This is a genomic window from Saccharopolyspora sp. NPDC002578 (genome assembly GCF_053592695.1).
In genome coordinates this window covers 1-57450 of the sequence record NZ_JBSFWJ010000016.1, presented here as the reverse complement: position 1 = coordinate 57450, position 57450 = coordinate 1, and the positions used below count along the sequence as shown (strand labels likewise).

52 protein-coding genes and 3 pseudogenes are annotated in these 57450 nt (G+C 67.7%); 21 read left to right on the top strand and 34 right to left on the bottom strand.

Annotation, left to right across the window (positions count from 1 at the left end):
- The first annotated feature begins 139 nt into the window (after positions 1-139).
- The 3 genes from ACWD38_RS10810 to ACWD38_RS10800 all read left to right on the top strand — a co-directional run bounded on the left by ACWD38_RS10810 (position 140) and on the right by ACWD38_RS10800 (position 3577).
- The gene (locus ACWD38_RS10810; RefSeq protein ID WP_425503552.1) at positions 140-1909 is read left to right on the top strand and encodes a recombinase family protein; all 1770 of its coding nucleotides are present in this window, start codon (positions 140-142) and stop codon (positions 1907-1909) included.
- Positions 1910-2277: 368 nt separating this feature from the next.
- Positions 2278-2910 carry a recombinase family protein gene (locus tag ACWD38_RS10805; RefSeq protein WP_450123950.1) on the top strand — a complete coding sequence of 211 codons (633 nt, stop codon included), beginning with the start codon at positions 2278-2280 and terminating at the stop codon, positions 2908-2910.
- Positions 2867-3577, top strand: a complete 711-nt coding sequence (locus ACWD38_RS10800) for a recombinase family protein (protein WP_450123949.1) — start codon at positions 2867-2869, stop codon at positions 3575-3577. The genes ACWD38_RS10805 and ACWD38_RS10800 overlap by 44 nt, the downstream gene beginning before the upstream one ends.
- Before the next feature lie 284 nt (positions 3578-3861).
- Here ACWD38_RS10800 and ACWD38_RS10795 read toward each other — a convergent pair whose 3' ends face one another.
- Together ACWD38_RS10795 and ACWD38_RS10790 are read right to left on the bottom strand one after the other, a co-directional pair.
- Positions 3862-4950 (bottom strand): flavin-containing monooxygenase, encoded by a 1089-nt coding sequence (locus tag ACWD38_RS10795; protein WP_450123948.1) that lies wholly within the window; start codon positions 4948-4950, stop codon positions 3862-3864.
- 64 nt (positions 4951-5014) lie between these two features.
- A complete protein-coding gene (locus tag ACWD38_RS10790) occupies positions 5015-5854 on the bottom strand; it encodes a helix-turn-helix domain-containing GNAT family N-acetyltransferase (RefSeq protein ID WP_450123947.1) in 840 nt (279 codons plus the stop codon).
- A gap of 99 nt (positions 5855-5953) precedes the next feature.
- Here ACWD38_RS10790 and ACWD38_RS10785 point away from each other — a divergent pair, with 99 nt between their 5' ends.
- Positions 5954-7288: an NAD(P)-binding domain-containing protein gene (locus ACWD38_RS10785; protein WP_450123946.1), complete on the top strand. Its 1335-nt coding sequence runs from the start codon at positions 5954-5956 to the stop codon at positions 7286-7288.
- A gap of 4 nt (positions 7289-7292) precedes the next feature.
- Positions 7293-8516 (top strand): MFS transporter, encoded by a 1224-nt coding sequence (locus tag ACWD38_RS10780; RefSeq protein ID WP_450123945.1) that lies wholly within the window; start codon positions 7293-7295, stop codon positions 8514-8516.
- Positions 8517-8604: 88 nt separating this feature from the next.
- Here ACWD38_RS10780 and ACWD38_RS10775 read toward each other — a convergent pair whose 3' ends face one another.
- The 5 genes from ACWD38_RS10775 to ACWD38_RS10755 form a co-directional block, all read right to left on the bottom strand.
- A complete protein-coding gene (locus tag ACWD38_RS10775) occupies positions 8605-9573 on the bottom strand; it encodes an arsenic resistance protein (protein ID WP_450123991.1) in 969 nt (322 codons plus the stop codon).
- 113 nt (positions 9574-9686) lie between these two features.
- On the bottom strand, positions 9687-9965 hold the full coding sequence (locus tag ACWD38_RS10770) for a hypothetical protein (RefSeq protein ID WP_450123944.1): 279 nt from the start codon (positions 9963-9965) through the stop codon (positions 9687-9689).
- Positions 9966-9981: 16 nt separating this feature from the next.
- On the bottom strand, positions 9982-10428 hold the full coding sequence (locus tag ACWD38_RS10765; protein ID WP_450123943.1) for a MerR family transcriptional regulator: 447 nt from the start codon (positions 10426-10428) through the stop codon (positions 9982-9984).
- Positions 10425-10763, bottom strand: coding sequence for a hypothetical protein (locus ACWD38_RS10760; protein WP_450123942.1), 339 nt, complete (start codon positions 10761-10763; stop codon positions 10425-10427). The genes ACWD38_RS10765 and ACWD38_RS10760 overlap by 4 nt, the downstream gene beginning before the upstream one ends.
- Positions 10764-10949: 186 nt before the next feature.
- A complete protein-coding gene (locus ACWD38_RS10755) occupies positions 10950-12008 on the bottom strand; it encodes an ArsO family NAD(P)H-dependent flavin-containing monooxygenase (RefSeq protein ID WP_450123941.1) in 1059 nt (352 codons plus the stop codon).
- A 123-nt stretch (positions 12009-12131) separates the two neighbouring features.
- On the opposite strand from ACWD38_RS10755, the gene ACWD38_RS10750 reads away from it, so the two are divergent.
- The 4 genes and pseudogenes from ACWD38_RS10750 to trxB all read left to right on the top strand — a co-directional run bounded on the left by ACWD38_RS10750 (position 12132) and on the right by trxB (position 15234).
- Positions 12132-12509: an ArsR/SmtB family transcription factor gene (locus ACWD38_RS10750; RefSeq protein ID WP_450123940.1), complete on the top strand. Its 378-nt coding sequence runs from the start codon at positions 12132-12134 to the stop codon at positions 12507-12509.
- Entirely contained in the window at positions 12506-13600 is a 1095-nt protein-coding gene (arsB, locus tag ACWD38_RS10745) for an ACR3 family arsenite efflux transporter (RefSeq protein WP_450123939.1), read from the top strand. The genes ACWD38_RS10750 and arsB overlap by 4 nt, the downstream gene beginning before the upstream one ends.
- On the top strand, positions 13581-14258 hold the full coding sequence (locus ACWD38_RS10740) for an arsenate reductase ArsC (RefSeq protein WP_450123938.1): 678 nt from the start codon (positions 13581-13583) through the stop codon (positions 14256-14258). The genes arsB and ACWD38_RS10740 overlap by 20 nt, the downstream gene beginning before the upstream one ends.
- A pseudogene (gene trxB, locus ACWD38_RS10735) lies at positions 14255-15234 on the top strand (thioredoxin-disulfide reductase). Before ACWD38_RS10740 ends, trxB begins: the two are co-directional and overlap by 4 nt.
- A gap of 483 nt (positions 15235-15717) precedes the next feature.
- On the opposite strand, the pseudogene ACWD38_RS10730 reads toward trxB, so the two are convergent.
- The 9 genes and pseudogenes from ACWD38_RS10730 to ACWD38_RS10690 form a co-directional block, all read right to left on the bottom strand.
- Positions 15718-15915: pseudogene (locus ACWD38_RS10730) on the bottom strand (IS1380 family transposase); the annotation flags it as partial.
- Between the two features lie 151 nt (positions 15916-16066).
- The gene (locus ACWD38_RS10725; protein WP_450123937.1) at positions 16067-16909 is read right to left on the bottom strand and encodes a helicase-related protein; all 843 of its coding nucleotides are present in this window, start codon (positions 16907-16909) and stop codon (positions 16067-16069) included.
- Between the two features lie 16 nt (positions 16910-16925).
- Positions 16926-17495 carry an IS5 family transposase gene (locus ACWD38_RS10720; protein ID WP_450123936.1) on the bottom strand — a complete coding sequence of 190 codons (570 nt, stop codon included), beginning with the start codon at positions 17493-17495 and terminating at the stop codon, positions 16926-16928.
- 47 nt (positions 17496-17542) lie between these two features.
- A pseudogene (locus tag ACWD38_RS10715) lies at positions 17543-17662 on the bottom strand (transposase); the annotation flags it as partial.
- 142 nt (positions 17663-17804) lie between these two features.
- On the bottom strand, positions 17805-20093 hold the full coding sequence (locus ACWD38_RS10710; protein ID WP_450123990.1) for an SNF2-related protein: 2289 nt from the start codon (positions 20091-20093) through the stop codon (positions 17805-17807).
- 21 nt (positions 20094-20114) lie between these two features.
- Positions 20115-20771, bottom strand: a complete 657-nt coding sequence (locus tag ACWD38_RS10705) for a hypothetical protein (protein WP_450123935.1) — start codon at positions 20769-20771, stop codon at positions 20115-20117.
- 66 nt (positions 20772-20837) lie between these two features.
- Entirely contained in the window at positions 20838-21725 is an 888-nt protein-coding gene (locus tag ACWD38_RS10700; RefSeq protein WP_450123934.1) for a GmrSD restriction endonuclease domain-containing protein, read from the bottom strand.
- 389 nt (positions 21726-22114) lie between these two features.
- Positions 22115-22900 carry a tyrosine-type recombinase/integrase gene (locus tag ACWD38_RS10695; protein WP_450123989.1) on the bottom strand — a complete coding sequence of 262 codons (786 nt, stop codon included), beginning with the start codon at positions 22898-22900 and terminating at the stop codon, positions 22115-22117.
- Between the two features lie 1847 nt (positions 22901-24747).
- Entirely contained in the window at positions 24748-24882 is a 135-nt protein-coding gene (locus tag ACWD38_RS10690) for a hypothetical protein (RefSeq protein ID WP_450123933.1), read from the bottom strand.
- Between the two features lie 636 nt (positions 24883-25518).
- On the opposite strand from ACWD38_RS10690, the gene ACWD38_RS10685 reads away from it, so the two are divergent.
- The 10 genes from ACWD38_RS10685 (at position 25519) to ACWD38_RS10640 (ending at position 37709) form a co-directional block, all read left to right on the top strand.
- Positions 25519-26409 carry a hypothetical protein gene (locus ACWD38_RS10685; RefSeq protein WP_450123932.1) on the top strand — a complete coding sequence of 297 codons (891 nt, stop codon included), beginning with the start codon at positions 25519-25521 and terminating at the stop codon, positions 26407-26409.
- A 55-nt stretch (positions 26410-26464) separates the two neighbouring features.
- The gene (locus ACWD38_RS10680; RefSeq protein WP_450123931.1) at positions 26465-26833 is read left to right on the top strand and encodes a pilin; all 369 of its coding nucleotides are present in this window, start codon (positions 26465-26467) and stop codon (positions 26831-26833) included.
- Positions 26834-26837: 4 nt separating this feature from the next.
- On the top strand, positions 26838-27833 hold the full coding sequence (locus tag ACWD38_RS10675; protein WP_450123930.1) for a hypothetical protein: 996 nt from the start codon (positions 26838-26840) through the stop codon (positions 27831-27833).
- 1059 nt (positions 27834-28892) lie between these two features.
- On the top strand, positions 28893-29933 hold the full coding sequence (locus ACWD38_RS10670; protein ID WP_450123929.1) for a PrgI family mobile element protein: 1041 nt from the start codon (positions 28893-28895) through the stop codon (positions 29931-29933).
- Entirely contained in the window at positions 29930-31768 is a 1839-nt protein-coding gene (locus ACWD38_RS10665) for a VirB4 family type IV secretion system protein (RefSeq protein ID WP_450123928.1), read from the top strand. Before ACWD38_RS10670 ends, ACWD38_RS10665 begins: the two co-directional genes overlap by 4 nt.
- Positions 31761-32180: a hypothetical protein gene (locus ACWD38_RS10660; protein WP_450123927.1), complete on the top strand. Its 420-nt coding sequence runs from the start codon at positions 31761-31763 to the stop codon at positions 32178-32180. Before ACWD38_RS10665 ends, ACWD38_RS10660 begins: the two co-directional genes overlap by 8 nt.
- 83 nt (positions 32181-32263) lie before the next feature.
- Positions 32264-33082, top strand: coding sequence for a GP88 family protein (locus tag ACWD38_RS10655; protein WP_450123926.1), 819 nt, complete (start codon positions 32264-32266; stop codon positions 33080-33082).
- Positions 33083-33132: 50 nt separating this feature from the next.
- The gene (locus ACWD38_RS10650; protein ID WP_450123925.1) at positions 33133-35628 is read left to right on the top strand and encodes a type IV secretory system conjugative DNA transfer family protein; all 2496 of its coding nucleotides are present in this window, start codon (positions 33133-33135) and stop codon (positions 35626-35628) included.
- A gap of 76 nt (positions 35629-35704) precedes the next feature.
- Positions 35705-36748, top strand: coding sequence for a replication-relaxation family protein (locus tag ACWD38_RS10645; RefSeq protein ID WP_450123924.1), 1044 nt, complete (start codon positions 35705-35707; stop codon positions 36746-36748).
- Between the two features lie 7 nt (positions 36749-36755).
- Positions 36756-37709 carry a M23 family metallopeptidase gene (locus ACWD38_RS10640; protein ID WP_450123923.1) on the top strand — a complete coding sequence of 318 codons (954 nt, stop codon included), beginning with the start codon at positions 36756-36758 and terminating at the stop codon, positions 37707-37709.
- A gap of 58 nt (positions 37710-37767) precedes the next feature.
- Here ACWD38_RS10640 and ACWD38_RS10635 read toward each other — a convergent pair whose 3' ends face one another.
- From ACWD38_RS10635 to ACWD38_RS10555, 17 genes are all read right to left on the bottom strand, one after another.
- Complete coding sequence (locus tag ACWD38_RS10635; protein WP_450123922.1) at positions 37768-38685, bottom strand: N-6 DNA methylase; 918 nt, start codon at positions 38683-38685, stop codon at positions 37768-37770.
- A 655-nt stretch (positions 38686-39340) separates the two neighbouring features.
- Positions 39341-39838, bottom strand: coding sequence for a hypothetical protein (locus tag ACWD38_RS10630; RefSeq protein ID WP_450123921.1), 498 nt, complete (start codon positions 39836-39838; stop codon positions 39341-39343).
- A gap of 103 nt (positions 39839-39941) precedes the next feature.
- Positions 39942-40544 (bottom strand): hypothetical protein, encoded by a 603-nt coding sequence (locus ACWD38_RS10625; protein ID WP_450123920.1) that lies wholly within the window; start codon positions 40542-40544, stop codon positions 39942-39944.
- 1174 nt (positions 40545-41718) lie between these two features.
- Entirely contained in the window at positions 41719-44673 is a 2955-nt protein-coding gene (locus tag ACWD38_RS10620) for a LysM peptidoglycan-binding domain-containing protein (RefSeq protein ID WP_450123919.1), read from the bottom strand.
- Complete coding sequence (locus ACWD38_RS10615; protein WP_258348995.1) at positions 44670-45050, bottom strand: hypothetical protein; 381 nt, start codon at positions 45048-45050, stop codon at positions 44670-44672. Before ACWD38_RS10615 ends, ACWD38_RS10620 begins: the two co-directional genes overlap by 4 nt.
- Before the next feature lie 32 nt (positions 45051-45082).
- Entirely contained in the window at positions 45083-45520 is a 438-nt protein-coding gene (locus ACWD38_RS10610; RefSeq protein WP_450123918.1) for a TadE/TadG family type IV pilus assembly protein, read from the bottom strand.
- Positions 45517-45924, bottom strand: coding sequence for a TadE/TadG family type IV pilus assembly protein (locus ACWD38_RS10605; RefSeq protein ID WP_450123917.1), 408 nt, complete (start codon positions 45922-45924; stop codon positions 45517-45519). The genes ACWD38_RS10610 and ACWD38_RS10605 overlap by 4 nt, the downstream gene beginning before the upstream one ends.
- A 15-nt stretch (positions 45925-45939) precedes the next feature.
- Positions 45940-46191: a hypothetical protein gene (locus ACWD38_RS10600; protein ID WP_450123916.1), complete on the bottom strand. Its 252-nt coding sequence runs from the start codon at positions 46189-46191 to the stop codon at positions 45940-45942.
- A gap of 16 nt (positions 46192-46207) precedes the next feature.
- A complete protein-coding gene (locus tag ACWD38_RS10595; RefSeq protein WP_450123915.1) occupies positions 46208-47074 on the bottom strand; it encodes a type II secretion system F family protein in 867 nt (288 codons plus the stop codon).
- Positions 47071-47730: a type II secretion system F family protein gene (locus ACWD38_RS10590; protein WP_450123914.1), complete on the bottom strand. Its 660-nt coding sequence runs from the start codon at positions 47728-47730 to the stop codon at positions 47071-47073. Before ACWD38_RS10590 ends, ACWD38_RS10595 begins: the two co-directional genes overlap by 4 nt.
- Positions 47731-47906: 176 nt before the next feature.
- Entirely contained in the window at positions 47907-49241 is a 1335-nt protein-coding gene (locus tag ACWD38_RS10585) for a CpaF family protein (protein ID WP_450123913.1), read from the bottom strand.
- Entirely contained in the window at positions 49238-50041 is an 804-nt protein-coding gene (locus ACWD38_RS10580; protein WP_450123912.1) for a hypothetical protein, read from the bottom strand. Before ACWD38_RS10580 ends, ACWD38_RS10585 begins: the two co-directional genes overlap by 4 nt.
- Before the next feature lie 34 nt (positions 50042-50075).
- A complete protein-coding gene (locus ACWD38_RS10575) occupies positions 50076-50639 on the bottom strand; it encodes an SAF domain-containing protein (protein ID WP_450123911.1) in 564 nt (187 codons plus the stop codon).
- 170 nt (positions 50640-50809) lie between these two features.
- On the bottom strand, positions 50810-51655 hold the full coding sequence (locus ACWD38_RS10570) for a hypothetical protein (protein ID WP_450123910.1): 846 nt from the start codon (positions 51653-51655) through the stop codon (positions 50810-50812).
- Complete coding sequence (locus ACWD38_RS10565; protein ID WP_450123909.1) at positions 51655-52167, bottom strand: hypothetical protein; 513 nt, start codon at positions 52165-52167, stop codon at positions 51655-51657. The genes ACWD38_RS10570 and ACWD38_RS10565 overlap by 1 nt, the downstream gene beginning before the upstream one ends.
- Positions 52146-52727, bottom strand: a complete 582-nt coding sequence (locus tag ACWD38_RS10560; protein WP_450123908.1) for a hypothetical protein — start codon at positions 52725-52727, stop codon at positions 52146-52148. Before ACWD38_RS10560 ends, ACWD38_RS10565 begins: the two co-directional genes overlap by 22 nt.
- A gap of 27 nt (positions 52728-52754) precedes the next feature.
- Positions 52755-53438 (bottom strand): GGDEF domain-containing protein, encoded by a 684-nt coding sequence (locus tag ACWD38_RS10555; RefSeq protein ID WP_450123907.1) that lies wholly within the window; start codon positions 53436-53438, stop codon positions 52755-52757.
- A 281-nt stretch (positions 53439-53719) separates the two neighbouring features.
- On the opposite strand from ACWD38_RS10555, the gene ACWD38_RS10550 reads away from it, so the two are divergent.
- Positions 53720-54133, top strand: coding sequence for an ankyrin repeat domain-containing protein (locus ACWD38_RS10550; RefSeq protein ID WP_450123906.1), 414 nt, complete (start codon positions 53720-53722; stop codon positions 54131-54133).
- 153 nt (positions 54134-54286) lie between these two features.
- Positions 54287-56506 carry an NB-ARC domain-containing protein gene (locus ACWD38_RS10545; protein ID WP_450123905.1) on the top strand — a complete coding sequence of 740 codons (2220 nt, stop codon included), beginning with the start codon at positions 54287-54289 and terminating at the stop codon, positions 56504-56506.
- A 302-nt stretch (positions 56507-56808) separates the two neighbouring features.
- Here the strand turns inward: ACWD38_RS10545 and ACWD38_RS10540 are convergent.
- On the bottom strand, positions 56809-57450 hold a 642-nt coding region (locus ACWD38_RS10540; RefSeq protein WP_450123904.1), incomplete at its 5' end, for an NUDIX domain-containing protein.

Here is a 57450-nt window from a genome sequence, read left to right as displayed (position 1 = left end):
AGCGCAGACGACAGGAGCGACGGGATCACCGTCCACTTCCCGTCAGAACTTCCGGAGCTAACCCCGCAGACCTGCCGCGCTCTACTTGTCATACTGGTTGAACTGGCCGACGCAAAGGCCCCGAACGGGGCCGAGGGAGGTGAACAGCTTGACTGATGAAATCGGCTCGCATCCGTTGGCGGTGCTGGACGAACTACTTGGCGTCGAGGTCACCGAAGCCGTTGATGACGGGATCGGCCCGGTGGCGTTCTACGGGCGGTGCTCTACCGAGGACAACCAGGACCCGGAGACCTCGCACGGCTGGCAGCTCGGCAACGCTCAGAAGTTCGTCGAACCCTTCGGCGGAGTCGTCGCCGCCGAGTACTTCGACGTGGGCCAGTCCCGATCCGTGCCGTGGGAGCGCCGTGAAGCCGCTTCCCAGCTCCTTGCCGCGCTGAAGGACCCGAATCGGACTTGGAACGCCGTAGTGGTCGGGGAAGGGACCCGGTGCTGGTTCGGCAACCAGTTCTCGTTGATCGCGCCGAAGTTCGGTGCCTACGGGGTGGATCTGTGGGTGCCGGAGTTGGGCGGCAGGTTCGACACCCGCAACCCGTCGCACAAGATGCTCATGAGCGTGCTCGGAGGCATGAGCGAGTCCGAGCGCCAGCACGTGCAAGCACGGGTTCGGGCTGCGATGGATGCTCAGGTCCTCAACGAGGGGCGCCATCAGGGCGGCCGAGCGCCTTACGGCTACATGGTTGTCGATGGGGGACCGCACCCGAATCCGCGTAAGGCGGCCGAGGGCTACCGTCTGAAGGTGCTCGCGATCGATGAGGAAGCAGCCGAAGCCGTACGCCGTATCTTCCGCGACTACCTCAACGACATGGGCGATCGGGCGATCGCCAACGGACTCAACCGGGACGGCATTCCTTGCCCCTCGGCGAAGCGGCCGGACCAGAACCGGCACCGGCTCGCCGACGGCTGGCAGGCTGGCACCGTGCGGGCCGTCCTCGAAAATCCCCGGTACACCGGTTACGCCATCTTCGGCCGCTGGACGAAGCACGAAACCCTTCTCAACCCCGATGACGTCGCCGCAGGACACGTGACGCGGTTCCGCCGTTCTAGCCCGGACCGGATCGTCCGCTCACGCACACCGGCGCACCCGGAGATCGTGTCCGTGGACGAGTTCACGCAAGCCCAGCTTCTCCGCCGATCGCGATCCGCGGGAGGCAACCGAGGAATCGCGAAGCTGGAACGGACCCGCGACAAGGGCACCCGGCGGTACTTGCTGCGGGGAATGGCGCGCTGCGGGTTCTGCGGCCGCAAGATGCACGGCGCGATGATCCGCAAACACGAGACCTACTACCGATGCCTGGCGCGCTCACTCGCACCCGGCTCTGAAGCACTGGCCGATCACCCGAGAACGGTGAACCTGCGAGAAGCCGACGTGCTGGAACCGCTCAACACCTGGATCGGACACCTGTTCGCCCCGGCGAACGTCGATCGCACCGTCGCGGCACTGCTCGGCTCTCAGGCCGAGTCCAGCAACCGGACCGGCCCGAAGGACGCGCTGAAGAAGAAGCTGACCGACTCCACTACGCGGCTGCACCGCCTGCAATCCGCTGTCGAAGCGGGAGCCGATCCGGCGGCGCTCGTCGACGCGATCAACACGGCACAAGCCGAGCGGTCCGCCGCGCAAGCAGAGTTGGACGGCACACCCGAGGCGCGGACGCTGAAAGACGGGGAGGTCTACGCCATGATCGATTCGCTCGGTGACGTGAGGGCTGCCCTCGCGGATGGCAAGCCGGAGAGCCTGAACCAGCTCTACGACAGCCTGCAACTCCGCCTCAAATACGAACCACACGCGCGAGTCGTAGAAGCTACGATCTCACCGCGTGTGGTTAGCGTGCGTGTCCGAGGGGGGACTTGAACCCCTTCCAGTGGGAGGAATCCCCGTTCGTGGGATTCATCTCCATGAATCGAAGTTAGCACACGGTTTTCGGTTTGAGTTTGATGTCCTCGCGTGAGGAGCGTCGAGTCGTGGGGTTTGTCGGCGTGTTGTGGTGCCCTGGGTGGCTGCTGGTGGGGGTCTGGTGTGCGGCTATTCGGGTGGTGTCGTTGGTGGTGGCGTCATGGGTGGTGTGTGCGGGCGTTCCAGGTCTGGTGGATCGGTGATCTGGGAGGCGAGGTGTGCACATGGACGGGGTAGGTGACCAGCTGGCGCGAGGTGGGAGTCGTCGGCGGCGTGGTTCGGTGGGTGCGTGTGGTGGTGGGTTGCGGTTTGCTTTTTATGGGCGGATGTCGACCAAGGAGTTTCAGGATCAGGAGACGTCGCTGGCGTGGCAGCGTGAGGTGGCTGAGGAGACGATCGCCGGCCGCGGGGTGATCGTGGCGGAGTACTTCGATGAAGGCTGCTCCCGCCGCTGGTCCTGGTCCAAGCGCCCCCAAGCGGCCGCCTTGCTGGACGCGGTGCGGAGTCCGGATCGAGGTTTTGATGCGGTGGTGGTGGGGGAGTATGAGCATGCCTTCTATGGGAACCAGGTTCAGGCGGTGATGGCGTTCCTGGCTGAGCGTGGGGTGGGGTTGTGGTTGCCGGAGGCGGGTGGGCCGGTGGATTTGGCTGATCCGGAGCATCGGGCGTTGATGGTGTTGTTGGGTTCGCAGTCCCGGGGAGAGGTGTTGAAGTCGCAGCATCGGGTGTTGGCGGCGATGCGTGCTCAGGTGTGTACGCAGGGCCGGTTTCTAGGTGGACGGCCGCCGTATGGGTATCGCCTCGCGGACGCGGGTCCGCACCCGAATAGGGTTCACGCGCAGTGGGGGCGTCGGCTCCATCGGTTGGAGCCGGATCCGGTGACAGCGCCGTGGGTGCGGTGGATGTTCACGCAGCGTGCTTGCGGGGCGCAGTGTTGCCGGGATAGCCCGGGAGCTTAACGATCGTGGTGTGCCGTGCCCCTCTGGTGCTGACCGGGTACGTAATGCGCATCGATCCGGGCGGGCGTGGATTGCGCGCACGGTGGCGGGGATTCTGGAGAATCCGCGGTATACGGGTGTGCAGGTGTGGAATCGGCGCGGTTCGCTCCACAAATCTGGCGGTGCGCGCCGTGCTGGGGGTGCTGGCGGGCGGATAGCGGAGCGGGATTGGGTGATGTTGAATGAGCTGGCGCATCCCGCATTGGTTGATGAGTCGACATTCAATTCGGTTCAGGGCATGCGTGCGATCCGCAAGACTCGAGGGGGAGGGACGCGGATTTATCGGTTGGCGGGGTTGGTGATGTGCGGCCGGTGCGGTCGGCGGTTCGACGCGCATTGTGTGAATAGCAGGGCCGGTTACCGTTGTCGCCACGGCCACACCAGTGCCCAGCCGAGTCCAGGGATGAAGAACACTTATGTCAGGGAAGACCACCTACTTGAGGGTCTTCGAGCCCGCTTGCCCGACGACACTAGGGGCGATGACGCGTCCCTAGCCGATTATCTCCGCACGAACGGACTGGTGGTCGTTCACTACGGCTCGAGCTGGACGATCAAGCGGTCCGAGCCAGCACGAGCCCAAATGAGCCGGCGCTCCAGCGGCATGCAGCTGCCGCTACCGATCTCCTGAAGGTCTGCGGTCGCCTGCGGGAGTTGCGCACTAACGACGGCCTGGCGGCCGGAGATCGGGTGAGGCCACGTCCAGTTGGCTGTCCCGCCTGTCGCGGTGGACGTGCGTCTGGGACACGTAACCGGGACAGGTGGGAGCGGCTGGTGACGTGCAGAAACGTAGCTGGTCGCAAGTAGGGACGGGCTGATGGGTGTCCCTGCACGTCCCAGAACCGGTCTGCAGTGCCTGGGGAGCGGCGCCGTTTTGGGGACGGACGCGGCGGGTTGCTGGGTCCCTTGCGTGTGTCAGTGGGCGGGGGCGGTCGTGCAACAGGCATGCCTGTTGTTTCTGGCTGCCTCGGCCAGGTTGCCGGCGACGTGGTGGGCGTCGCGGTGGACTCCGCGGAGGGTGGCGGAGGAGAAGCTGGTTTGCCATTCCAGTCCGACGTATCCGAGGCCGGGGCAGGTGTGTGAGAGGCCCCGTCGGTGGTGGGGTGCGCCCGTCGGGTCGAGGGCTCCGAGGGATTGGAGGTAGGTGAGGTCGGGGCGGTAGCCGGTGGCGAGGATGACGGCGTCGATGTGTTCGTGGGTGCCGTCGGTCCAGGTGACCTCGGTGGTGTTGAGGTGATCGAAGAGGGGGCGGTGGCCGGGTTTCCCGGATTCGATGGCGGCTTTGTAGGCGCCCTTGTCGGAAACCGGGGTGGTGGGGATGGTGCGCAGCCAGGGTCCTAGGGGCAGGACGTCGAGTCTGGTGGTGGCGGTCCACCAGTGCAGGTCGCGGCCGAGCAGGGTGGGGTTGGCGTAGCGCAGCGGTGTGCGGCTGGTGATGGTGGTGTGGGCGTGTTCGGCGAGTTCGACGGCGATCTGGACTGCGGAGTTGCCGCCGCCGACGACGAGGACGCGTTGTCCGGCGAAGGGTGCGGGGTTGCGGTAGTCGGATGCGTGCAGGACTGTGCCGGCGAACTCGTTGAGCCCGGGGAGTTCGGGCCGGTGGGGGCGGCTGAATCCGCCGGTTGCGGCGAGGAGGATGTTTGTCCGCAGTATCTCGCCGTGTTCGGTGTGGACGGTGTAGGTGCCGTTGTCGGCGGTTACGGTGCTGACGCGGTGGTGGGTGCGGATGTCGGCGTCGAGGGTGCGTGCGTAGCGGCGGAGGTAGTCGACGACGTCGTCGCGGTGCGGGTAGTGGTCGGGGTCTCCGGGGAAGGGCACGCCGGGGAATGCGCTGAATTGGGCAGGGGAGAACAGGGTGAGGCTGTCGTAGTAGTGCGGCCAGGACCCGACCGGTTCGGCTCCTGCTTCCAGCACGACGGGCCGGAGGCCCTGGGGGCGGAGGGCGTGGGCGGCGGCGAGTCCGGACTGGCCGCCGCCGATGACGATGGCGTCGCAGAGGTTCACAGGGCACCTTTCATCGACCGTCGCCCTCACAGAAGGGCGACGGTGTGGGTGAGAGGAGATCGGGTCAGTCGGCGTCGCAGCTGCGGCGGCGTTCGAGGAAGACGGTGTCGCGCCAGACGCCGTGGTGCTGGGCGATGCGCTCGCGCAGTCCGACGGTGCGGAAGCCCGCGGAGTAGTGCAGGGCGATGCTGGCCCGGTTCTCCGGGAAGATCGAGGTTTGCAGAGTCCACAGCCCGTCGGCGTCGGCAGCGGTGACCTGCTTGTGCAGCAGGGATTTTCCGACACCGCGGCCGCGGAAGTCCTCGCCGACGTAAACCGATGTTTCCGCCACACCGGAGTAGCAGTCCCGATTGGACACGGGGGTCGCGGCGGCCCACCCGGCGACCTGCCCGTCGACCTTGGCGACCCACCGGTGGTCGGGCAGCCACTTGGCCTCCAGCGACTTGCGGGGCGGGACGTCGGTTTCGAACGTGGCGTGGCCGGTGGCAATACCGTCGGCGTAGATGCGACGCACGTCGGTCCAGTCGTCGGGTTGCAGCTGCCGGATGGTGACGTCCTCGGGGAGGTTGTCCGGGCAGCACGGGCGGGCGACGACGCCCATGACCGCGTCGGCGGCGTGCGGCAGACCGGTGCAGCAGGCGGTGTTGACCGAGACGAAGGTGGTGGTGCGTTCCTTGTGCAGCAGCACGAACCCGACGTCGGCGAGTTTGCGCACGTGGTGCGAGCAGGTGGACTGGCTGATGCCCAGCTGTTCGGTCAAGGTGCCCACGCTGATCGTGCCGGCCGCCGCCACGGCGTGCAGCAGGCGGACGCGGGTGGGTTCGGCCAGGCACGCGAACCACTCGGCGTAGGTGGCCGCGTCCTCGGCGGGCAGCAGTCCTGTCTCAGAGGCCGTCGTCGTCATGCCCTGAGTATCGACGCACATCGATGCTTGCGTCAATCGATGTGGGTCGATACGGTCGAGGCAGTTTAATCGAAGCGGATCGATGTATAGGGGTGTGTCGTGGACGAGAATCCGGTTGTGGTGGTGGGTGCGGGCCCAGTGGGTCTGGCGGCAGCCGCGGAGGTTCTGGAGCGGGGTCTGGAGCCGTTGGTGCTGGAGGCCGGTTCGGAGGCCGGGTCTGCGGTGCGGGAGTGGTCGCATGTGCGGTTGTTCTCGCAGTGGTCGGAGTTGATCGACCCGGCCGCGGCGCGGTTGCTGGAACAGCAGGGGTGGCAGGCGCCGGCACCGGCGGGCTACCCATCAGGTGCGGAGTGGATCGAGCAGTACCTGCGGCCGTTGGCGGCGGTGCTGGGGGAGCGGGTGCGCTTCGGTGCCCGGGTGGTGGGCGTGGCGCGCCGCGGCCGGGACCGCGTGGTGGATGCCGGACGAGACTCGGAGCCGCTGACGGTGCACGTCGAGACCGCGGGCGGCGAGGAGCGGATCACCGCCTCGGCGGTCATCGATGCCTCCGGGACATGGCGCAGTCCGAACCCGCTGGGCGGCGACGGATTGCCGGCGGTCGGGGAGCGCTCGGCCCGGGAGCGGATCAGCTACCAGGTGCCCGATGTCTCCGATGCGCAGGTCCGGGCCCGGTTCGCGGGCAAGCGCATCGCCGTGGCCGGCTCCGGGCACTCGGCCTTGACCGCGTTGGTGGCCTTCGCCGGACTGGCCGAGGAGGCGCCGGGTACGGAGATCGTGTGGGTGCTGCGCCGGGGCCGCTCGGGGGATGTCTTCGGTGGCGGCGAGGCCGACCAGCTGCCCGAGCGCGGGGCGTTGGGGCTGCGTGCCAAGCAGGCGGTCGAGGCCGGACATGTGCGCACGGCGACGGGTTTTCGCACGGCCGCGGTCGAGGCCGATGGGGATGGCCGGTTGGTGCTGACCTCGTTCGAGGGGCACAAGAGCGAGCCTGTCGATGAGGTCGTGGTGCTGACCGGATTCCGGCCGGACCTGTCCTGGCTCTCGGAGATCCGGTTGGGCCTGGACCCGGTGCTGCAGGCACCGACCGCGCTGGCGCCGTTGATCGATCCGAACGTGCACTCTTGCGGCACCGTCTACCCCCACGGAGCCAAGGAACTCGCTCATCCGGAACCAGGGGTGTTCGTGGTCGGGATGAAGAGCTATGGGCGGGCGCCGACGTTTTTGGCGATGACCGGTTACGAGCAGGTCCGCAGCGTGGCCGCCGCGATCGTCGGCGACACCGAGTCCGCCGAGCGGGTCGAGCTGGTCCTGCCGGAGACCGGGGTGTGCGGTGGGGCCGGGTTGTTCGACGAGCCCGAGGTCGAGCAGGCAGGTGGTTGCTGCGGCGCGCCGCAGCAGAGCGTCGAGTTGGCGGCGCCCGGAGCCGCTGAGCGCTGACCGCATGCACTCCGAATCGCAGACGAGCGCCGCCGCACCGCCTGTCGAGGCCATGCGGCGGCGTCGCGCCCTGATCGCCTTGTGCATCACCGAGATCACCAGCTGGGGCGTGCTGTACTACGCCTTCCCGGTGCTGGCGCCAGCGATCACGCACGACACCGGCTGGTCGTTGCCGGAGGTGACGTGGGCGTTCTCGGCCAGCCAGATCGTGTCGGCCCTGACCGGGATCGCGGTGGGGCGGTGGCTAGACCGCCGTGGCCCGCGTGCGGTGATGACCGCAGGCTCGGTGCTGGCTGTGCCCGCCGTGCTCGGGATCGCGTACGCCCCGAGCTACGGGTGGTTCCTGCTGGCATGGTCGGTCGCTGGTGTGGCGATGGCGGCGACGTTCTACCCGCCTGCCTTCGCCGCGCTGACCCGCTGGTACGGGCCGGACCGGGTTCGTGCGCTGACCGCGTTGACGCTGGTGGCGGGTCTGGCCAGCACGGTGTTCGCGCCGCTGACCGCGGCCTTGAACGACCACCTCGACTGGCGCGGCACGTACGTGGTGCTGGCGGTCGTGGTCGGAGTCGTCACGATCCCGCTGCACGCCGGACTGCGGCTGCCGTGGCCTCACCTCGCCCACGACGAGCATTCGTCGGCCAACGGGCACGCGGCCGAGATCGCGCGCAGCCGCGCGTTTTCGGCGCTGGTGACGACGATGGCCCTCGGCGGGTTCGGCGTGTACGCGGTGGTGATCAACCAGGTTCCGCTGCTGACCGAACGCGGCTTCGACTCCCACCTGGCGGCCTGGGCGCTCGGACTCGGCGGCGTCGGGCAGGTCCTGGGGCGGCTGGGCTACGCCCCGCTGCAACGACGCACCGGGGCCCGTGGCCGCACCGTCGTCATCCTGCTGGCCTGCGCGGCGACCACGCTGGTGCTGGCGGTGGTTCCGGGGCCGACCGGGCTGCTGATCGTCGCGGCGATGCTCGTGGGCATGGCCCGCGGCGTGTTCACCCTGCTGCAGGCCACCGCCGTCAGCGACCGATGGGGCACCGCCGCCTACGGGAGGCTGAGTGGTCTGCTGTCGGCCCCGCTGATGATCGCCATCGCCCTCGCGCCGTGGGGAGGCTCGGCGATCGCGGCCGCCTTGGGCGGGTTCCCGGCCCTGTTCCTCGTGCTGGGCGCCATGACGGCAGCCAGCGCGCTGCTCGGATTGGCCACCCGCCCCGCGGCCGGGGCGAACAGTTGATCAGCGAAGAGCCGATGGGCTGCGTTCTCTGCGTGGCCCCGGGGAGCCCGGATGATGAGAACGACCGGACTACGCAAACGGCGGGTGATCACTGACTGTGCGGCTGCTCGATGCCGGTGGGAGCGGGCAGTAGCCGAGGCACGACCCGGACGTAGATCACCATGCCCACCACTTCCACCAGAGTCTGGGTGACTACTACGACGGCGGCGATCGCGAGTCGATCCGGGAGTGCCAGGGCCAGGGGTAGAACGACGAGCGAGTTGCGGGTTGCGCCGGTGAACACGATCGCTCTCCCGGCCGGGGCGTCCAGCCGGAACACGCGGGCGACGGCGAGTCCGGCGAAGGCCATCACGGCCAGGAACAGCACGTAGAACGGTGCGACACGGGCGACCGCGGCGAGGCCGTCGCCCAGCTTCGGCACTTGGGAGGCCACCACCGTCAGCAGGGTCGCGGCCATCAGCGGCACCATCAGTGTCCCCATCGCATCTGCTACCCGTTGCCCGGCCACGCGGCGAGCCGCCCAGCCTTGCGTGAGCCAGGCCAGTGCCAGCGGGATGACGATCAGCACGACGAAGGCCTCGACGAACGGGCCGACCTCGACGACATCGGCCAAGCCCGCACCTAGGAACAGGAACAGGTAACCGGGCAGCAGCACCATCTGCGCAATCAGCAACAGTGGCGTCGCCGCGAGCAGTTTCCTGCTGCTCCCACCAGCCAAGCCGCTGAACACGATCACGTAGTCCACACACGGTGTCAGCAGGACCAGCAGCACTCCCAGCCGCACGGCCTGGTTGGCAGGTAGGAAAGCGAACAGCGCTGCGACCACCAGCGGCACCACCACGAAGTTCACCACCAGCGTGGCCGCCAGGAACCGGCCCGCCCGCAAGGAGCGGCCCAGCTCCGCGGCAGGCACCTGCAAAAACGTCACGTACAGCAGTGCCGCGAGTACCGGGTTGATGGCGTGCTCCAGACCCGGCCCCGCACCGGGGCCGATCCAGCCGACGAGGCCCCCGGCTGCAAGCGCTCCCATGTAGATGGCGACCTGGTGGCGTTCCATGCCTGTGACCAGGCCGGATGAGGACGGCAACGCTCAGTGCTCCTTACAGGGCGAAGCGCGCGACGCGCGTAGGAGTGACAAGCCAGCTGCTGGAGCTGGCGATGGTCGTGCAGTCAGAGCTTATCGGCGGTCCGTGCTGGTGATCGTGAGGTCACCGGCTCGACGCAGCTGCATTCGTCCTCATCTGCGGTCTTCGGCGAGCAGGAGCAGGAGCGGCGGCGCTGGCCGAGCCACCAGGTTCCGGCGGCGAGGACTGCCAGGGCGACGATGGCGGGCAGCCAGCCGACGATGGCGGAGGCTCCGGCGCCGATGATGCCCGCAGTGATCAGGGTGGGCAGTGCGCAGCAGGCCACGCAGGCCAGTCCGGCTAGGCCCGCGAGCGCCTTCGACATTCGGCGAGGGCGGGATTCAGCAGCAGGGGCCGGCATGGCGGTTCTCCTCGGCGAGGTCGGTGAAGGGGATGGGACAGCAGGCGCTGGCGGCGCAGGCGGACAGGTCGTCACAGCCCGCCGCCACAGCGTCGGCCAGGGCACTGCGGATCGTGGTCAGATCGGAGATCTTCGCGTCGACCTCGGCGAGCTTCGCCTTCGCGCGCTCTTGCAGTCCGGCGACCGGGCGGCCGTGGCGGTGGCGGCCGGTCTCCAGCAGCTCGGCGACCTCATCCAACGTGAAACCAAGACGCTGGGCTGCCTTGATCACGCGCAGCGCGGTCACCGCGTCGTCGCCGTACAGGCGGTGCCCGCCCGGCGAACGAACAGGCTCGGCCAGCAGGCCGCGGCGTTCGTAGTAGCGCAGAGTCTGGATGTTCACACCGGCCACCTGAGCGACCTGACCACTACGCAGGCCCTTGCTCACTGCCGTCCCCCGGTCAGAGTCCTAGCCTGGTCGACCAGGGCGCTTAGGACCGGCTCGTGCGCCTGGTCCACCGCGATGTCCAGATGCACCCCGGTGTCGCCGACTGTGGTGGTGAAGGCGAAGAACGAGCAGCAGCCGCTCTCCCGGTCGGCCAGATCACTGACCTGCTCTTGCACACCGGCGTCGCCGGATAGCGCCAGGCGCACGCGCAGCGGCTCGGGCCGGGACACCTCCGTCCACCGCGCGGCGAACAGGGCATCCCACTCCGCCACCCGCAAAGGCCGCTCCGCTGTCGGCAGAGTGCAGGACCGCGGCACCCATTCCACGTTGGTCATCGTGCTCACTCCCGTCATCGCGCCCTGGGTGGAAGCCCCGGACACCATCGACGGTAAACCTCTACCTAGCTACAGGATGCAAGAGTCATCAGCGCGAGGCGCTGCTCGGCGCCGTCGGCTGATGCACGGGCGGGCCGTTCGGAAAGCCGACCGCGCACATCAATGTGCATCTATCCAAGTGGTCTCTTATCGCGAAAGGCGTTGTGCGATGTCGGCGACCGCGGGTTTCGTGGTCCGCGCGGCGCCGACCAGGGTGGCCGAGGCCCAGCCGGTCCAGTCGCCGTAGCCCAGCAGGTGCAGCCGTGGTTCGGCGGTGCTGCGCGTTGCTTCGGTGGGGATCGTCCCGTTCTCGGTGCGCAGGCCCAGCGGCGCGAGGTGTCGCAGGGCGGGGCGGAAGCCGGTGCACCAGATGATCGCGTCGCAGTCGAGTGCGCGGCCGTCGTCCCAGGCGATGCCGCGCTCGGCGAGCCGGTCGAACATCGGCTCGGCGTGCAGCACGCCGCGCTGACGAGCCTCCAGCACGCTCGGGACCATCACGATGTCGCCCAGCTGCTGGGGTCCTCCGTCGTCGGGCAGTCCCGCGCGGCGTGCGGCTTCGCGCTGGGTGGCCACGTCGAACAGGACCCGGCCGTCGACGTCGTCGGGCATGAATCGCGGCGGACGCGCGGTGACCCAGGTCGTGTCGGCCACAGTGGACACCTCGGCGAGGATCTGGGCCGCGGAGTTGCCGCCTCCGACGACCACGACGCGCTGGTCGGCGAATTCCTTCGGGCACCGGTAGGACTCGGTGTGCCATTGCCGTCCGGCGAAGACCTCGCTTCCCGGATACGAAGGCAGATGCGGTTGGCTCCAGGTTCCGGTGGCGCTGATGACGGTGCGCGCCCGCCACGTCCCGCGGTCGGTGTCCACGGCCAGCCACGCACCGGCGTCGTGGACACCCTCCACGCGCACGGGCCGCTGCACCGGCAGCTGGTAGCGCCGCTCGTAGGCGGCGAGATAGCCCACGACGTGGGCGGCGGTGGGGAACTCCTCCCCGGGCTGGCGAGGCATCCACCACCCGGGAAGCGGGCTGTACTCGGCGGGCGAGAACAGTCGCAGCGAGTCCCAGTAGTGGCGCCACGCCCCACCGGGCTCGGGCTGGTCATCGAGGATGACGAAATCCAGCTTCGCGCGCCGGAGGAAGTACCCTGCTGCCAGGCCTGCCTGCCCGCCGCCGATCACCACCACATCCCGGGCCTCGGGCACCACGACCTCCATCCGCCTGAGTCGAACCGTCCCGCCCCTGTGCAGCGAGGCGCCGATCACAGCGCGACGGGAAACCTGCCATCGAGCTTGCGTTGCTATCTCGATGGATGTCAAGTTAGACGTATGCCGAAACAAGACGTCATGATCGTCTCACGGGACGAGGCGGAACCGTGCGCCTCCGCCGTGATGCGGGAGCCGCTGACCGTCGACCAGGCCGCTGACCTCGCCAAGGTGTTCAAGGCGATCGGCGAGCCGGTGCGCCTGCGCCTGCTGTCGCTGATCGCCTCGCACGCCGGTGGCGAGGCCTGCGTGTGCGACCTCACCGACGCCTTCGAACTGTCCGGGCCGACGATCTCGCACCACCTCAAGGTGCTGCGCGAGGCCGGGGTGATCGAGGGCGACCGACGCGGCACGTGGATCTACTACCGCGTCAACTCCGACACGTTGCGCTTGCTGTCGGAATCGCTGGCCCCGGCACAGGACGTGGCGGTGACGGCATGACACAGGCGCAAGACAACGCCGTCGCGGCAAAACTGTCCACACTGGACCGATTCCTCCCGGTGTGGATCGGCGCCGCGATGATCCTCGGCCTGCTGGCCGGTCGCTGGATCCCCGGACTCGGCCCCGTACTGGACACCGTGGCCATCGACGGGGTGTCGTTGCCGATCGCGCTGGGTCTGCTGGTGATGATGTACCCGGTGCTGGCCAAGGTCCGCTACGACCGGCTGGACACCGTCACCGGCGACAAGCGGCTGATGGCCTCCTCGCTGCTGCTGAACTGGGTGCTGGGCCCGGCGCTGATGTTCGCGCTGGCCTGGGTGTTCCTGCCGGACCTGCCGGAGTACCGGACGGGTCTGATCATCGTCGGTCTGGCGCGCTGCATCGCGATGGTCATCATCTGGAACGACCTGGCCTGCGGCGACCGCGAAGCCGCCGCCGTGCTGGTCGCGCTGAACTCGGTGTTCCAGGTCATCGCCTTCGCCGCACTGGGCTGGTTCTACCTGTCGGTGCTGCCCGGATGGCTGGGCCTGCCCCAAGTGGGGCTGGAGGTCTCGGCCTGGGAGATCGCCAAGAACGTGCTGATCTTCCTCGGCATCCCCCTCGTCGCCGGATACCTCACCCGCAAGCTCGGTGAACGCGCCAAGGGCCGTGACTGGTACGAGTCGCGGTTCCTGCCCAAGATCGGTCCGGTCGCGCTGTACGGGCTGCTGTTCACCATCGTGATCCTGTTCGCGTTGCAGGGGGAGGCCATCACCTCGAACCCGCTCGACGTCGTGCGGATCGCGCTGCCGCTGCTGGTGTACTTCGCGGTGATGTGGGCGGGTTCGTTCGGGCTGGGCAAGGCCATCGGCCTGAACTACGAGCGCTCCGCGACGCTGTCGTTCACCGCCGCGGGCAACAACTTCGAGCTGGCCATCGCGGTGGCGATCGCGACCTTCGGCGTCACCAGCGGCCAGGCCCTGGCCGGTGTGGTGGGCCCGCTGATCGAGGTGCCGGTCCTGGTCGGCCTGGTCTACGTCTCGCTGGCGGCTCGACGCTGGTTCGCGCAGCCCTCCACCTCGGAGGCCGACCATGTCCGCACCACCACCTAGTCACCACGACGCCGAGGAATACCGGCCGAGCAATGAGCAGGTCGCCGTGCTCCTCGACCACGCCTCCGCCGAGTTGCGGCCGCAGTTCCGGGGTGTGTTCGCCGAGGAGACCGTCCACCACGTGGTCTCGGAGACCTACCGGGAGCTGGCTGCCACCGCTCGCGTGCACACCCACCTGACCACCCTGGCCACCCGCTACGCCTGCGAGCGGCTGGCCGACATCGCCCAGAACCGAGGAGTTCCCGTGTCCTCCACCCCCGAGGTCTTGTTCGTCTGCGTCCACAACGCCGGACGCTCGCAGATGGCCGCCGCCCTGCTGCACCACCACGCCCAGGGCAAGGTCGCCGTCCGCTCGGCCGGCTCCGCTCCGGCCGAGACGGTCAACCCGGCGGTGGTCGAGGTGATGAACGAACTCGGCCTGGACCTCTCCCAGGAGTTCCCGAAGAAGCTCACCACCGACGCCGTCGAAGCCGCCGACGTCGTCATCACCATGGGCTGCGGCGACGCCTGCCCGGTCTTTCCCGGCAAGCGCTACCTGGACTGGGAGCTCGCCGACCCCGCCGGACAAGGTGTCGACGCCGTCCGGCCGATCCGCGACGACATCGACCAGCGCGTCCGCGCCCTGCTGGCCGAGCTCGTGCCGGAGGCTGCGCAGTGAGCGACGTCCGCAACGTGATCATCGTTGGTTCCGGTCCTGCCGGCTACACCGCTGCGGTGTACGCGGCGCGGGCAGAGCTGGAGCCGGTGGTCTTCGAGGGAACCCAGTTCGGTGGCGCTCTCATGACCACCACCGACGTGGAGAACTACCCCGGGTTCAAGGACGGGATCATGGGTCCCGACCTGATGGAGCAGATGCGGTCGTAGGCCGAGCGTTTCGGCGCCGAGCTGCGCACCGAGGACGTCGAGAGCATCGACCTCTCCGGTGGCGTCAAGACCGTCGTCGCCAACGGGGTGGAGCACAAGGCTCGCGCCGTCATCCTCGCGATGGGTGCCGCGGCTCGCTATCTCGACGTCCCGGGCGAGGAGACGCTGCTCGGCCGCGGCGTGTCCGCCTGCGCCACCTGCGACGGGTTCTTCTTCCGCGACCAGGACATCGCAGTGATCGGCGGCGGTGACTCGGCGATGGAGGAGGCCACCTTCCTGACCCGCTTCGCGAAGTCGGTGACGATCATCCACCGCCGCGACGAGTTCCGCTCCTCCAAGATCATGCTGGAGCGCGCGCGGGCCAACGAGAAGATCAAGTGGCTGACCAACAAGGCCGTCGACGAGGTGCAGGGCGAGGGCAAGGTCGCCGGGCTGAAGCTGCGCGACACTGCCACCGGTGAGACATCCGAGCTGGCCGTGAGCGGCATGTTCGTGGCCATCGGGCACGACCCCCGCGCAGCCAACTGGTCCGCGGCCAGGTCACCCTCGACGGCGAGGGCTACGTGCAGGTCGACCAGCCCGGCACGCACACCGGCATCCCCGGCGTGTTCGCCTGCGGCGACCTGGTGGACCACACCTACCGGCAGGCCATCACCGCCGCCGGTTCCGGTTGCTCCGCCGCGATCGACGCCGAGCGCTGGCTCGCCGAGCACGAGACCCCGCAGGCCGAGGTCGCCTCCGAGCTGGTCGGCGGCGGGTACGGGGCCTGATCCCCGGCGCGCTCCATCACTGAACCATCCCGGTGCCCTGGCCCGCGCGAGATCCAGCGTGCGGGCCAGGCCACCGGACACCTGCATCCCCCACCCCGGACGAGAAGCAGAAAACCGTGGCAAACGTTCGAAAGAACGATCACCACGGTTCATGGGGTAAAAGAGTGTCCGAGACTTGAACCCCCACCAGTGGGAGCGATCCCCGAACCGGGGATTCATCTCCATAGGCGAAAGCTAGCACAGAGGGCATCGGCCACGGCAGTCGATTGCCACAGATCGCGGGTCACCTTTCCTGCGGCCCGTTCCTGTTACAAGTGACGTGGCTCGCTACTAGGAGTCGGCCGCGCCTCGCCACCCGAAACCCACGATCACCGCTGTCGGCCACCGCCAGCAGCGGACGCAGCCCCCGCGCCGGCAACAGGGTTTCCCGCGTAGGTAGGAAAAACCGGTGTCAGCTCAGCCAACGGGGTCGCGCACTGGGCGGGCCAGCACGTCCAGCTGCCGCGCATGCCCCAGGTCAAGGCCCTCAGGAACCTTCCGAGTTCGGAGGGCGCCCGCCGGTACAGGCGCGGCAACCCCGCCGTGGCGCAACACGTCCAGATTCTCGATCGAGTCCGCACCGACGACCGTACCTGCCGCGAGCGAGGAGATCTCCGCGCCAGCATGCGCGCCCGCACTTCCCGGAAGGGTGATCAGGTGACCCTCGGACTTGGCGCGACCGGACCGTCGCCCGCTTTGCCAACGGGCATTTGGCCTCCGCATCGAACCGTTGCCCCCGGTTGATCCAGGATTCCGGAAACACCGCTCACTACACAGTTCCCTCCGAGTTTCGTCATGGCTGTGCGGTCGAAAGGAAGCCCATCCACGCGGTCAGTTGTACTCGGTCAAGGGCTTCTTCTGTTGGTATGCCGTGTCGTGCGGCGACGGTGTTTCGTGCTGTATCGACGAGTGTCCACAGAAGATTATGGAGCGAGTGGGGGTCAGTGATTCTGTCCAGTGTGGACACGGCGTCTTGCTTCATGTTGCTGAGCCAGTCGTCCATGATGACTTCGCAACGGTTTAGGCAGTCGAGCACGTCGGTGTTCGTGGGCTGGTGGCGTCCCTGCCTGAAGCGGCACAACGCGGGTTGGGTATCTGTACGGGTCTTCGTCTTCACCCGGAAGCAGAAGACGGCCTCCGGAATGGCCGGGTGTCGAGGGTGGGCTGCGCCCGCTCCGGGGGGCATCGTCAGGATCGCGCTGCGGACTGCTGGGATGCGGAGTGCGTTGCCGAGCAGGGTTCGTGCTCGCTCGTACGGACTGAGCGGGGGCGGATGCTCGATGCGATCGAGGCGCGCGACGGCTGTTCCGAAATCGCGAGGCGTTTCGCTGGACTGCGGTAGCAGTGATGTCGGTACACCGACGGTGGAGGCAGCTGCCGCGATCTTATCGTACAAGATGGACATCAGCTTCAGGACGAGATCGAGTGCTGTGTCCGGCAGGACGGTGAAGCAGTGGACGACGTCGTGTTCGGAGTCGAACCGGTCGAGGCGCCCGATGCGTTGCCCGAGCGCCTGTGGGTTCCAAGGGAGATCGTAGTTGATGAGGATGCTCCCATGCTGGAGGTTGTGCCCTTCGCTTAGCTGGTCTGTGCCGATGAGCACGTCGTAGAGATCGGCGGGCGGGGTGCCCCGCACAGCACCGTTAGAACCGCTAACAGAAGGTTTGGGTGCGTCGGTGTTGGATGAGGCAGGTGGTGAGTTGGAGGAGGCTATCGTGGATGTCGGCGCGGCGTTCCCATCGAATGCGTAGACGGCGTGGCCAGTGCAGCCAGCCGAGGCTGCGTTCGATGACCCACCGGACGACTCCGAGGCCGGATCCGTGCTCGTCGCCGCGGCGGGCGATCACAGGTGTGATGCGGCGATGCCGGAGCAGGCGCCGGTATTTGTCGTGGTCGTAGGCCCGATCGGCATAGACCGTGTCCGGCCGGAATCGGGGCCGTCCGCGTCGTCCGCGGACACCGGGAACGGCGTCGGTCAGCGGGATCAGCTGGGTGACGTCGTTGCGGTTGCCACCGGTCAACGTCACCGCCAGTGGGGTTCCGCGCGCATCCGAGATCATGTGGTGCTTCGAGCCCGGTCGGGCGCGGTCGACCGGACTCGGCCCCGTTTTGGGCCGCCTCGCATGGCCCGCACGTGGGAGGCATCGACCACCGCACGGGAGAAGTCGAGCTGGTCGGCCCCGCGCAGCTTGTCCAGCAGCACCTGCTGGAGTCGCGTCCACACATCGGCTTCGTGCCAGTCACGTAACCGGCGCCAGCACGTCATCCCCGAGCCGAACCCCAACTCCTGAGGCAGAAACTCCCACTGGATACCGGTGTGCAGCACGAACAAGATGCCCTGTAACGCCTTTCGGTCATCGATCCGGGGCCGCCCGCCCCTCTCCGGCACCCGCGTGTCCTGCGGCAGCAAGGGTTCGAGCAGTTCCCACAACTCGTCGTCGACCTCCCACGGTCGCCGCCGGGCCACCAGACACCTCCACACACGACAACAAGATCAACCTACGGCCACCGTGCCACCAAGATCAGTTTTGTTACAAGTACTTAGGCGCGGCAGCAGTACGAGGTGCGAAGTGAGCCAGGGTGTGCAGAAGGGCACCCTTGGCCAGAGGCTTCTCTGGAGCGGCAGTGGCCATTCGACCTTCGAATACGGCCAGTTCCGGGTCTTGCTTGATCGCGTTGTCGAGTTTGGCGTCGAGGTCGACCGCCGTGCGGCGCGAGCAGGTCAGCACGAGGATCTTTTCGCCAGGATGCTTCCGGGCGATGTGACGGAGCAGGTTGTGGAAAGCGGCGAATTTCGGATCGTCAGCCGCCGCACGGCGAGCGGACCGAGCCATCCGAGAGAGCGCCTTCAAGTCGTGCGCGAGGTCGTTACGGAGGCGCTCGACGTCATAGTTCGCTGCTGGTTGCCGATCGTCGTCGTCGATCTCGTTGATCATCCGGTCGAGAACGTCGACGGCAGTTTCGTCCTCGTTGTCGAGTTGCTCTTCATCCAGCACGCCGGTGGTGAACGCTTTGGTGAGGCGGCGACCCAGTTCGGGACTCGGTGTGACGACCCATCCCTGGTCGAGGTAGTGCAGCAGCAGTCTGATCCGGTGGGCGAGGCGCAAGGTGGTGCTGGCGAAGGCCGCCGGCGACGATTCAAGTCGTTTGAGCAGCATGCACTTGATGAACGGGGCCAGAGGAACACGCTTGGACGCCGCGTGCCTGCAGTATTCCTCGGTTCGATAAGCCGCCAGCGTCAGCGGCGGGACTCGGCGACGTGGTCCGCGAAGCTCGCGCAGCTGCCGTTGAGCATCTGGCAGGGTTCCCGCGCCGAGTGCGTCCAAGACGTCGCCGAGCAGTCGGCGGTAGTCGGCGGGGACGTAGTAGTGGAGGGGATCGTGGTTGCGGCGCGGGAACCGAGTCGCACTGTCCGGGTACTCCATGGTGATCAGAGACCTGCTGCGGCGGACCATCCGGGTGTCCAGTCTCTGATAGAAGTCCCTCATGAGCTCCCCGCCAGGATCATGTTTCAAGGGATTTCGGCACACAGCAAACAATCGCTTGCCGAGCCCGGACCTGCCCCTCGCGCGCTTGTATGTCGTTGCTTTGACAGGCGCCCAATGGGGTTCCAGGGTCGGATCGGCCAGGCAGAGTAGTTCGTAGAGGTCCAAGCAGCTGTTGTTGACTGGTGTCGCCGTCAAAAGGACGATCCGTGGCCGAGGCTTCCGGCTCTTCAGGACTTCGCGTACCGCGGCTACACGTTGCCGTTCCGGGTTACGCAGGTGGTGCGCCTCGTCGCAGATGATCAAGCCGTAGTCGACCCACCGGTCGTCGCTATCGGTTTGAGTGTCTCCGAGCACTTCACGGACGAGCTTGTCGTAGCTGATGACCGTGAACGGCACCGGCCATTTCTGGAAGGTGTCCGTCCACATCTGCTGTAGATTCGCCGGGCACACGATCAGGACGCGCCCCCACCGCCGTTCGACGCCGTGCAGGGCGATCGCAAGTGCTTCGTCGGTTTTTCCGAGTCCCACGTCGTCGCAGAGGAGGACGCCACCGGTCTTGTTAATGATCTGAAGGGCTTTGGCGACACCGTCGCGTTGCCATCCGGTGAGTCTGAGCTCTGACGGGTGGTCGACCTCGTCGCCGAAGACGTGGTAAAGCATGGTCAGGTAGATGAGCTCCGGTCGGTAGGGAGCAAATCTCCTCTGGATGATGGCTGCGAGGTCGTAGGGCACGGCCTCGTTCCACCACTCCTCGAGATGGCGCTGGACGACCGGTGCGGCTGCGGGTTCTACGTACGCGGCCATTTCCCGGTTCCATCGGGCGCCGGAGACCGTGAGGTTCGCGGAACCAAGGATCGCTTCGCATGTGTCGGGCAGCAGCAGGCCCTTTGCGTGCATCATGCGGCTTTCTTCTCGGCGGCACTCGATCGCCTCGGAGTCCAGCAGGCTCGCGAGTTCCAGCAGAGCCATGCCGCGCTGCCGGGAGATCGGAATGTGGTTGACCTCCGTGTGCAGAACCGAGTTCGCCTTGTCTAGTAGGCTGTCAAGGTCGGACTCGTGGTCAACTCCGGGTAGCCCCAACAAGATCGCCACGTCGTCAGGTTGGCTTACCCCGCACAGCAGTCTGATCGGAACCCGCGCACGACGGAGCTTGTGGAGCGCAGGAAGGATCTCGACTAGACCTCGAACGCTGACGTATCCGGTGAAGAGCGTGATCGGACTCCGCTTACGCTGCGCGTAGGACTTCAGCGACTGTGTGAGTCCGCCGCCGATCGAAGTACCGGGTTCGTTGACAAGAACGAGTTGGTGACCGGGGTGCCGCGGTTCTTTCACCACTCGCCCCCTCTCACTTGCTCACAGCGTTGCCACTGCGTCAGGGTCGTCTCGGAGTGGCCCGACCTCTTCGAGGAAGACGTCGATCCTGTGGGCGAGCAGGGGTGTCCGGTTTTCCTGAAGCCAGCTGGCCACCTCATCAGACTGGAGACGACGCGGTGGCGGAAGCAGACAGTGCGCGGTCAGCGTGTCGTCGTCGGGTTTCAGCTCTTCAACGGCTTCGTAGGTCCATCCGCCATGGCTGGCGATGATCTCGGCGGCCGTGTCGGTCATGAACGTGTAGTGCGGCATTAGGCGTGGAATGTGGTTCTCGCACAGGGCATGGAGCCGCATGCGCGGGCTCGGGTACCAAACGTCGTCGACCGCAAAATCGCGCATGGCGCCCACGGGGTGTGCGCTCGCCAAGCCGAACAGGGTTCCGTTCGCGCCGAAGCTCGCCCTCTTCTTTGAAGTAGGGTGCAGGCGTTCCACGGTGAACGGGGCGGGCCGACCTGGTGGGACCAGCGCGGCGACCTCTGCCTGGATCTGTTCATAGGAACCACCGTTGAGAACCGCGTTCATCGTGTCGTGTGCGGTGCTGGGACGGCCGAAAAACAGGTTCCCCGCTGCAACATGTGCGATCCAACGCATCGGAAACAGGTCAGTGCTGGCGTACGGGACATGATCGAAGAGCGCCATCAGCACATCTACGACGGCAGGCGCGGAAATGGCCTCGTCGTGTACGAGGCCGTGTTCGTGGAGGTATCAAGTCACGACGGGGCAGACCTGACGAATCCGTTCGGCGGCGTCCCCGACAGTCTCCGCATCAGCCCGCGCAGCATTCAGCTTGCGCTGATCGGCCGGCAGCATAAGTTGCAGTGCGTTGTTGATCCGCTTGCGAGTGAAAGTCTTGCCGAGATGCCGTGCCACCGCCTCGTCGACGACGGGGTCGACATAGTCCCGCTGCAACGGGCCGAAGCACCTTGTCAGCAAGGACAACTCCCCGTCTTCCGGCTTTAACGACAGCTGGGTCGCCCGGCTGTTGTGCCGTTTGAACGCGAGGAAAGGGTCATCAATATCGTCCGGCAACCACTCCAGCAGCAACTGCGCATGCAGCAAGGCTTCCAGGAAGTGGTCGAACTCCAGCGCCAGCGTGCTGCCGGTCGTAGGAAAACCCCTCTCTGCAAGCGCTGTAGGAAGTGCGTTGTCGTCACTGGCAACCAGAAGCTCCGCTAGTGATACTCGCGGCCCGCGGTGTCGACCTTCGGCGATGACCACTCGTCCCTGACGGTTCACCGTCAGAGTCACCTCCAGCCGATCGCCACCACATGCGCTCCACAGATCCTCCGGCATCCAGTCCGGGGTAATACTGAACGCTGCCAGTATCCCCGCGCCTCGTTGCTGGCCGTCGACTATCCACCATGGCGCATCCGACTGCTTCCGGTATCGACCCGAGGACGGTGCAGCACCACTGTCCGGTGCCCACATGAGCACTGAATTGATTGGGATACCCCGCTGCAAGGAGTCGATCAAATGCCGAACCCACATCGCATCCCGACTGAAGATCCGCTGGAACTCCAGTACGTCGAACCGGCCCTCTCGTGCCAGGTTGATGAACTCACGGACAGTCATTCGTTCCGGCTTGTCGGGCACCGCACACCTCCAGCTGATCCCGACGCGACCGTACGACCCGAGTTGGCGACCGCCTAGGCACGAAAGGCCTCACCCGTCCGAGGCGCACGGGTTGATCCCTGTCCTGCTCTTCGGGCGTGGATGCTCAGTGCTAGCGCTTGGCCCCGTCCAGGGACCCGGAAGCACCTCGTGGAGCGTATGGAAAAGGATGGCGTCCCTCGCCACTCACCAAGAGGGAAGCCCCGGCTAGCCGTACCCAGGCGTCCTCTGAGCTGGCCAACGCTGGTGCGATTGGCTGGTAAACGGTCGTCGCGTTCCCGAGGAACGGATAGGCAGACCGGGGAAGCGGGGTGAGGCCGTTGCCTGCGGCTCCAGCGTTGTCCGTCGGCTCGATGCTGCTGCGGGTAGTTTCATCCGGTGGAAGCGAGGGGATGGTCCTCACCACTCAGCGCCGCGAGCGCGCTGGCCACTTCGGTGATGTCGGCGCGGATGTAGGTCGCGGTCACCCCGGCCCCGCGGCTGTCGTTGTGCCCTGCGAACGCCCGGGCCACCCCGTAGCCGAAATGTCGCTCCACCCATGTCAACGTCGTGTGGCGAAGCCAGTGTGTGCTGACCTGATGTGCACGGGTCCATGGTAGATCCGCCCGCAGCCGCGACCATAGGTAGTCGTAGCGGCGGGTGGTGAGCGGCTTACCTCCGAGGTACCGCAGCAGCGGCGCACCTGGTTCGGTCACACCACGCTCGGTCGCGTGCCGGTGCAACTGGAGCATCAGCGTCGGCGAGACCGGCTGCCACCGATGCGTATCTCCCTTTTCGCGCAACAGGATCAGGCACTGATCCTGATCGAGGTCTTTCGGCCTCAGCGCGAGCACACCGCCACGCCGGCACGCTGTCTCGGTGTGCAGCCGCAGCAGAAGACCGTCCAACACAGGATCATTTCCCGTTCGTACAGCCACCCTGTGCAGCTCACGCACCCGTGCATCCGGCAACGCGTGTCGTGTGCTGGGAAGTCGGCGTGGTTTCGGTACCCGCACAGCGGGATCCTCGCTGGCCCGTATAAGTCCGTCGGCCACCGCGTGCTGATAGACGCACCGCAAGGCTGAGATGAGATGCTCGGCCGCACCCCGACCACCTCTGCTGTTCTGGCGCACCACCGCTCGGCGTCGTACCTGCTCGGCCAAGTGCTTCACGTCCATCGCGGTCGGCTCGTCCAGCCGTCGCGAACCCCACGCCTCCACGATCCGAGTCCAGTACGGGCCGTAGGCCCGACGCGTGCCCTCTCGCATTGCCTCGGCCACCGCCGGTACGTATTCGGCGAAACTCGGTGGGGGAGTGCCGCTGGACTCCTCTGCCAGGAGCGCGGCCGGACTGACCCCCAGTCGCGCTAGCAGGACCCGCGCCACCTCAATCTCGGACGCCCCAGCTGGGGCTGAATCAGAATTCCATCGTCGGTCGGTCATATCTTGTCGTCTCGACGCAGCGTCGAATGGAAGGAACGAACCATGTCGTCCAACGCCGCCATGGTGTGCACGAGTAAGACACCGAAATCCGGCACAGCGGCAAGCAAGAGCCGGTCTCCAGCGTCCACGCCGCACCACCGGCGGGTAGCGAGAGGGAGCTGCACGTGGCCTCGGCGCGTCAGGCTTGAAGATCCCCGCGGGTGACGGTGTACGAGCACGATTCCGGACTTCTCGACGACCTCGACCTGTTCGCCCGGGCCCCAACCGAGCAGTCGCATCAGCGACGCTTCCGCCATCCTCCCTCGGTGATCCACAGCTGCGATCCGATATTGCACTGGTCCGCCACGAGACCGTGGCCGGCGCTCTGGAAGGGGAAGAGTGCGTGCTCGAGCATCCTTGTCTCCTATCCAGCACGTCACCGTAGCGATTCGGTCGACGCCCTGATGATATGAGTCGGTCTCGGCCGGCCCGACGACCTCGGGACGTAGCCGCGGGGCGGGTTCACCGTTTCTCATCCAGTAGCTCCACTCTCGTAACCGTTAACTGAACCAAAGCTCTGTTTCCTTATCGAACTCCTCTCGCTGTAGATCAACGTCCCTCGTTGTGTCGGTCCTGCTGGTGGCTCGTTTGGCGCTGACTGATTCTTCTGTTTCAGAAGGAATCTGTGTGGTAGGTAGAGCCAGTAGGTTTCAAGTGAACTCAGGGGATGGAAGAGTTCACCGGTGCTCCACCGGAAGTGGGCGATGTCGTGATCAAAGGAAAGTAAATGCGAATCGCTGATCGTGGTTGGCGGCGTACGCTATCTGTACTGCGTCTGTGTCGGGGTGGTTGCCATGCGTTATCCCGTTATGCAGGTAGTCAACGACGCGTTCCGTCGATTCGCAGGGGAAGGGTTCGCGGAATCTCGATCGTCTCGTGAAGCAGGCGGCTTCTCCAGGGGCGGTGTAGGCAGGGATGACCTGCCGGGCGAGAGCGGTGGAGCCGGTGTCCAGGACACTGCCGTGACGTAAGGCGGTCTTAGGCGTGGCGGGCTTGCGGTAGCGGGGTCGAGCGGCGGAACACCGAGGCGGTGGTGTGGATACGGCGGTGGCCGCCGGAAGTCGATCGTCCGACTCCGCATCGCGTCCCGATGCACGGCGGGGGGATGAACCAGGATTAGCCGGTCGGTCAACAGCAATCCGGCGAGCGCCGCAGCACGGGACAGCTGTTTCGCGTGGAGAGCCTGCGAGCTGTCCTGGGTACTACCTGTCAGTACGACGACGATCCCGTCGAGAGTCAGAACAGGCGTGAAGTCGGCCATCGCGAACGGGCTTGCGGGCGGCTTGGCCCAGCCCGCGATGATCACGTCGACACCGTCAGAACCCGGACCGGACGATCGCCGGGTGGTCGGTTTCGTGACAGGGGCGATCGCGTCGCCGGACTGTGGTCCGAGTCCGGATTCGGACCCCGAAGACCACGGCAGATCCCCGACCGTCGTGGCGTGCTCGTGATCGCTGTGGGACCGGACGTCTGGGACGGCGGGGGCGCTGCGGCCGAGTCGGAAGACGGACTCCACGAGCCGGTCGCGACGCGTCCGGCTCGCATCAGCCGCTGGGGTGCCGGGGGGGGGCGAACATGATCCGGTCGCCGGGTGCGGTGTAGGTCGTGGTGATCAGCGAGACGGTGGCGGTCATGATCTCGTCGCCGTCTGCGGCGGGGTCGACCAGACACAGCCGCACCGTCGCCGAGACCGGCGGTTCGGTGAGCTCGCGTCGCCGCGCGCGGATCGGTCCAGAGCGAGGGTTCGGTCGGTGGCCGGCGGGGGTGTCAGGAGGCGGGAGCTCCGGGATCGGGACCGTGGACATCGGCATGCTCCGGTGGTCGGTCGGTCTAACCAAGGACGTCCCTGAAGTCCGAAGAAGTGGCTTCAATTCGCCGCCGAGCTCCAAGATTTTTCCCTCTCGTCCTGAACCAGAGCGGGCACTCAACGTCACAAAAGCTTCGGGCGCGCTGGCCCGAGGACTGTTCTTGGCCAGAACTGAGGGAGATCGACGACCGCCCCGGTGGCCGGGGATCCAACGCAGGCCGACGTGGCCGGTGCAAGATCGCTTCGGAGCTTTTTCAAGATTCTTTTTCTTGTCATGTCTGTTCGGTCAGGCGGGGTGCCAACAACGAACAGCCCGTGGCTAACGCCGCTGCGCACGGCTTCGCTGTTCGTCTAGTGTGCGATCTCGAAATCGATCAGAAGACGATCTGTTCGCTCGGAAACAAGAAGATCGTTTTAGTGTCGTGTTAGTGCGGAACCGTGCGCTGCGCTGTTTTGCGCCTGGCCTTCTCGGCGGCGTCATCAATCGTCGTTCGAGAGGAGCTGGGCGATGGCTCTCCCTGCACATACCGAGTACGAAGAGTGGCCGGGTAACTCGCTGGACGCCGCCCGTGTGGCGTTCGGGTGGCTGACCGCGGGCGATCATCCGGTGGTCGTGGACGGCCGCCTGTTCGATCGTCTTCCCGCTCGTGAGATCCCGGTTGACGAACTCCGCGATCTGCTTCTGGAGCAGGGTTGCCCGCGCCGTGTGTGGGACCAGGTGTGGGCGCACGTGATCAGCCGTGTCCGGGTCGAAGGCGGGACGTGGACGATCACGGCGGTCGGGCTGGCACTGCCGATGCTGACTGCGCTGGCGGCCCGGCTGACCGAGCGCTACGCCGACGATCCCCACGACATCCATGCCGAGGTACTGCGTGGGTTCCTCGACGCACTGCGGACCGTGGATCTTGCCGAAGGCCGGATCACGATCCGGCTGCGGTGGGCCGCTTACCGCGCGGGGCACCGGGCCCTGCTGGACGGGCTGGACGGGCCGACTCCGAAGCCGCCGGGAGTGCACACCAGCGAACCCGCCTCCCCGTCCGGGCATCCGGATCTGGTCCTGGTTCGGGCGGTCGAGGCCGGGGTCCTGACCCGGACCGAGGCCGAGCTGATCGGCGCGACCCGGTTAGAAGGCATCAAGCTGGCCGACTGGTCCCGCCCGCCGGACCTGTCCTACAAGACCCTCTCGAAGCGTCGGGCCAAGGCCGAACACCGACTCGCCGCCTGGCTTGCCGAAGCCGACATCAGCCCCGACGACGACTCCACGGGGGCTGCGGCCACGGCGTGTCAGCCCTCCCGCGAGACGGCCGGCAACGAGCTCCGGTCACAGAAAGTAGCGAAAAAGGGTGGGGGTGAGCTGGCGAATCAGGTCCCGAAATCCGGACTTCAGGGACGTGGGTGAGCCCTGCCCGCTCGTGCTCCCGCTGCTTCGTACGCGCTCCCTGGAGGTCTCTCTGATGCGCTTCCCACCTACCTCACGCTGCTACCTACGTGGCGGCCCCCGGCTGCTGCTGGTCGCCGGACTCGCCGCGGCTGGCTGGCTGGCGTTGTCGATGCCCGCGGCCGCCGAGACCACTCACGTGGTGGCGCTGGCTCGCACGATCGACGACGTCCTCAACAACATCCGCGACTGGTTGATGGGGATTCTCGCCTTGCTGGCCACGGTCTTCTTGACCATTGGCGGCGTTCGCTACGTGCTCGCCGCCGGTGACCCGGGTGAGATCGAGAAGGCCAAACAGGCGTTCAAGAGCGCGGGGTTCGGTTATGCCTTGGCGGCGCTGGCTCCACTCGTCGTGGAGATCCTGCGCGGCATCGTGGGGGCCTGAGCCCATGCTGGCCACCGCATCCTCCACCGCACCGGCGGGCCATCGCTGGGGCCGCGTTGTCGCCGTGGTGGCCGCCGTGCTCGTGCTCGCCGTGGAAGCGGGAACGGCTTTCACCGGTGCTGCGAGCGCCCAGTCAGTTCCGTCTCCATTTGCTCCGTCCGGACCGGCCCCCGCCCCGCCGTGCCAGGGATCGAGTTGCATTCCTCAACCCGTCCCCGTTCCTCCGGCGAGCCAGCCATCCGAAGACCAAACGGACCCCGGTCATCCGCCGGGTGAGGAGTCATCGTGCGGATTCACCGACATCCCGGCCTGCGTGTCGGATGCGATCGAAGCATTTTTCCGCGATCTGGTCACACCCGGGTTGAACAGCCTGCTGGACCTGCTTGCGGACTCAGTGCTGGTGACGCCTCAGCTGGATCAATTACCTGTCATGGGACAGATCTGGGCCAATTCGCAGCACATCGTCCTCATCGCCTACTCCGCCCTCGTCATGGTCGCCGGAATCATCGTCATGGCCCACGAGACACTGCACGCCAGGCATTCCATCAAAGAAATCCTCCCGAAAGTCATCGTCGGGTTCCTGGCTGCCAATCTATCGCTGTTCTTCGGTGGCAAGATCATCGAATTGGGCAACGCTCTCTCGCGGGCAGTGCTCGGCGAGCAGTTGAGCCCGGAGGTGGCGGGTCGCGCGATGCGCGACACGTTGATGAAGGATCTCGACGGCGGCGGAGTGTTCGTTCTGTTCATCGCTCTTGCATTGCTCGTCATGCTCATCGTGGTGATGCTGACCTACATCGTCAGAATCACCTTGACCATCATTCTGTTAGCTGCTGCTCCCATTTTGCTGATGTGTCACGCGCTGCCGCAGACAGAGGGGGTCGCGCGGTGGTGGTGGAAGGCATTCGCCGGTGTCATGGCGATCCAGGTGGCTCAATCACTCGCTCTGGTGGTCGCGATCCGATTCTTCTTCTGGCCTGGCGGCATCACCCTGTTCGGCTGACATATCCAGGAGGTGTGCTGTGATTCAATTCTTAGTAGCGCTCGCGCTCTGTTATGTGTTGATCAAAATACCCTTTTGGGTGCTCGGTTCGATCCGAGGCGGAGGCGGTTCGCTCGTCGGCGGACTCGTTCGGGGTCTTATCGCGTACAAGACGTTCGGGCTTCTCGGCGCGGGAAGCGGAGGAAAACGTAAATCCTCCAGGTCGCGTGCCGGGCCGGACCACGCCGAGCCGCCCGACCCTTACGCTCGCTCGCGCGCGGATTCGTCGGGGCAGTACATGCTTCCGTTGCAGGGGATGAAGCGAGGGCGCCTGCCGAAGCCGCCGCATCAACGCTACGCGTCCCGCACTACGTCCCCGAAAAAGAAGCCGTCTGCGAATGCGGGAAAGCAGCAAGCGCTGTTCACCGTCAGCGGGGAACCGAAAACCTCTGCGCTGCCGCCGGAACTGCATCCGGGAGCCGTACGGCACACCACAAATCCAGGTGAGCAGACGATGCTGCCGATCCACGCCCGCCACGACCCGGACCACACAAGCCGACGCCCCTTCTCCGAGGAACCGGCGACCGATCCGCCCCGGACCACTACGGGGCACCCGAGTTTGTTCACCGCGTCGGGTAGGGCGCGTCCGCAGGCGTACCCGCCGCGTCCAGGGCAGCCGGGCGCTTTGCCAACAACCGTGCGACCGGGCGAGCAACACCACTTGCCGCTGGTCGGCCGGTTCACCGGCCAAGCCACCCCTGACGCGGCTCGGCAACAGCAGCCGCCCGAACCACGCACGACCTCATCACAGGTGCCGGGCCAACAGGCGTTGGTGCGGCGGGACGGACAGGTTCACTCCGGTGCGAAAGCGCGGCCACCCCGCCGGACCCGGCCCCATACTCCGCCGGCGTACAAGGGCATCCGCCCGGACAAGCACGGCCAGTACGCCCTGCCGGGCGTCCCGAAGCCACCGCCGCGCCGCTCGCCCCGGGCCGAACCCCCGCCACCCCCAGAACCGCCGCGAAACCAACGTCAGCAGGTACTGCCCCTGAACCTTCCGGACAACGGTGGTGAAAAGCCATGACCAACAGTGTGCGCATCCCGGCGGATGTCGACCGGGAGGACCGGATCCTGGCCGGGTTCACCGCACGGCAGGTGGCCGTCATGGTGGTCACCGCGTTGATCTTCTACGGCGGCTGGTACGCCACCCGCGCCCTGATCCCCGTGATCGCCTACGTCCTGGTCGCCGTGCCGATCGGCATCGCGATCACCACGCTGGTCACGGTGCGCCGCGACGGCGTCGCCCTGGACCGGTTGCTGCTGGCCGCTCTCCGGCAGCGATGGCGACCGCGCCGCCGAGTCGCGGCCGGGCCCGGCCCCGCCGCAGTGCCGGAGTGGTTATCCGAGGTGGCCCACGGACACGAAGCCGTCGCCGAGGGCGGGCTCGACTTGCCCGCCCACGGTATCGGCGAAGCGGGCCTGATCGATCTCGGCGACGACGGTGTGGCCTTGGTGGCCGCGTGCTCGACGGTGAACTTCGCGCTGCGGACACCAGCTGAGCAGGACGCGCTGACCGCCGCATTCGGCCGATACCTGCACAGCCTCGGTGCGGGGGTGCAACTCCTCGTCCGCGCTCAGCGACTGGACCTTTCCAGCCAGATCGAGGAGCTCCGCGAACGCGCTGCGGGGCTTCCGCACCCTGCGCTGGAGTCCGCGGCGCTGGATCACGCCGACTACCTAGCCCACCTGGGCCAGCAGTCCGAGCTGCTGCGCCGCCAGATCCTGCTGGTGATCCGGGAGCCGGTCCGCACCACCGGACAGGACTCGCGGACCCGGCACCGCCCCGACCGTGCACGCAGCGGCGATCAGCGGCTGGAAGGAGCCCGCCGCGCGGCGGGCTCGCGGTTGCTGCGGCGGATGAACGAAGCCACCGAACTGCTCATGTCCGCGGGCATCCACGTGACCCCACTGGACACCGGTCAGGCCACGGCAGTGCTGACCGCGGCCACCAATCCCGACAGCCCGCTGCCGCCGTCGGCAGAGATGGCGAGCGCAGGCGAGGTCATCACCACATCCACTGGCCAGGACTGGGGCCCCGACACCGAGGAGGACTTTGCGTGATCACCCGTAACAAGCACCGGCACCAGCCCGCGGCGGCGAGTGCCTTCGCCCCGGACGCCATCGAGGTACATCCCCGGCACTTGCAGATCGGTGACGACTGGGTCGCCTCCTTTGCCGTGGCCGGCTACCCACGAGAGGTCCATCCGGGCTGGCTGCAACCACTGCTGACCTACCCGGGCCGGCTGGACGTGTCGCTGCACATCGAACCCATCGACCCCCGCATCGCCGCCGACCGATTGCGCAAACAGCTCGGCAAGCTCGAATCCAGCCGCCGTCACGGCGCCGCGCACGGCCGCCTGCAAGACCCGGAGGTCGACGCGGCCACCGAGGACGCCTACGACCTCTCCGACCGGCTCGCCCGCGGCGAAGGACGCCTGTTCCGCGCAGGCCTGTACCTGACCGTGCACGCCACCTCGGAGCAGGAACTCGTCGACGAGATCGGCGCACTACGCGCGATGACCGCGAGCCTGCTCATGGACGCCAAACCCACCACCTACCGAAGCCTCCAAGGGTGGATCACGGCATTGCCGATGGGCCTGGACCAAATCCAGATGACCCGCACCTTCGATACCGCGGCGTTGAGCGCCGCGTTCCCGTTCACCAGCCCGGACCTACCCCCGCCCGATCCCACCTCCGCCTCGACCGCGGCCGGAGTGCTCTACGGCTGGAACCTCGGCAGCCAGGGCCTGGTGCACTGGGACCGTTTCGCCTGCGAGAACTACAACTCCGTCATCCTCGGCCGATCCGGAGCCGGCAAGTCCTACCTCGTCAAGCTCGAAGCACTGCGCAGCCTGTACCGGGACGTCGAGATCGCGATCATCGACCCGGAAGACGAATACGCCCGCCTAGCTGACGCGGTCGGCGGCACCTACTTCCCCCTCGGTGCCGAAGGTGTCCGGCTCAACCCCCTCGACCTCCCGATCCACACCCGCCCGGACGGACGCCGCTCCGTACCGGCCGACGCGGTCACCCGACGCAGTCTGTTCCTCCACACCCTGCTTCCCGTCCTGTTCGGACAGCCGCTGACCGCTGACGAACGGGCCGTGCTCGACCACGCCGCCACGGCGACCTACCAGCAGGCCGGAATCACCGACGACCCCCGAACCTGGACCCGACCCGCACCACTGCTCTCCGACCTGCGCACCGTCCTCGCCCACCTCGGAAACGACACCGCCGACGGGCTGGCCACCCGGCTGCAACCGTTCACCGACGGCGCTTTCCGCGGCCTGTTCGACGGCCCCACGACCGCACCGCCGGAAGGGCACCTGCTGGTGTTCTCGCTGCGTCACCTGCCCGACGAACTCAAACCCGCCGGCACCCTGCTGACCCTCGACGCGGTCTGGCGCCGAATCTCCAACCCCGCCACTCGACGCCCGCGGCTGTGCGTGGTCGACGAAGCCTGGCTGCTCATGCAACAGCAAGCCGGAGCCGAATTCCTGTGGCGCATGGCCAAATCCGCCCGCAAACACTGGTGCGGGCTCACCGTCGCCACCCAAGACGTCGGCGACGTCCTCGGCACCGACCTCGGCAAGGCCATCATCGCCAACGCCGCCACCCAGATCCTGCTACGCCAAGCACCCCAAGCCATCGACGACATCGTCCGCACCTTCGCCCTCTCCGAAGGGGAACGGCAATTCCTGCTCTCAGCTGGGACGGGACAGGGCTTGTTGTCGGCGGGGACACAGCGAGTCGCTCTGCAAGCCATCGCCTCCGATGGCGAGCACGCCTTGATCACGACCGACCCCGCCGAACTGGCTTCGCTGCCAGATTTCACGGACACGACAAGCGAATTCGCCGATCTCGGCAGCCCTCACGACCTTCTTCTTGATGACTGAAGCGAACAGGGAGGGATGGCCTATGCATTCATCGTTTGCTACTACGGCGGTCGATCAGGATGATTCCAGCTCCGTTCTCAACGCCCTCGCAGACAACTTCCACTCGGTGCTCGCTTTGGTGACGGGAGTGTTGGCGGCGTTCTGGCTGGTCTGCGCGGTGATCACGATCGCCGGATACCTCACTGGCGTTGTCGTCGTCTTCGGCGTGCGTGCGCTCGTCGGCGTTTGCGCGCGCTACGTCCGCCGCCGACATGACCCTGACGACGCCCAGCACGGCACTGCCGACACCGACGGAGTCCACAGCAATGTCGTCAACTTCGACCACCACCGCCACCGTCGCCAGCATCAATGTTCCGACGACCTCCCGCCCGACGACACATTTCCGCCGTGCCCTGAAGACGACCCGGCGTAGGAACGAAGCCGCCTTTCACGCAGCCGATCCACTGCGAAGCTGTCGCCCTTCTTAAATTCTTCACCTTCCTGCGGAGGACACGTATGTCTTCGACTGCCCAAGGCCCTTCCTCTTCCGGACGTCCGCGCCGGTTGCTCACCCAGAATCGCGAAATGCGCGCCATTGGCGTGCACAACTGGTCCCTGCCCGCTTGGGCGGGGCGCCTGCCCGATGGCCGCACCTACAACACCTGTCCTGCGGCAGGGATTTGCAGGCAGGTCTGCTACGCCCGGTTCGGCACCTACACCTGGCCAGCGGTTCGGGCCAAGCACGAGTCGAACCTGCGGTTCGTGCTCGATGATCTGGCCGGGTGGGAGCTGGCCATGCTCGCCGAGCTCGCCGGGCCGAAGTTCCGGGGTGGCTGGATCCGGGTGCACGACGCCGGTGATTTCTTCAGTGATGACTACCTCTGCGCCTGGTTGCGGATCATGCGGGCGCGCCCGGAAGTCAATTTTTACGCCTATACCAAGGAAGTGCAGCGGTTCAAGGCGATGGTGGAGCCGGACGCGCCGGAGAACTTCTTGTGGGTCTACAGCTTCGGCGGAACGCAGGACGCGCTGCTGGACCCCGCGGTCGATCGGGTGGCCGATGTGTTCCCGGACGCCGAGGCCATCGGCGACGCAGGCTGGTCGTCGCAGGAAGCCTCAGACCTCCTCGCCGTGCTCGGTCCGCAGCTGGTGGGTGTTCCCGCGAACAACATCCCGCACTTCCTCAAGAAGCTTGCTGGGCGTCGGTTTTCGGAGTGGCAGGCCGAAGTCGACGCGCACCGCCGTTCTCGCGGAGACGCGGTCGTTCGTTCGATCAGCAGTGCCCCGTCAGCTCGGGGTCGCCGGGGACCGGAGTCCGAGGGGAGCGCCGCGTGATCATTCCGCGTCCGATGGCGTCTCGCTCGATGGCATGGAGATTCCCTCGCATGGATGCCGCAAGCTCTTCCGTCACGGACAGCCCGTTGGGGAGGTTGCTGACCGATCCGTGGGGTGCCGTGCAGGCTGTGCTCGGTCAGGTCTGGTTGTGGCTGCACACCTGGGGGCTGCTCGCGGTCCCCGCGATCGTGCTCGTGGCGACAGGACTGGGAGTCCTGCACCGGTGGTGGTTCCTGCGTTGCCAGGGCGCGCTGCACAAGCGGTCTCGGGTTGTCACGATCCTGGCGCCGCCTGCCGTCGATGCCGATGGTGCTGAAGCGGTGTGGTCGAACCTGGTCGGGCTCGTCCGGCCGATGGTGCAACGTCTGACTTCGGGGCAACCGCACCTGGTCTGGGAGTACGTGTTCGGGCAGGACAGTGTTCAGTTGCGGTTGTGGGTTCCGGGCACGGTGCCGCCGGGCATGGTCGAGCGGGCCATCGAAGCGGCCTGGCCCGGAGCACACACCAATACCGCCGAAGCGGGCCCGCCGCTGCCCGCAGCACCGGCAGCGGAATGCCGTCACGTGGTCACCGGAGGCACGTTGCGCCTGGCACGGTCGGAGGCGCTGCCTATCCGCACCGGTTTCGACGCCGACCCGATCCGCGCACTGCTGGGCGCGCCGGTGGGGCTCGGGGTGCACGACGCCGCGTGTGTGCAGGTGCTGGCCCGGCCCGTGACCGGCCGCCGGGTCAAACAGGCGCGGCGGGCCGCTCGCCATCTCAACGCCGGACGCTCCACGCACCTGCCCGGCCGACTCATCGACCTGATCACACCGGGCCCGTCGGGTACGAAGTCCTCGGGCGCTCATCCGAAGCTCGATCCGCAGACCTCATTGGAGTTCCAGGCGCAGAACCGCGCGATCGTCGGGAAACAGCGCGGTGCGCAGTGGGAGACGCTGATCCGCTACGGCGTGTCCACGACGGTGCCGATCGACACGCCGCGCGAGCAGGTCGCGCGCGTGCGCGAGCAGGTTCGGGGCCGCGCGCACGCGATCGCGAGTGCGTTTTCCGGGTTCACCGAACACAACCATTTCCGCCGCCGACGGCTGCACAAACCCGTGCGCGCCTTGGTGCGCCGGCGTTTGTGGAAGGGGGACTTGCTGTCGGTGCCGGAGCTGGCGGCCGTGGCTCACCTGCCCACCGATGAGGCAGTGCCGGGTGTCGCCCGTGCCGGGGCACGGGCGGTGCCTCCGCCGCCGAACACGCCGACCGAGGGCGAGCTGATCCGCCCAGTCGGGATCTCGGACACCGGCCACGCCCGCCCGGTCGGACTGCAGGTCTCCGACGCCCGGCACCACCTGCACATCCTCGGCGCGACCGGCAGCGGCAAGAGCACGATGATGGCGCGGATGATCCTCGCTGACGCCGAGCACGGCCGCGGAGCGGTGGTCATCGACCCCAAAGGTGACTTGATCACCGATGTAATGCAGCGACTTCCCGAGCATGCTGCGGACAAAGTCGTGCTTTTCGATGCTGATTCCCGCGGCCCGACGCCATGCCTGAACCCCCTGGAGGGACCGAAAGAGTCCGCGGTCGACAACGTGGTGTCGGTGTTCTCCCGGGTGTTCTCCTCGGCGTGGGGGCCGCGCACGGAGGACATCCTCCGTGCCGGGTGCCTGACTCTGCGGGCCGCCTCGGACACTCCGACCCTGGCCACGCTGCCGCCCCTGCTCGCCGACCCGGCCACCCGAGCACGGCACCGGGAGCGAGTCGCCGACGATCCGACCCTGCGGGGATTCTGGGACTGGTACGACCAGCTTTCCGACGGGTCTCGCGCCCAGGCGACCGCACCGCTGTTGAACAAGCTCCGTGCGTTCCTGCTGAGGCCCTTCGTGGTCAAGGCCATCGCCGCCGGACCCTCCACTGTGGACTTGTCAGGCGTGCTCGACGGTGGGTTGTGCCTGGTGCGCGTCCCGAAAGGGAGCCTTGGGGAGGACACCACCCGGATGCTCGGGTCGCTGATCGTTGCGCGAGTCTGGCAGGCCACGACCGCCCGCGCCGCATTGCCCCAACGCGAACGCCGTGATGCGGGGCTGTACGTCGACGAGGCGCAGAACTTCCTGAACCTCCCCTTTGCGATGGAGGACATGCTCGCCGAAGCCCGTGGCTACCGGATGAGCATGACGCTGGCACATCAGCACCTGGGGCAGCTTCCCCGAGATCTCAAGGAAGGGATCTCCACCAACGCCCGCAGCAAGATCTTCTTCAGCGCAGGCCCGGAGGACGCGCGCGAGCTCGCCCGCCACACCGCGCCTCGGGTATCTGACCATGACCTCGCACACCTCGGCGTCTATCACGCTGCCGCCCGGCTGGTCGTCAACGGAGAAGAGACCCAGCCGTTCACGGTGACCACCCGACCGCTGCCGCCCGCGATTCCCGGACGCGCGAAGGCCGTGCGCACGGTTGCCGCGGCACACACTCGCCCGCTGGCCTCCGCCGAGGACCACTCCGGGGAGCCGTCGGACACGACCGGCACCGACCCGCGTCGGGCCCGCCGCACGGCCTAGCTCCCGTTCCGAAAGCGGTCCTCTTACAGGGCCGTCCGCGTTCCTCCCCGCCCCTGACCTCATCAGGAGGACGATCATGTTCGCTAATCACCAGCAGCGCGACCTGCGCGCCCCGATACCGCAGCGGCCGAGGCTGCGCCTGGCGGCCTCCGCCGAGCATCAAGCCCACGTCGCCGCCCACCTCACCCCTCGGGATCGGTGGCTGGCCCGGGTCCTGGCCGAACACCAGGTGCTGACTTCTATGCATATCGCGGAGATCGCGTTCGGAGGTTCCCGCAGGGCCGCCAACCACCGCTTGCAGAAGCTCTACGCCTGGCGGGTCCTGGACCGCTTCCAACCCTACATCGGCCGCGGACGGGCACCCATGCACTACGTCCTCGACACCACCGGCGCCCATCTCCTCGCCCACGAAGACGGGCTGGACCCGAAAGAACTGAAGTTCCGGCACGAACGCTCGATCGGCATCGCCCACAGCCTGCGGCTGACCCACCTCATGGGCGTCAACACCTTCTTCGCCGCCCTGCTGACCGGCGCACTCGCCGACACCACCCGAGACCAGGCCATGACCGCGTGGTGGTCCGAAGCCCGCTGCACCCGGCACTTCGGCGACCACGTCCGCCCCGACGGCTACGGCCGCTGGCACGAAGCCGGACGAGAGATCGAATGGTTCCTCGAATGGGACACCGGCAGCTACCAGCTCTCCCGGTTCGTCGCGAAGCTGCCCGGCTACGCCAGCCTCGCGTCTACCACCCACATCGTGACCCCGCTGCTGGCGGTGTTCCCCGGCCCGGTACGGGAAGCCCACGCCCGGCGCCACCTCGCCGAGCACCTGCGCACTGATCCGCAACGACACGCGCTCCCGGTCGCTACCACCACCGCCGAACACCTCCGCACAGCAGGAAGCCCTGCCGGAGACATCTGGCTGCCCCTGCTTCACACCGCGGCGGGCCGCCACCGCCTGGTTGATCTGAATTCAGCCTGGCCCCACCTCGAAGCACCGACCAGCTTCACGGACACCGGCGACACCACCACTGAGCCCGGCCTCGTGCCACGGCTCAGCTCGCCGGCACCGATGCCGCCGTGGCAGGCCGCCGATCTCACCTGGAACCCACGGAAGTGATGCGTGCATGGCCAAGATCGCTATCGCCACGATCAGCGCGATCTTCGCCCTGATCACCATCATCACGGCGGCCGTGGCCGGAGTCGTCTCCGCCGTCCTCGGCGCCGCCGACACGGCCAGCAGCCAACCCAGCTCCGCCGCGCTCGCCGACATCCCCGGCAACTACCTCGCCCTCTACCAGCAGGCAGCAGTCACCTGCCCGGGGCTCGACTGGAGCATCGTGGCCGCCGTCGGCAAAGTGGAAACCGACCACGGACGCCTGAACGCACCCGGTGTCCACGATGGGGCGAATTTCGCCGGTGCCGGCGGGCCGATGCAGTTCCTGCAAGCCACCTTCGACTCCGTGGTGGCCCAGCATCCGCCGCCGCCCGGGGGAAGCATTCCGCCCTCGCGCTACAACCCGCACGACGCGATCTATACCGCCGCCGCCTACCTGTGCGACTCCGGAGCACGCGACGCCCGCGACCTCTACGGCGCGATCTTCACCTACAACCATGCTGACTGGTACGTCCGGAAAGTTCTCGACCAGGCCGACGCCTACAAGGCGGCGCAACAGCAGGCGCAGACCGGCGGCTGGACCGTGCCGACTCACGGTCGATGCAGCTCAGGATTCGGCCCACGCGGCGGCGAGGTCCACCGCGGGCAGGACATCGCCGCACCCATCGGTACGCCGATCGTCGCGGCAAGCAATGGCACCGTCATCGACTCCGGACCCGCCAGCGGATATGGCTTGTGGGTCCGGGTGCAACATCCGGGCGGAGTGATCACGACCTACGGTCACAACAACCGGAACTTCGTGCAGCCTGGACAACAGGTCCAAGGCGGTCAGCCGGTCGCCGAGGTCGGAAATCGGGGTGAATCCACCGGTCCACACCTGCATTTTCAGATCGACACGGACCATCACGCAGTCGATCCTGTCGCGTTTTACGAACGACACTCGGCGCCGGTGTTGTGCCCCTGACGACGGCCTGCTGACTTCCGCGACGCTGTTCGGCACCAGGCCACGCGCACGCCCGACGTTAGGTCGTGGTGTCTTCGTCGGCTGTATTGTGCTCGCCGGCCAGTTCGGTGAGCTTCTGAACACGGCGAACAGCGTTGATCATGAGCTTGTCGCGTCGGACGGCGTCGGTCAAGCTCAGGACCTCAGTGCGCTGCGCTTCGGCCCGGCGCTCCCAATCAGCCTCCGCCAGAGGGTCGGTCACGCACAACAACACCCGGGGGCCAAGACCCCACAGGTGGCTATTGACCGCGCACGCGGCGATCGCGAGTTCGTCGATGTCGGCGCCGTACCAATTCACCGCGGCCGGGTCCTGGCCCCGTTCGCGCATGCTCTCCGCCGCGGCACGGAAAAGACCGCCGGTGCCCACTGCTGGATCTAGGAAACGGGTTCCTTCCTCGATCGGTCTCGATCCGGTCATCAGCATCCGGCTCATGACATCCGCTACGGGAGCCGGGGTGTAGATCTGCGCGTTAGCTCCTCTCGCTGAGTCGGATTTGAGCGCGGTGAGCACGACACCGAGTAGATCGGTGTCATAGCGCCGGTTGGTGCCGGAGAGCTCAAGCTGTCCTTCGGACAGCGCTGCGTCGGCGACGTGCTTAGCCGCGCGCTGCAGGCTGGCTGCCGGTTCGTCGAACATCCACGCCATGAGTGGGTAGACGAGGTGAACCAAGTCGGGACGGACGTTGATGAAAACGGTGTAGAGATCCCGCATCGTAGCGGTGAACTCTGCTGGTCCTTGAGAGCGGAACTGGCTGGCCAGGTCATCGCCGCCCGGGTCACGTTGCCCGACTAGGGACAGTGCCGCCACGATGGACAGGGCCACCTCTCGGCGGCCGGTGTGGTTACTGGTGTTCCATGCCTTGTCGACAGCGTGAGCGATCGCAACGGCGTGTTGAGCGGGGTCGCGGCGATTGTCGCGCTGGCTGGCTCGTCCCATGGCTTCGCCCTCCAAGTGAGTGAGACACCAGCGATTCTCAGAATCATCGATGGTGCTGTGTTAGTGAATCTTTCTTACGCGTTTTAAACGTCGATGAGTGGCAAAAAAGAGACTTCTGCTGTCCGTGTGTGTGAGTGCCTTGAGTGCAGAAGCGAAATTGCCAGCATTGACAAATCGACACGGGAAACGAAAAGCGGACGCCCGTTCGCCGCTGGTCGTGTGCGGGGGAACCGTCGACAGGTAGTGCGACGGTCGGCGGACCCACCCGCGAAGGGTGTTCGCACGGTCCGCCGACCTGTCACAAGCCCTCTGAAAGGGCAGGCCATCCCCGAAGGGAGGCGTCGACCAGGGTAACGCACGACATCGGCGGAGTACCCGCCTTCGCTGGGACGCTCAGCGCAGGCGCCGTGATGAAAAACCACTGGGAATGCTGCTAGCGCCAAGGCGGCCCGGCGGTGTCGTAGTCGGCGGCCGTGGCGGGCTCGGCAAGCTGAGCCGTGTCCACCGCGGTCATGTCCGAATCCCCAGGAAGGCAAGGGCGAACTGTTCCGGCCGCGGTTGCGTCTGCCGTAGCGGGCAACCTATCCCGGGCAAGCCGTGCAGGGCGAGGGAAGCAGGGCAGGGCGCCCGGACATGTCGCGGGCGCCCCGGCCGGTCAGCCGACCCAATAAGTACCGGCATGGTCGGTGGTCAGCGCTGCGTGCGGCATCGGTTCGCCCGGGTACGGGGTGTGCATGACCAGCCGTCCGGCGTTGGTTGGCGCGTCGTCAGGCACGCGGCGCACGCTGAAGGCAAACGCGCCGCGCGGATCGCCAGCATTGATCGTGACCGTGATCGAGTCCTCATTAGGGTCGGTATGGATTGCTGCCCCGTGGGACCACGCCAGAGGCACCCGTTGCGGGCGGTGTGGCCCTTCGCCGGAGCCCGGTGCAGACTCCATGTCGTCGGTCTCAGAGGCCTCCTCATACGGGTTGTAGGCATTGCACCGGAGCGATCCGCATTCGTCGGCGTAGCCGTCCGGTTCCTCGGACAGAGCTTGGCCGCACGCCTGGCACCGCCAGGCGGTGTCCTCGGCGTTCTCGAACGTGATCACTGAAGAGTCGTCGTCGTATTCGGTGGAGAGCATGTCACCGTTGGCGGACAGCACGAACACAGCACACCTCGCACAGAAGAAGATCTAACAGGCCAAGGGGGAATGCGCGGCCGGCCGCTGCGCTTAGCTCTAGGAGAAGGCGCGCAGCCGACCGCGCGACGCGTCAGAACCGGCAGTCGAAGTGCACGGCCTTCCGGCAGGCAGGGCACGCGACGTAGGCGCGGGACGGGTCGCCGAAAGGAACCCGGATCAAGTCGGGGACGCGGTACGTGTCCACTGCCACGCTGTTCCAGGCGTGAAGGTGCACGGTGTCATTCGTGCCCCATTCGTGCCCGTTGGCGCAAACCCCCTCGGCATCCGAGTAGTCCGCCCAACCCGCCATGTCGTCGACGGTGGAGCGGTACACGGTCGGCGGCTCGTAGCGACCTTGCCTGTCGCTCACGGTAATCATCAAATCGCCGAATCCAGCCGAGGACAGCACCACGAATCCGATGTCTTCGATCAAATGATCAGAGAAGTTGAACAACGTGTGGTGCCAAAGTTCACCGTCGCCATGCAGGCCGGCCGGAAGTTCCCCCGTGCGAGCCTCAATCCACGCGGTGATCACCTCATCGTGCGGATAGTCTTTCTCGTTGTCTTCCATCCACCGGCGCAAGTCGTCGGTGAGATCGTCCGCGTAGTCGCCGCGATCGTTGATCCACTCTTGCGTGTCCACGGAAAGCCATCCGTCACCGTGCGACCACGCTTCAACAGACACAGAGGTCATGGTAGTCCCTTCGGGGCTTGTGACTGCGGGGCAATCGGGGTGCGAATCCCTGCCCGCAAGCTGTTCTGACTGGAACCTGCTTGCCTGTTCCATTTTGATGGAGTAACCGTAACGCCGGCGCTGCGATGGTCGCAACACGTGCGGCGAAATTCGATGGATGAATTTCAAGGCGTGTGGAAAACTTGTTTGAATTAAAGTTATGCAGGCGCTGCGCTTGACTGCGAAGGGGGGGCTTGGAGTTCGAGGGCGACAGTGGGGTACTAGCAAGGTAGATAATTGAGTGGCCTAGTGGCGACGAAGGAAAAGGTGCATGGGTTCGCTGTTAGCGCTTCATTTGATGTATCGCACTTTATTTCCTTCCAGTCGTCAGCAAGTTCCCGTGGGGTACCGAGGCTGGGTGGTTTCAGGAAGGGTCAGTGGTGCTCTGACATGCGACATCGTCGCGCGAGGGTGCTTCCTGCTTAATGGGTAGATCGGTGAGTGCGTGACTGGGCACATGAGTAGGTAGCTGAGTAGGCCCTGTGTCGGTCCGGGCGGCCGGAGGGCGAGTCCCCTCCGGCCGGCCGCCGCGCTCCCCGTCCCGCCCCATGCGCGAAGGCTGGTCCCGTTGACTCGGCTGAAGCCAGGTTCTCGGCCGTCAACGGCGTATTCGCGGTCGCCGATGGAATAGAGGGTCACTCGGGAGGGTTGTGGACGATGGCGCGGGAGTACCCGTATCAGATCCGCTACTTCTCAAAGATACCGGAGTAAGCGTGTGGATCCAAGGGTGGGGTGGGGCCGCCGCGCCGTGAATGCCACCTAGATCCACGGAAAGTGATCACTTCGGCTGGTCGTTTGTATCGGGCCTGAAGAGGGGCCGCTGGTTGTAGCCGTAGGCGGGGTCGTTGGCACGGTGTTCGACTATGAGTTCGTTCTCGCGCCGGGTCAGTTCGCTGCTCGTCGCGGCCTCAGCCTGCCAGAGGATCTGTTTGCGGATGGTGAAGTCCTGGAGGTCGGCACGGTCGAAGTCCTGGTCGAGGAGTTTTTTCGACGGGCTTCCGAAGTAGGTCAGCCGACTGTCGGCCCGGTCTTGTCCAATTTAGATCTTCCCGTTGGGGTAAGTGATTTTGTAGATGACCTTCATGTGGGGAGAGTAAAGGGGCACACCGACAGGCCGACGGCCAGCTCACTCGGGCTAGCCGACTGCTCGGTCGTGTCGCACTTGCAGGGAGCGGGCAAGAATGAGGGTGCCTGGGTCGGGGCGTTCTCCGATGTCGGCCAGTGTGGTCGTGAGCAGGTGGAGGGTGCGGCTGATGGCGTCGGTGCGGCCGAGTTCGGCCTGCACCCTGATGATGTCGCGGTAGATGGCCTCGTTCTCCGGGTTGAGCAATCGGGCGTGTTCGAGCAGTTGGAGCTGGCGCTGCGGGTCGTGGCCTCGGTAGTGGGCGGCCATGCCGGCGAGGGCGTCGAGGGCGGTGCGGTGGGCTGCTTCGCGGGGGCCGTCGAGCCAGAGCGCGGACATGCCGTCGGCGAGTTCTCCGCGGTAGGTCTCGGCGATGTGGGTTTGGGTGGCGAAGCGCTGTTGATCGGTGTTCGCGCGGTGTTGGTCGTGTTCGGCTTGGGTGAGTTGCCAGTAGTCCACCGTGACCAGTCGCGGGTTGAGGGTGATGTGTTCGTCGCGTTGGAGGATGAGGTGGGAGGTGTGGTCGTCGGTGGTGTCGGCGAGTGCTGTGCGGATTTGGGAGAGGGCGGCGTAGAAGGCGTTGTAGGGGCGGCGTCCGCGTGCATCGGGCCAGAGCGCTTCGCGTGCGGTCGCTCGGGACGTTCCGCGAGGGTGCAGTGCCAGGAACACCAGCAGCGCCTTGTGCTTGGGAGCCAGCACCGAGGTGAGGTCCCGGTCGGCGCCGTCGGGCGTGTGCCAGGTGAGGGTGGGCGGGCCGAGCACCGCCAGGGTTATGGGACGTTCCGCAAGCCCGCGATCGCCTGCGGTGGGTGGGACCGGCGCGGTGCCGACAGGCCGATCGTCTCTGTCGTGTTCGAGGTCGTGTGGGGCCTCGCCGGTGACTGGCAGTGGCGGTTCCGGCAGCCCAAGCTCCTGATTCTCCTGTAGTGACGCGCCGTTGCCGCCGTGTTCGTGGTCGGCGTCGAGGTCCTCGGTGTGGTGCTGCGAATCCGGGGGTTCCGCGCCGAGCTCTCGTGCGTGGTGTGCGGTGTCGTCGAGACCATCCGGCTCGGGACTGTCGGCTGCGGAAGGGGGGTGGGAGTCGGCCGGCGGGCTGTCGATGGTGTCGGTGAGCAGGTCGAGGAGGTCGCGGGTGTCGGTGGAGTTGAGGTGGAACAGCTGTGTGCCGCGGAGTTCGGCGATGGCGGGGCTGGCGGTGGTGACCGTTCCGTCGGCGCGGACACGTGCTGTGGCGGCGGGCCAGTCACCGATCAGGATGCCCGCGGTCGCAGGGACGGAATCGAGTGCTGCGTGCAGGCATTGGTGGGGCCGGTCGATGCTGGCCACCAGAACGGTCGCCAACACGGTGTCCTGGTGATCAGTGCCAGGATTGCCGCGGTTGGCGAGTTCGGTGATGGCCTCCGGCAGATCCCCGGCGAGGTGAAGTCGAGGGGCCTCGGAAGGCGGCTCTCCCAGCAGGGCGCAGGCGTCGTGGTCGGGAATGACCACGGAAGCGTTCGTGGTGGCCAAGAGGTGTACCAGCAACGAGCGAGCAGTGGCTTCCGCGCCTGCTCCGGTGAGGCCGAGTCCGCCGAGGGCGGCGAGATCGATCGCGTGGGCGCGTCCGTCGCGGGTTCCGATCTCGACGGCTGCTGTGGTTCCCGCGTCACCTGCAGTAGTGGGGTGCAATCCGGAATGTTCCGCGGTGGCGGGCAGCACCACGGTGGTGTCGGTGGCGCCCTCGTGGTCCGGGGGGTGAGTGCGGTCGTAGGCCAGGCGCAGGGTGTGGACCGCCGGCCCGTGGCTGGGTGGTGGAGTGCGTTCTCCGCTGCCGGGTGTGTAGAGGTGCCGCCGACGCCGCCGGCGCAGGAACATTGCGGCAGCGACTGCCGCTGCGAGCGTTGCGGAGACCACCCCGCCGCTGGTGAGTGAGACGAAGTCGGCGGACATCGTAGTCGAGCTGTCGGACTCGGAAGACGAGGTCGGTGCCTGCTGCGGGGACGGCGAACGAAGGGCTGAGTCGCTTGTCTGCGCTGGTGGTGTCGGGAGTTCGGTGGGCGGGAGGGCGAGCTGCCATCCGGGCATGAGGGTGTGGGGGTAGCGCAAGGTGCGGTTGGAAGGTTGGGTGCGCCCCTGGTTGAGGTCGAAGATTTCCTGCCAGCGTTCGGGGTCGCCGAGGTGGTGTTGGGCGAGGCTGGTGAGGGTGTCGCCGTTGCCGACGGTGATCCAACGGACGTCTTCCAGAAGGGGCGGGGGTTCGGTACCGACGGCATCGTCGGGCATTCGGAGCGATTGCCCGGCAAGGAGGTATTGGGGTTCGGGTGCGAGGTGGGGATTGAGCTCGATGATCTCGGGCCATCGGCTGCCGTCGCCGAGGTGGAGCTGGGCGAGGAGCCAGAGGCTGTCGCCGCGGTGGACGAACACGGTGGGGCCGGAGACGGACGGGCCGTGGGCGTGGTGCCCGTCCGTCTCCGGTGCGGCCGACGGCACTTCGGGGGTGTGCGGTGGGCCGCTGGGGTGGCGCGCGCTGGCCGCCACCGGGTTCGACGGGAGCGTGGAAGCCACGCTCGGGGCTGCGGTACCGAGTAGGACGGTGCCGGTGATCAGTGCGGTGATCCAGCCGCGCAGGCCGCCGTGGCCGTTTTCCTGGAGTCGGCGGGTGCCGTAGCGCAGCAGGCGGTAGAGGTCTTCGACGGTCCAGCAGATCATCGTGATCCATGAGGCCCAGAGCACCAGCAGGCATCCGGCGGTGATGAGTCCGGTGAAGCCGAGGGTGAGGCGGATGTCGTGGTAGCTGCCCACGACCCAGTCGTGGAGGTGGGCGGGTTCGAACTCGCCGAGGTGTCCGGAGTGCAGCGGCGGCCAGGTCAGGTCGGGCCAGCCGACCCATTGGGTGCCGAGCACGAGCAGCGTGGGCATCGCGGTCAGCAGGACCAGCAGTCCGAGCACGACGGAAAGCCGTCGCAGGAGTGCCTGTACGCGGATCATGGTGCGAGTCCGGGATCGGTGGTGCCGACACCGAGCTGAGCCTCCGCGTGCCCGGTGACGTGGTGGGTGGGGCCGAACAGTCCGATGACGGCGGGTTCGGCGTGGGTGACGGTGACGCGCACGGTGCGCGCGGCGTCGAGCTGGATCTCGCCGTGGTGGCCGCTGGCGGCGAGCGCATCCTGCGCGGCCGAGCGTGCAGTCGCGGTGTCGAGGGTGATCTGCGGCGAGCGGGTGTCCACGGCGGTGAGGGCGGCGCGGGCGGCTTCGGCCGCGGCGTCGTCGGCGCGGGCCAGGGCGCGCATGCGGTCGGCGCCGTCGATGACGAGGGCGAGCAGGAGCAGCAGCGCGGGCAGCAGGACCGCGACGAGCACGCTCACCGAACCCTCATCCCGGGCGTCCTTGTGGCGGTTCATGCGCGGCCCCGGAACGGATCGAGCGGGCTGGTGAACTCGGAGTGCAGCGGGACGGCGCCGGGCAGGCCGGGCAGGGCGAGGTCCGCCAGCGGCACGGTGCAGGAGGTGCGTACCGACACGGTGCCGGGCTGGCCGACCGGGGCGGTGAAGCCTGCGGTGTCGATGTCGAGGATCTGCTGGGTGCAGTGCAGCCCGTGCTGGCCGAGGGTGTCGCGGGCGGTGGTGGTTGCTGCGGCGTGCGCCGTGGTGCCGGTGCGGGCCAGCGAGGCGGCGCGGGCTGCGGCGGTGGTGGCGGTGTCGAGGGCGGCGTGGGCGCCCACGATCCGTCCGCCCGCGATCACCACGGCTAACACCACCAGCACGATCGGGGTGAGCACGGCGAGCTCGACGCTCGCCGAACCCTCATCCGGGAGTGTGTTCCATGGGCGCTTCATGATCTGCCTCCTGGCGTCGTGAACCTCTCCCGCTCGGCCGTCGCCGTGCGGGTGACGCGGAACTCGAGGCCCGGGATGGGCAGAACGCGCGGCGCGGTCGCCGACACCCGCACCGTCACCGCCTCCGCTCCGGCGTCCACGCTCGTGGTGGGGTCGGTGGCCGCGTTCGGCGCGCGGGTGAGGAAGTCGGCGGCAGCGCGCTCTCCGGAGCCGGGGACGGAGTTGTAGGTGCGGGCGGCGTGCAGGCCGGTGGTGGCGGCGTGCTGGCAGAGGCTGTGGGTGTGCCACCACAACGCGGCCTGCACGACCGAGACCACCAGCACCAGCGCCAGCCCGACCAGCACGGCGGTCTCGACGGTTTCCGAGCCGCGATCCGAACACGTGTGTCTTGTGTGGACAGTCATGTGGGGATCCTTCGGCTAGTGGATTTGGCCTTGGTACTTGTTGACCACGGCGGTGATCGCGGCGCCGAGCCCGACCGCGACGGCCAGGCCGATCGCGGTCAGCACCGCTTTCTCGGTGGTTTCGGAACCTTCGTCGTCGATCCGGATGCGGCGGGTGCGGGTGGTGAGGTGGTCGAGGGCGGTGGTGGTGGCGAGCACGAGCGTCAGTGCCCAGTACTGGGCGACGTCGAGGCTGCGGTGCAGTGCGAGGCGGGTGGTGGTGTGCATGAGCGGTTCCTTCCGATCAGGTGGTGAGGAGCTGGGCGACGGTCGGGTAGAGCACGAGGCCGAGGAACGCCAGCATCAGCAGCGAGGTCGGCAGGGTGAGGCGCTCGCTGCGGGAGTGGGCGTCGGCGGTGTCGGTGGCGAGCGCGGCGTGGCGCAGGGAGGCGGCTTTGGTGTGCAGGCTGGTGGCGATGGCCGCGCCGTCGGCGGCGGTGTCGGCCAGGTCGGCAACTTCGGCGAGCTCCGGGAGCCGAAGTCGGTCGCCGAGGTCGCGCAGTGCGTCCCAGGGGGTGTGGCCGAGCCGGTGTGCTTGCGTGACGGTGGCCCGGATGCGCAGGAACAACGGGTGTTCGGTGAGCTCCGCGGCCTCGCGCAGCGCGGGTGTGGCGGCGCGGCCGGCGTTGCGTTCTTGGGCGACGAGGTCGAGGTAGACCGCGAGTACACGGCGGTAGTCCTCGCGGCGCTGTGCGGCGGCGTCGCGGAGCTGGAAGTAGGGGAGCATGCCGAGCCCGGCCCCTCCCACGACACCGAGAATCACGGCGAGCGTGGGCGGCACAACGGTGATGCTTCCGAGTAGCCCGATCCCGGCTCCGATCGCGGTGCCGAGTGCCGCGCCGCGCACGCGCTGGGCCAGGTACTGCTGCGGCGTTCGTTCCAGCAGGTCGAGGTCGGCGGTGGGGAGCCCGAGCCAGGGATGCCGGGCTCGGGCCGCCCGGCTCGCGAGGCGGTCGGTGAACAGGCGGGGGTTGCTAGTTCCGGCGGTGCGGGTGGTGATCTGGTGGAGTGCGGCGTCCAGGCGTAGCGGTGCCGTGGGCAGTATCGCGGCGAATGCCAGGACCAGTCCGGTGCCGAGGGTGAGTCCGAGTAGCAGGGCGAGCGGCATCATCGGGCCTCCCCGGTGGTGAGGTAGCGGCGTGGTGGGGGTGGGGTGGTGAGCCGGTGCATCCACATCAGCGCGCCCGCCCCGAAGACCGAGATCCCTGCAAGCACGAGCTGGCCGGTTCCGGTGGAGAACGGTGCGAGGTAGTGCCCGGCGAACAACAGCAGTCCGGCGAGCATGACCAGGGTGATGCCGACTAGGGATCGCACCGTGGCGCGGGGTTTGGCCCGGTCGGCTTCGACGTCCCGGCGGGCGGCGACCTCGCGGGCCTGGGCGTCGGCTTGGCGGTGCAGCAGGTCGGCGAGGCCGCGTCCGCCGGTGCGCAGCCGCAGCAGCAGGGCGAGCACGATCGCGTCGGCGGCCGGGTCGGCGAGCTCATCGGCGAACTCGCGCAGCGCGGCTTCCATGCCGTGCGTGCGGGCCCGTTGTGCGAGCCGTTGCACCGGTTCCACCAGCGGCTCCGGTGCGGTGGCTGCGGAGCGGGTGATCGCCTGGGCGAGTCCTCCAGCTCCGGAGGCGAGCAGGTCGGCGACCCGCCGAGTCCAGGTCACCAGCGCGTCGGCGCGCTCGATGCCGTGCCGGGTGCGGCTGGGGGAGAGCAGGTGGGGCAGGCCGAGCACGCCTGCGGCGGCCGCGATGCCGCCGACCGGCCACCCGGTCACCCACCAAGCCCCTGAACCGAGTCCGGCCGCGACGAGGGCGAGCTGGAGCCACCGCGCCGACCACCATCCCGGGAATGGGCGGTGCTGTAGTGGGATACCGCCGCGTCCATAGAGGACGATCAGGATGGCGAGGGCGGTAGCGAGTCCGCACGCTCCGCCGGTGAGAACGATGCCGTTCATCGGCGATCACCTGCGAAGACCGGTGGTGCGAACACGTCGGGGTCGAGCCCTGCGGCGTGCAGGCGGGAGAGTAGGCGCGGGCTGGGCGGGCCGACCGGGATGGCGTGGTGCTGACCGGGCGGGGTGGCGAACAGCGGGGTGAGGTCTGGGCCGTCACCGTCCCCGATCGGGCCGACTTCGACGATCTCGTCGATGGTGCGGTGGCGGCCGTGGGGGGTGTCGTGGCGAGTGACGTGGACGATGAGGTCGAGCGCGGAGGCGGTCCAGCGGTGCGCGGCGGTGATCGGCAGCGGCGGGTCCGCGAGCTGGCCGAGCGCGGCGATCCGGTCCGGGACCGCGGCGGCGCTGGTGGCGTGCAGGGTGCCCAACCCCCCGGCCGCCCCGTTGCCCAAGGCTCGCAGGAGCGCGGTGATCTCCCCAGCACGGACCTCGCCGACGATCACCCGCGACGGCGAATGCCGCAGCGCCTGCTTGAGCAGGTCGTCGAGGGTGATCTCGCCGGCGCCCTCGGCCCCGGCGGTGCGGGCCTCCCACGCGGTGACCAGAGGATGCCGCCGCTGGTCGAGGTGCACACCGAGCTCGTAATCGTCTTCCACGGTGATCACGTGCTCGACCGGGGAGATCTGCTGGCACAACGCCCGCAGCAACGTCGTCTTGCCGGTGTAGGGGCCGCCGCTGACGAGGATGTTGAGCCCGGTGGCGACCGCCGCGGCCAAAAACTCGTGGAGGCGATCGTCGAGGGTGCCGTTCGCGTGGAGATCATCGAGGGTGGCGTGGGCGAGCCGATGCCGCCGGATCGCCACCCGCGGCCGATCACACACCTCCCGCACCGCCGCCACGCGCGCCCCGAGCGGACCGCCGAAGGGGATGCGCATGTTCGCGATCGGGTGGGCCGGGGAGAACTCCCGGCTCGTGCGCCCGAGGCGCGCGAACATCTCGCCCAGCAGATCCAGCAGTGCGTCGTCGGAGTCGGCGACCGGGTACGGCCACCGCTTCGTCGTGCCGTCGGCGCACTCCACGAGAACCTGGTCGTGGCCGTGGACGTGGATGTTCTCCACCGTGTCGCGGTCCAGCAGCGGGGCGAGGCCGCCGAGCCCGGCGACCGCACCGCGCACGGCCGTGGCGAGGCGGCGCTCCGCCGGGTGGGACAGCTCGGGCAGACTGCGGCGCGCCCGGTCGGCGACCCAGGCCGCGACCTCCCCGCCGACGACCGCCTCCCAGTCGTGGGCCCCGCCATCGAGACGGGCCGCGACCATCGTGCGCAGGGCTTGGACAGCTTCGGGGACGGGGATCGGGTCCCCGTCGTCGAACCAAGGCAGCAGCGTGTTCATTCGTTGCCCGCTTTCAACAGGTCGAGCGCGGAGTTGGTCTCGAACCGCACCGGACGGTGGGCTTGGTGGTGCAGGGCGCGGGCGTTGCGGCGCGTCGCCTTCCAGAGCCTGCGTTGATCCAGGTGCGGCGGTCCGTGGACGCCATCGGAGAACACCTGGGCCGCGGGGTAGTCCAGCGGCATCGACAGCCCCAGCGGCAGCCCCACCACGGACGCCGCTTCAGCCGCGGTGGAGGAGTCCGCGCCGAGCACCGCCACTTGCGCCCGCGTTCCGACCCGTTCGGCCAGCAGCCGGGCGAGATCGGTGCTGCCCGAGCACGACCGCAGGCTCGGCCGCACCGCCAGCAGCACCCGGTCCGCTTCCGCGAGCAACGGCCACGGAGTCGTCGGTGACCACCGCCCGGCGTCGACGAGCACGTCCGGGCCGGAGCGGGAGAGGTCCCGCAGGGCGCTGGCCAGCCTCGACCAGCCCTCCGAGCCGATCGCGGTGGTCTGCTCGCGGTGCAGCACTCCGGGCAGCACCCGCACGTGCCGGGCGTGCGGCACCTCTTGGGCGTGACCGGCAAGCCCTTCAGCGGGCACGGAACGCATGCGGCGGGTGCTGGCGGCGAAGGTCACCACCCCGTCGGTGGTGATGCGCCCGTCGACCCACCACCGCGACAGCCACCCCGGCACCAGCGACCCCCGCACCGGGTCGGCATCCACCGCCAGCACCGGCCCCGGCCACGCCGTGGACAGCGCCGCGACCGTGGTCGACACCCCCGGAGCACCGAGCGCGCTGATCAAAGCTGTGATCGCCATGAAGACGTTCTCCTTCCACTGCAACAACGTGCGGTTACTGATGGGCGGGTCCGAGGAGGCTGACCTGCGCCCCGCCCACGGCCGCCTCGACCGCGGCGGAGACGGTGGTCTCAGGGATGAGCACGTCGGCGGTGATCGCCCCCTCGGCATCCGGGGGTGAGGTGCGCACCACCCGCGCGAGGAACTCGCGCCCGCTGCTCGGTGTGGTGCTGCTGGCCGTGGTGCCGTCGTCCGGGGCGGGGTGCACGGCGATCGGATCGTTGGGTGCCAGCCCGCCCGCCGGGTACCGCCCGGGATCGAGCCGCAGCCCGAGAACCCGCTGCCCCGGGCCTGGCACCGCCTGTGCGGACACGTCCCGCTGGGACAGGAGATCTCCGGCCCGCAGGTGCGCTGCGGCGACCTGCCCGACGACTCCGGACCGCGCGGCATCGGGAACGGCGAACGCTCCCGCCTCGGCCGGGAGGTCCTTCGCGACGACGTCATCGGCGGTGATCCGCTGGCCCCACGCCACGTCCCGGGCGAGCACGAGCACCGGTGCCCGGTCGGCCAGCTGCGCCACCAGCGCCGCGTTCCCCGCGACCGCCGCGACGATCAGCACCCCAGAGGTGACCCACACCCACCGTCGGCGCCGACCAGGCACCCGCGGCGCCGAATGCCGCTGTCCCGGATCGCGTGTAGAGGCCGGTGGTGTACCGGTTGTGGACATAGTTCTCCCCAATGCAGAAAGGAAAAAGTGCGAAAACGAACTTGAGTAGTGACGCGGATGTATTAGCCGGTGGTGAGTGCTTGCGCCTCGACGACCGCGAGATCCACGCCCGCGCGGGAGGTCATCTCCGGCAGCGCCCCGCTGACCGGCGCGACGCCGTCGAACCCACGCCAGGTGACCTGCCAAGTGATCGCCCACTGCGCCCGCACCTGCTCGCCCGGGGCCCCGGCCGAGGAGCGCTGGTAGACGAGATCGCAATCCGGCGACGGGGCGTGCAGCCCCGCTTCGCGGGCGTACGGAGTGCCCGGTCCCGGACACGACACGAGGCCCTGCCCGTTGCCGGGATCGACACTCAGCCGGGTCGGGGTGGCGGTCACCTCGGCCCACACCGCACCCGACTGCACCCGCCGCGACACCGGCACCCACCGGGCCCGCTCGGTCCAGAACCAGGTGTGCTCACCGACCACCGTCGCCGCACGATTATCCGGCAAGGCCACGTCGGGCGAGTGCGCCGGCGTCGGCAACGGCAGCTGCAACTGCTCGACCGCCTGCCCGGCAAGCGCACCCGGAGACGGCGGTGCCGCAGGATCACCGAAGTCCGGGAAGCGGAACTCCGGGATCGCGGTGAACCACTCCGGAACCCCGTCGCCGCTCGACCAGCTCAACCCCAGCGGCGGACCCGGAACACCCGATCCCACCCCACCGCCCGGGTGCGCCGAACCCGGCCTGCCCGGACGCGATGCGGTGCCGCCGGTCACCGCCCCGAGATCGATCGACGGCGGCCCGAAGAGACCGTCCGCATCACCCGGGCTGACCACGACTCCGCCTTCGGCGACGACCGCAGGAGCCAGCAGGACCGTGCCGTGCAGCGCAGCGACCACCGCGACGGCGAAGCACGCGCCCCGCATCAGCAGCCGCCCTTCGGGTAGTCGATCCGCGTGACCCGCCACGCGCCGTCCGGGCCGCGCTGGAGGCTGCCGGACACCGGGTTGCGTGCCACCCCGACCGTCTTCAGTTCCCCGGAGGAGGTATTGGCCTGTCCCGAGCTGCTGGAGTCCTGGCAATCGGTGACGACCGCGCGATCCGAGTCGAGGCGGACGTCGCTGATCCGCGGATGGACCTCGCCGTAGAGGGTGATGCCCTGCTCACGCTGACGATCGAGGTTGACCAGGATCGTCTCGGCCATCGGCCCGGCCGCCACCTGTTCCAGCTCCGGGCGCCACCGCTCGGCTGGGTGCTGCGACAACCCGCGCGACACCACCCAGAACCGCTCGTAAGCTTCTGCGACCGCAGCCTGCTCGCCGGAGAACCGGGCGTCCGCGTGCGGCGGGGGAGCGATCGGCGGCTCCGAGGCCGCTGGCTGCGGAGCCTGCGCGCACCCCGCCAACCCGACCATGATCACGCCAGCAACGGCAGCCACGCACCGAGCAGCAACCCCGGCCCGGCCGCGATCCGCACTCCCGGCCCCCGCAGCCCGGAAAGCCACACCACCGCCGCGAACACCCCGAGCACCAGGTGCGCCGTGATCACCCCGGCCAGCACCGCGAACCAGCCCGACCACGCCCAATACGGCGTCAACGCCACCAGAAACAGCGTGTCCCCGAACCCGATGTGCCCAGGTAACACCCACTGCACCAGCAACCCCGCCACCAGCACCACCACGCTCGCGGCCATCAGCCGAGGAAGCACCTCCGGCCGGAGGACACCGAAGACCACCGTGCCGCCGAGCAGCAGGATCGCCGTCCACGGATGCGGCAACCGGTGGTGCACCGAGTCGATCAACCCCAACACCACCCCGACCACCGCCAGCCACCACCACGCCGCCAACGCCGGATCCCCGCTGAACCGCGCCTGCACCGTCGCCGACAACAACGCCAAGCTCGTCCCGGCCACCATTGGCATCCACCACCGGGGAAGCCAAGGCAGCAGGCTCACCGCGATCAGCGGCGCAGCTGCCAAGCCCCACAACATCGTGCTCACGAGCGCCACCGTGACCGGCGCGCGCCGTCACCGTGCCGCTCCGATCGCATCGGCGCCCAGTACCCGTGCCCGCGTTCTTGGACTCGGAGCACCGGCGACACGGTGTGGCTTGCGGGCGTAGGAGTCCGCATCCGCCCGGCGCAGCAGGTCCTCGCGCGATGCGTCCGAAGCGAGCTCGCCGGCGTGGACGACACCCACCGAGGCCGACACGAGCACCGAGCACCCGTGCGGCAACGCCACCGGCTCAGCCATCAGCGCGGTGAAGCGCGTCAGGTCTGCGTCGCGGTCGAGGTCACGTGCGAGCACCCCGAACTCGTCCCCGCCGAGACGGCAGACCACCGGGGACCGCACCGCGAAAGCTTCTTCCAGGCGCCGTGCCACTGCGCGAAGGACCGCGTCCCCGCACAGATGCCCGAACCGGTCGTTGACGCGTTTGAACTCGTCGAGGTCCGCCCACACGACCCACGTGCGGTCCCGTTCGCCCGCGAGTCGAGCATCCACAATGGACTCCCAGGCGGCGCGCACCGGTACTTCCGCCACCGTGTCCCAAGCCTGTGCGCTCGCTCGAGCCAGATCGTGCTCCAGCTCTGCGATGTAGCTTTCCCAGAACTGAAGCTGACGCCGCAGTTCGCCGTTCTCCGTTGCCAGAGCACGGCGTTGAGTGCGCAGCAAGGTCCGTGCCACCGTCGTCGCTTGTGCCGGAACACGCATCGATCGACTCCTCTCGCGAGTGGTGTGTCAGAACGGTGAGCAGATCGATCAGAGCGAGATTTCGATTGCTCGTGCCTGGGCGTCCACCGTGGAGGGCTCGAAGCTGATGCTGGTAGTGGTGACCTGGTGACAATCTTGGTCACCTCACGACGGTTCACCCGGGTAGGTGACCCGATCGGGCCATAGGTCTCTGTCGATCTGAGCAGGAATGAGCGAGCGCCATACCCCGCTTCGCCACTTTGTGATCGTGTCTACCTCGAGCGACCTGAAGGAGGCCGTCCGTGACGGATCTGGATCGCATGGGGCGAGACCCACTGCATTACGCGGCAAAGGACAACGACGTGGACACGGTCGAGCAGCGCCTTGCCGGGGGAGTCCCCGTCGACCTCGTCGAGAGCCGCGAAGGTTTCACTCCGCTGATGTTCGCGGTGCAAGGCGGCGCAGTGGAGTCGGCGCGTCGCCTCCTGGACGTCGGCGCGAACGTCCAGGCCACCACTACGGCGGGTGCAGCGAAAACCCCGCTGCACATCGCAGTGACCCGCTGGCGCACCAGCCCGGACGGAGCGATGATCCGCCTGCTTCTGGAACGCGGCGCCGACACCACCGCGACTACCAGCAAGGGCCGCACCCCGAAGCTCACCGCCCAAGGTCAGTTCCAGTTCCCGGAAGAACTCGCGGATCTGCTCGACGCATGAGCCTCGACGGGCTCCGGCAGCGCTACGAGCGCTTCCTCGGCAGAACGCGAGGAAGCGGCAGACGTCACTCCTTCGAGTGTTCCCGACGGGGGCTTTCGGCACTGGCGTGCTACGACGGATCGAGGAGACCTCGTAGCTCAAGTGGGGGTGCCGATGCGGGACGAAGAAGTCGGCGCGCTCGTGCAGCGATGGCGCAAGGAGCGGCGCCTGGGTGTACGCGAGCTGGCGAAGACGATCCAGGTTCACCACACCTTGCTCTCGCGGCTGGAATCCGGGCAGCGTCGTTTGAGCGTGGAGCTGGCCGAGCGCTTGGACCGCGAGCTCACCACGGCCGGCGATCTCGCTGCGGCGGTCGCCGAGGTTCGCACAGGTCAGGCCCACGGCACACCCAACGGCAACGGAAGACCGGTCGTTCCGGCCCAGCTTCCGCCGGTCGAGGACCTCGTCGACCGCGTGAGGCTCATGAAGACGATCACCGGTGAGGGAAGCCGCCCCGCACCCGTGAACTCCTCCTCCCCACGCACAGTGGTCCTGACCGGGCCAGGCGGAGTGGGCAAGACCGCCATCGCAATCGCCGCCGCAGCACGGATGCGCCGCGAATTCGACGGCGTCCTCTGGGCGGATCTGCGCGGGTGGGACTTGAACACCGGTCCCCGTGCTCCGGCAGTGGTGCTGCGGTCGTGGTGCGCGGCCACCACCGGGACTCCGGTGACCGCGCTTCCCGCCGACCTCGACGACCTGGTCGCGCTGTGGCGCAGCGTGCTGCAGGAGAAGCGCTACATCATCGGCGTGGACAACGCCCGATCAGAGCAAATCGCTGCCTTGATCCCGGCCTCGCCCGGTAGCGTGGTGCTGATAACCAGTCGTGATCGAGTCCCTGACGTCCCGGGCCGGGTCGTGTGGCTGTCCGTACCACCGCTGGAGCCCGACGACGCCACCGCACTCATCGCAGCCCGAGCTAGGAAGCCGGCATGCGAAGTAGCCGGCCTCGCTTGCCGCGGAGGCGGCCTTCCGCTGGCACTGCGGTCGCTCGGGGACTACATCGCCGCGCACGACGCCGACGAGGAGATGATCGCCGAGATGTCCGCCGACACCGCTCCGCCCGATGCCGTCCGGCGCAACGCCCGGCTCTCGTACGAACACCTCACCGAAGACCAAGCCCGGGCTTGGCGGCTGTGCGCGATCCTGCCCGAGATCACACCCGAGTCCGCTGCTGCCGCGACCGACACCGACCTCCGGCAGGTGCGGGAACTCCTCAACGGCGTTGCCGATGTGTCCCTGCTGAGCAAGCACGGCCGCAACTGGACCTACCACGAGCTGCACCGGGCCATCGCACTCGAAGAATCCCGCCGCGTCGACCCGCGCGCAGTCCGCGACGGCGCCACCGAACGCAGCCTGCTCTACATGCTGCACGGCTGGGCCAACGCCGCCGTCACGCTCGCGCCCGACCGTGCCATTGGCCCGCCCCTGGACACCCCGCCGCCGTCGGTAGCACCTCCCACCTTCGATTCCTACGAAGCCGCTCTCGACTGGTCCGAAACGCGGTGGGAGTACCTTCCCGCTGCGGTGCGCGCAGCCATCGACAAGGGCTGGAACCGGCTCGCGTGGCAACTCGCTGCTTGCTCGTTCAACTACGTCATCCTGGTCAAGGCCTACGAGCAAGCGCTGCACCTCACCCAGACCGTTCTCGAAGTCACCGAGCGCTCGGACGTGATGGAAGGACAAGCCTGGATGCTGCACATCCAGGGGTGCATCGAAACCGAACGCGGCGATCTCGACGGCGCGGTACGAGTCCTGACTCGCGCGTTGGAAATCCGCCGCCGTCGTGGCGATCTCCGCGACATCGGCTGGACAGCTCAGGCGTTCGTCCGCGCACGCCTGTTCCGCGGGGACCCGCCGAACGAAGTCCTGGTGACCGCCACCGAAGCCGTTGACTCGCTCGATGCCCTTGGTGCGACGTCCGGAGCAGCGAGCGCTCGCTCAGTACGGGGCAACCTCTACCTGGTTACCGGAGACCTGCCCGCCGCTGCTGCCGACCTGACCCGCGCAGTCGAGCAACTTCCCATCGGCGGCGATCCCCTGCTGCACTGCTACGCGTACACCCGCCTGGCGGAGACCCAGCTCAAGCAACACGAACTCGACGAGGCCGAACAGCTCGCCCGACACGCTGTCGAATACGCAGAAGAGCACAGCGCCCGCTTCAGTGAAGTCGATGCCCTCGACATCCTCGGCCGTGTCCTGAACGAACGGTACGACGCCGAGGGGGCCGCCAGTGCGTGGACTCGTGCTCTTCAGATCGCCGACAACATCGGTGCTGTCGAAGCCGACCAAATCCAAGAACGCCTTGATTGCCTCAATGATCAACAAAGGTAGTGCCTTCGTTGGCGCCGGGACTCGCTTCTTTGAAGGCGTTCCAAAGTAGGTTGAGTGGATGACGGGAGCTATATTTTTCACGCTCCTGCCTTCGACTGAATATTCCAGTCATGATCTCCGTAGGTGGGGTGTATCCGGCGCCGAGAGGGAGGGCGCGGAGGTGGTGCCCCCCTGAAGTCATCCCTCGATAGCTGCTCGAGCCACGTTTTCGGTGGTGAGCAGGCAGGCGTTGTTCGACGCGAACTGTCGGGGGACTGTCGGTCGGACATCGGACGCGGGTACAGCTGTCCGAGACAGGTGGTTCACCGAGCGAGTCGGGGCTGGTGTTGCCAGCCGTGGGTTTGTCGGCGGGTGATGCGGACGAGCCGGTTGGCTTCGGCGGGGTGGAGTAGGTGCAGGGCGTCGTTGTTGGAGGCCCACCGGTATTCGGCGACCTCGGCGGGGTCCGGATCGGGAACGGTGGTGCCGACGAGGTGGGCTTCGACGAGGAAGTGGGCTTTGTTCTCGCCGGCCGAGGACTCGCCTTCGGAGCACCCGGCCCACAGCAGCGTCCCCGGGGTGACGGTGAGGCGGAGTTCCTCGTGGACTTCGCGGACCATCGCCTGCGGCGGCGAGTCGGGGCCGCGGGATTCGCAGCGTCCACCGGGGAACGAGAACTTCTCGTCGGTCGGTCCCCGGACGAGGAGGAGCTGCCCCGTGGCGTTGCGAATCAGCCCGGCTGCGCGTACGGGCAGGGTCGGGCGGGGAACGCTGGCGGGAATCCATCGGCGGAGTTCGGTGATGGCTCCGGCCAGGTCGGGCGCGGTGCGGTAGCGGTCGTGGGCGGCGACGCGGGGTCGGTGGGTGTGTTCGGGGTGGACCCAGAGGGCGCGGCATCCTGCGATCAGGGGTGCGTGGACGTCGTCGTGAATTTTGTCGCCGACGTGGATGATCTCGGACATCTC

Excerpts from the sequence above, each read along its gene's own strand:
- ACWD38_RS10805 (WP_450123950.1), top strand. The coding sequence starts at position 2,278 with ATGTCGACCAAGGAGTTTCAGGATCAGGAGACGTCGCTGGCGTGGCAG.
- ACWD38_RS10790 (WP_450123947.1), bottom strand. The coding sequence starts at position 5,854 with ATGACGACGACGGCCTCTGAGACAGGACTGCTGCCCGCCGAGGACGCG.
- ACWD38_RS10780 (WP_450123945.1), top strand. The coding sequence starts at position 7,293 with ATGCACTCCGAATCGCAGACGAGCGCCGCCGCACCGCCTGTCGAGGCC.
- ACWD38_RS10775 (WP_450123991.1), bottom strand. The coding sequence starts at position 9,573 with ATGGAACGCCACCAGGTCGCCATCTACATGGGAGCGCTTGCAGCCGGG.
- ACWD38_RS10770 (WP_450123944.1), bottom strand. The coding sequence starts at position 9,965 with ATGTCGAAGGCGCTCGCGGGCCTAGCCGGACTGGCCTGCGTGGCCTGC.
- ACWD38_RS10760 (WP_450123942.1), bottom strand. The coding sequence starts at position 10,763 with ATGACCAACGTGGAATGGGTGCCGCGGTCCTGCACTCTGCCGACAGCG.
- ACWD38_RS10750 (WP_450123940.1), top strand. The coding sequence starts at position 12,132 with ATGCCGAAACAAGACGTCATGATCGTCTCACGGGACGAGGCGGAACCG.
- arsB (WP_450123939.1), top strand. The coding sequence starts at position 12,506 with ATGACACAGGCGCAAGACAACGCCGTCGCGGCAAAACTGTCCACACTG.
- ACWD38_RS10740 (WP_450123938.1), top strand. The coding sequence starts at position 13,581 with ATGTCCGCACCACCACCTAGTCACCACGACGCCGAGGAATACCGGCCG.
- ACWD38_RS10705 (WP_450123935.1), bottom strand. The coding sequence starts at position 20,771 with ATGGCGCTCTTCGATCATGTCCCGTACGCCAGCACTGACCTGTTTCCG.
- ACWD38_RS10695 (WP_450123989.1), bottom strand. The coding sequence starts at position 22,900 with ATGGACGTGAAGCACTTGGCCGAGCAGGTACGACGCCGAGCGGTGGTG.
- ACWD38_RS10685 (WP_450123932.1), top strand. The coding sequence starts at position 25,519 with ATGGCTCTCCCTGCACATACCGAGTACGAAGAGTGGCCGGGTAACTCG.
- ACWD38_RS10680 (WP_450123931.1), top strand. The coding sequence starts at position 26,465 with ATGCGCTTCCCACCTACCTCACGCTGCTACCTACGTGGCGGCCCCCGG.
- ACWD38_RS10675 (WP_450123930.1), top strand. The coding sequence starts at position 26,838 with ATGCTGGCCACCGCATCCTCCACCGCACCGGCGGGCCATCGCTGGGGC.
- ACWD38_RS10670 (WP_450123929.1), top strand. The coding sequence starts at position 28,893 with ATGACCAACAGTGTGCGCATCCCGGCGGATGTCGACCGGGAGGACCGG.
- ACWD38_RS10660 (WP_450123927.1), top strand. The coding sequence starts at position 31,761 with ATGACTGAAGCGAACAGGGAGGGATGGCCTATGCATTCATCGTTTGCT.
- ACWD38_RS10655 (WP_450123926.1), top strand. The coding sequence starts at position 32,264 with ATGTCTTCGACTGCCCAAGGCCCTTCCTCTTCCGGACGTCCGCGCCGG.
- ACWD38_RS10650 (WP_450123925.1), top strand. The coding sequence starts at position 33,133 with ATGGATGCCGCAAGCTCTTCCGTCACGGACAGCCCGTTGGGGAGGTTG.
- ACWD38_RS10645 (WP_450123924.1), top strand. The coding sequence starts at position 35,705 with ATGTTCGCTAATCACCAGCAGCGCGACCTGCGCGCCCCGATACCGCAG.
- ACWD38_RS10640 (WP_450123923.1), top strand. The coding sequence starts at position 36,756 with ATGGCCAAGATCGCTATCGCCACGATCAGCGCGATCTTCGCCCTGATC.
- ACWD38_RS10635 (WP_450123922.1), bottom strand. The coding sequence starts at position 38,685 with ATGGGACGAGCCAGCCAGCGCGACAATCGCCGCGACCCCGCTCAACAC.
- ACWD38_RS10625 (WP_450123920.1), bottom strand. The coding sequence starts at position 40,544 with ATGACCTCTGTGTCTGTTGAAGCGTGGTCGCACGGTGACGGATGGCTT.
- ACWD38_RS10620 (WP_450123919.1), bottom strand. The coding sequence starts at position 44,673 with ATGATCCGCGTACAGGCACTCCTGCGACGGCTTTCCGTCGTGCTCGGA.
- ACWD38_RS10610 (WP_450123918.1), bottom strand. The coding sequence starts at position 45,520 with ATGAAGCGCCCATGGAACACACTCCCGGATGAGGGTTCGGCGAGCGTC.
- ACWD38_RS10605 (WP_450123917.1), bottom strand. The coding sequence starts at position 45,924 with ATGACTGTCCACACAAGACACACGTGTTCGGATCGCGGCTCGGAAACC.
- ACWD38_RS10600 (WP_450123916.1), bottom strand. The coding sequence starts at position 46,191 with ATGCACACCACCACCCGCCTCGCACTGCACCGCAGCCTCGACGTCGCC.
- ACWD38_RS10595 (WP_450123915.1), bottom strand. The coding sequence starts at position 47,074 with ATGATGCCGCTCGCCCTGCTACTCGGACTCACCCTCGGCACCGGACTG.
- ACWD38_RS10585 (WP_450123913.1), bottom strand. The coding sequence starts at position 49,241 with ATGAACACGCTGCTGCCTTGGTTCGACGACGGGGACCCGATCCCCGTC.
- ACWD38_RS10580 (WP_450123912.1), bottom strand. The coding sequence starts at position 50,041 with ATGGCGATCACAGCTTTGATCAGCGCGCTCGGTGCTCCGGGGGTGTCG.
- ACWD38_RS10570 (WP_450123910.1), bottom strand. The coding sequence starts at position 51,655 with ATGCGGGGCGCGTGCTTCGCCGTCGCGGTGGTCGCTGCGCTGCACGGC.
- ACWD38_RS10555 (WP_450123907.1), bottom strand. The coding sequence starts at position 53,438 with ATGCGTGTTCCGGCACAAGCGACGACGGTGGCACGGACCTTGCTGCGC.
- ACWD38_RS10545 (WP_450123905.1), top strand. The coding sequence starts at position 54,287 with ATGCGGGACGAAGAAGTCGGCGCGCTCGTGCAGCGATGGCGCAAGGAG.